The organism is Brevundimonas sp. FV1ye29L (assembly GCF_058681095.1).
The window spans coordinates 1007790-1063808 of record NZ_CM178730.1 but is presented as its reverse complement, the minus strand read 5'-3'; the positions used below and the strand labels follow the sequence as shown (position 1 = coordinate 1063808).

55 protein-coding genes and 1 other RNA gene (1 of these 56 cut by a window edge) are annotated in these 56019 nt (G+C 68.3%); 22 read left to right on the top strand and 34 right to left on the bottom strand.

Translation table 11 applies throughout. The features are described from left to right. A protein-coding gene (locus ACW17W_RS05240) for an ATP-binding protein (RefSeq protein ID WP_492079684.1) crosses the window boundary here: on the top strand, positions 1-240 show its 3' end. The gene continues 1104 nt to the left of window position 1, outside the view; only the last 240 of its 1344 coding nucleotides appear in the window; the start codon falls outside the window, past its left edge; the stop codon is at positions 238-240. 94 nt (positions 241-334) lie between these two features. Continuing rightward, on the top strand, positions 335-847 hold the full coding sequence (locus ACW17W_RS05235; protein ID WP_492079682.1) for a hypothetical protein: 513 nt from the start codon (positions 335-337) through the stop codon (positions 845-847). On the opposite strand, the gene ACW17W_RS05230 is transcribed toward ACW17W_RS05235, so the two are convergent. From ACW17W_RS05230 to ACW17W_RS05220, 3 genes are all read right to left on the bottom strand, one after another. After that, complete coding sequence (locus ACW17W_RS05230; RefSeq protein ID WP_492079681.1) at positions 844-1662, bottom strand: pyrroline-5-carboxylate reductase family protein; 819 nt, start codon at positions 1660-1662, stop codon at positions 844-846. The two genes, ACW17W_RS05235 and ACW17W_RS05230, sit on opposite strands and share 4 nt — an antisense overlap. 53 nt (positions 1663-1715) lie before the next feature. Further along, positions 1716-2219: a type III secretion system chaperone family protein gene (locus ACW17W_RS05225; protein WP_492079680.1), complete on the bottom strand. Its 504-nt coding sequence runs from the start codon at positions 2217-2219 to the stop codon at positions 1716-1718. Positions 2220-2314: 95 nt separating this feature from the next. Next, positions 2315-2602, bottom strand: a complete 288-nt coding sequence (locus ACW17W_RS05220) for an accessory factor UbiK family protein (protein ID WP_492079679.1) — start codon at positions 2600-2602, stop codon at positions 2315-2317. Between the two features lie 173 nt (positions 2603-2775). On the opposite strand from ACW17W_RS05220, the gene lgt reads away from it, so the two are divergent. From lgt to pgeF, 3 genes are read left to right on the top strand one after another with little or no spacing between them, the layout of a single operon-like run. Then, positions 2776-3678, top strand: a complete 903-nt coding sequence (gene lgt / locus ACW17W_RS05215; protein WP_492079678.1) for a prolipoprotein diacylglyceryl transferase — start codon at positions 2776-2778, stop codon at positions 3676-3678. A 21-nt stretch (positions 3679-3699) separates the two neighbouring features. Continuing rightward, complete coding sequence (locus ACW17W_RS05210) at positions 3700-4785, top strand: class I SAM-dependent methyltransferase (RefSeq protein ID WP_492080262.1); 1086 nt, start codon at positions 3700-3702, stop codon at positions 4783-4785. Continuing rightward, positions 4782-5558 carry a peptidoglycan editing factor PgeF gene (gene pgeF, locus ACW17W_RS05205; RefSeq protein ID WP_492079677.1) on the top strand — a complete coding sequence of 259 codons (777 nt, stop codon included), beginning with the start codon at positions 4782-4784 and terminating at the stop codon, positions 5556-5558. Before ACW17W_RS05210 ends, pgeF begins: the two co-directional genes overlap by 4 nt. A 3-nt stretch (positions 5559-5561) precedes the next feature. Here pgeF and lpxC read toward each other — a convergent pair whose 3' ends face one another. From lpxC to ACW17W_RS05140, 13 genes are all read right to left on the bottom strand, one after another. Next, entirely contained in the window at positions 5562-6461 is a 900-nt protein-coding gene (gene lpxC / locus ACW17W_RS05200; protein ID WP_492079676.1) for a UDP-3-O-acyl-N-acetylglucosamine deacetylase, read from the bottom strand. 172 nt (positions 6462-6633) lie between these two features. Continuing rightward, positions 6634-8247 (bottom strand): cell division protein FtsZ, encoded by a 1614-nt coding sequence (gene ftsZ, locus ACW17W_RS05195; RefSeq protein WP_492079675.1) that lies wholly within the window; start codon positions 8245-8247, stop codon positions 6634-6636. Positions 8248-8525: 278 nt separating this feature from the next. Then, the gene (locus ACW17W_RS05190; protein ID WP_492079674.1) at positions 8526-11864 is read right to left on the bottom strand and encodes a TonB-dependent receptor domain-containing protein; all 3339 of its coding nucleotides are present in this window, start codon (positions 11862-11864) and stop codon (positions 8526-8528) included. Between the two features lie 241 nt (positions 11865-12105). Further along, positions 12106-13425, bottom strand: a complete 1320-nt coding sequence (gene ftsA / locus ACW17W_RS05185) for a cell division protein FtsA (protein WP_492079673.1) — start codon at positions 13423-13425, stop codon at positions 12106-12108. Between the two features lie 20 nt (positions 13426-13445). Next, positions 13446-14354, bottom strand: a complete 909-nt coding sequence (locus ACW17W_RS05180; protein ID WP_492079672.1) for a cell division protein FtsQ/DivIB — start codon at positions 14352-14354, stop codon at positions 13446-13448. Then, a complete protein-coding gene (locus ACW17W_RS05175) occupies positions 14342-15283 on the bottom strand; it encodes a D-alanine--D-alanine ligase (RefSeq protein WP_492079671.1) in 942 nt (313 codons plus the stop codon). Before ACW17W_RS05175 ends, ACW17W_RS05180 begins: the two co-directional genes overlap by 13 nt. A gap of 37 nt (positions 15284-15320) precedes the next feature. Further along, positions 15321-15812 (bottom strand): DUF5946 family protein, encoded by a 492-nt coding sequence (locus tag ACW17W_RS05170; RefSeq protein ID WP_492079670.1) that lies wholly within the window; start codon positions 15810-15812, stop codon positions 15321-15323. Then, positions 15805-16713 (bottom strand): UDP-N-acetylmuramate dehydrogenase, encoded by a 909-nt coding sequence (gene murB / locus ACW17W_RS05165; protein ID WP_492079669.1) that lies wholly within the window; start codon positions 16711-16713, stop codon positions 15805-15807. The genes ACW17W_RS05170 and murB overlap by 8 nt, the downstream gene beginning before the upstream one ends. Beyond that, positions 16710-17105, bottom strand: coding sequence for a type II toxin-antitoxin system VapC family toxin (locus ACW17W_RS05160; RefSeq protein ID WP_492079668.1), 396 nt, complete (start codon positions 17103-17105; stop codon positions 16710-16712). The genes murB and ACW17W_RS05160 overlap by 4 nt, the downstream gene beginning before the upstream one ends. Continuing rightward, positions 17105-17350, bottom strand: coding sequence for a type II toxin-antitoxin system VapB family antitoxin (locus tag ACW17W_RS05155; protein WP_492079667.1), 246 nt, complete (start codon positions 17348-17350; stop codon positions 17105-17107). Before ACW17W_RS05155 ends, ACW17W_RS05160 begins: the two co-directional genes overlap by 1 nt. Before the next feature lie 88 nt (positions 17351-17438). Next, positions 17439-18869 carry a UDP-N-acetylmuramate--L-alanine ligase gene (gene murC / locus ACW17W_RS05150; RefSeq protein ID WP_492079666.1) on the bottom strand — a complete coding sequence of 477 codons (1431 nt, stop codon included), beginning with the start codon at positions 18867-18869 and terminating at the stop codon, positions 17439-17441. 104 nt (positions 18870-18973) lie between these two features. Next, positions 18974-20635 (bottom strand): methyl-accepting chemotaxis protein, encoded by a 1662-nt coding sequence (locus ACW17W_RS05145; protein ID WP_492079665.1) that lies wholly within the window; start codon positions 20633-20635, stop codon positions 18974-18976. Beyond that, positions 20632-20946 carry a hypothetical protein gene (locus ACW17W_RS05140; RefSeq protein WP_492079664.1) on the bottom strand — a complete coding sequence of 105 codons (315 nt, stop codon included), beginning with the start codon at positions 20944-20946 and terminating at the stop codon, positions 20632-20634. The genes ACW17W_RS05145 and ACW17W_RS05140 overlap by 4 nt, the downstream gene beginning before the upstream one ends. A 443-nt stretch (positions 20947-21389) precedes the next feature. On the opposite strand from ACW17W_RS05140, the gene ACW17W_RS05135 reads away from it, so the two are divergent. The 6 genes from ACW17W_RS05135 (at position 21390) to ACW17W_RS05110 (ending at position 27372) form a co-directional block, all read left to right on the top strand. Beyond that, complete coding sequence (locus ACW17W_RS05135) at positions 21390-21656, top strand: hypothetical protein (protein WP_492079663.1); 267 nt, start codon at positions 21390-21392, stop codon at positions 21654-21656. Then, the gene (locus ACW17W_RS05130) at positions 21656-22150 is read left to right on the top strand and encodes a hypothetical protein (RefSeq protein ID WP_492079662.1); all 495 of its coding nucleotides are present in this window, start codon (positions 21656-21658) and stop codon (positions 22148-22150) included. The genes ACW17W_RS05135 and ACW17W_RS05130 overlap by 1 nt, the downstream gene beginning before the upstream one ends. A 60-nt stretch (positions 22151-22210) precedes the next feature. Next, a complete protein-coding gene (locus ACW17W_RS05125; RefSeq protein WP_492079661.1) occupies positions 22211-22699 on the top strand; it encodes a hypothetical protein in 489 nt (162 codons plus the stop codon). 85 nt (positions 22700-22784) lie between these two features. Beyond that, positions 22785-23861, top strand: a complete 1077-nt coding sequence (locus ACW17W_RS05120) for a site-specific DNA-methyltransferase (RefSeq protein ID WP_492079660.1) — start codon at positions 22785-22787, stop codon at positions 23859-23861. Between the two features lie 135 nt (positions 23862-23996). Next, on the top strand, positions 23997-25112 hold the full coding sequence (locus ACW17W_RS05115; RefSeq protein WP_492079659.1) for a glycosyltransferase family 4 protein: 1116 nt from the start codon (positions 23997-23999) through the stop codon (positions 25110-25112). Positions 25113-25224: 112 nt separating this feature from the next. Continuing rightward, entirely contained in the window at positions 25225-27372 is a 2148-nt protein-coding gene (locus ACW17W_RS05110; protein ID WP_492079658.1) for an amylo-alpha-1,6-glucosidase, read from the top strand. Here ACW17W_RS05110 and ACW17W_RS05105 read toward each other — a convergent pair. The 3 genes from ACW17W_RS05105 to ACW17W_RS05095 are packed head-to-tail and all read right to left on the bottom strand — an operon-like array spanning position 27350 to position 29751. Then, positions 27350-28381, bottom strand: a complete 1032-nt coding sequence (locus ACW17W_RS05105; RefSeq protein ID WP_492079657.1) for an A/G-specific adenine glycosylase — start codon at positions 28379-28381, stop codon at positions 27350-27352. The genes ACW17W_RS05110 and ACW17W_RS05105 overlap by 23 nt on opposite strands. Positions 28382-28433: 52 nt before the next feature. Then, positions 28434-29339, bottom strand: a complete 906-nt coding sequence (locus ACW17W_RS05100) for a hypothetical protein (protein WP_492079656.1) — start codon at positions 29337-29339, stop codon at positions 28434-28436. Positions 29340-29382: 43 nt separating this feature from the next. Next, positions 29383-29751: a hypothetical protein gene (locus ACW17W_RS05095; protein WP_492079655.1), complete on the bottom strand. Its 369-nt coding sequence runs from the start codon at positions 29749-29751 to the stop codon at positions 29383-29385. A 170-nt stretch (positions 29752-29921) separates the two neighbouring features. Here ACW17W_RS05095 and ACW17W_RS05090 point away from each other — a divergent pair, with 170 nt between their 5' ends. The 8 genes from ACW17W_RS05090 (at position 29922) to ACW17W_RS05055 (ending at position 38110) form a co-directional block, all read left to right on the top strand. Further along, entirely contained in the window at positions 29922-30479 is a 558-nt protein-coding gene (locus ACW17W_RS05090) for a DUF721 domain-containing protein (protein ID WP_492079654.1), read from the top strand. Positions 30480-30568: 89 nt separating this feature from the next. Continuing rightward, positions 30569-31213 carry a DsbA family protein gene (locus tag ACW17W_RS05085; RefSeq protein WP_492079653.1) on the top strand — a complete coding sequence of 215 codons (645 nt, stop codon included), beginning with the start codon at positions 30569-30571 and terminating at the stop codon, positions 31211-31213. Between the two features lie 111 nt (positions 31214-31324). Further along, the gene (locus ACW17W_RS05080) at positions 31325-31966 is read left to right on the top strand and encodes a thioredoxin domain-containing protein (protein ID WP_492079652.1); all 642 of its coding nucleotides are present in this window, start codon (positions 31325-31327) and stop codon (positions 31964-31966) included. A gap of 3 nt (positions 31967-31969) precedes the next feature. Continuing rightward, complete coding sequence (locus ACW17W_RS05075) at positions 31970-32584, top strand: thioredoxin domain-containing protein (RefSeq protein ID WP_492079651.1); 615 nt, start codon at positions 31970-31972, stop codon at positions 32582-32584. Positions 32585-32588: 4 nt separating this feature from the next. Beyond that, positions 32589-33212 (top strand): thioredoxin domain-containing protein, encoded by a 624-nt coding sequence (locus tag ACW17W_RS05070; RefSeq protein WP_492079650.1) that lies wholly within the window; start codon positions 32589-32591, stop codon positions 33210-33212. Between the two features lie 70 nt (positions 33213-33282). Beyond that, positions 33283-36723, top strand: coding sequence for an AAA family ATPase (locus tag ACW17W_RS05065; protein WP_492079649.1), 3441 nt, complete (start codon positions 33283-33285; stop codon positions 36721-36723). 114 nt (positions 36724-36837) lie between these two features. Beyond that, positions 36838-37659 (top strand): type I methionyl aminopeptidase, encoded by an 822-nt coding sequence (map, locus tag ACW17W_RS05060; protein WP_492079648.1) that lies wholly within the window; start codon positions 36838-36840, stop codon positions 37657-37659. Positions 37660-37663: 4 nt separating this feature from the next. Next, on the top strand, positions 37664-38110 hold the full coding sequence (locus ACW17W_RS05055; RefSeq protein ID WP_492079647.1) for a surface-adhesin E family protein: 447 nt from the start codon (positions 37664-37666) through the stop codon (positions 38108-38110). Here ACW17W_RS05055 and ACW17W_RS05050 read toward each other — a convergent pair. The 12 genes from ACW17W_RS05050 to rnpB form a co-directional block, all read right to left on the bottom strand. After that, positions 38079-39215: a mechanosensitive ion channel family protein gene (locus tag ACW17W_RS05050; protein WP_492079646.1), complete on the bottom strand. Its 1137-nt coding sequence runs from the start codon at positions 39213-39215 to the stop codon at positions 38079-38081. The genes ACW17W_RS05055 and ACW17W_RS05050 overlap by 32 nt on opposite strands. Positions 39216-39409: 194 nt before the next feature. Then, positions 39410-40492, bottom strand: coding sequence for an undecaprenyldiphospho-muramoylpentapeptide beta-N-acetylglucosaminyltransferase (murG, locus tag ACW17W_RS05045; protein ID WP_492079645.1), 1083 nt, complete (start codon positions 40490-40492; stop codon positions 39410-39412). A 113-nt stretch (positions 40493-40605) separates the two neighbouring features. Beyond that, positions 40606-41784 carry an FtsW/RodA/SpoVE family cell cycle protein gene (locus ACW17W_RS05040; protein ID WP_492079644.1) on the bottom strand — a complete coding sequence of 393 codons (1179 nt, stop codon included), beginning with the start codon at positions 41782-41784 and terminating at the stop codon, positions 40606-40608. Between the two features lie 7 nt (positions 41785-41791). Then, positions 41792-43258 (bottom strand): UDP-N-acetylmuramoyl-L-alanine--D-glutamate ligase, encoded by a 1467-nt coding sequence (gene murD, locus ACW17W_RS05035; protein ID WP_492079643.1) that lies wholly within the window; start codon positions 43256-43258, stop codon positions 41792-41794. Between the two features lie 166 nt (positions 43259-43424). Next, on the bottom strand, positions 43425-44534 hold the full coding sequence (mraY, locus tag ACW17W_RS05030; protein WP_492079642.1) for a phospho-N-acetylmuramoyl-pentapeptide-transferase: 1110 nt from the start codon (positions 44532-44534) through the stop codon (positions 43425-43427). Continuing rightward, positions 44535-45992 (bottom strand): UDP-N-acetylmuramoyl-tripeptide--D-alanyl-D-alanine ligase, encoded by a 1458-nt coding sequence (locus tag ACW17W_RS05025; RefSeq protein WP_492079641.1) that lies wholly within the window; start codon positions 45990-45992, stop codon positions 44535-44537. Then, complete coding sequence (locus tag ACW17W_RS05020; protein ID WP_492079640.1) at positions 45985-47460, bottom strand: UDP-N-acetylmuramoyl-L-alanyl-D-glutamate--2,6-diaminopimelate ligase; 1476 nt, start codon at positions 47458-47460, stop codon at positions 45985-45987. Before ACW17W_RS05020 ends, ACW17W_RS05025 begins: the two co-directional genes overlap by 8 nt. After that, the gene (locus tag ACW17W_RS05015; RefSeq protein WP_492079639.1) at positions 47457-49205 is read right to left on the bottom strand and encodes a peptidoglycan D,D-transpeptidase FtsI family protein; all 1749 of its coding nucleotides are present in this window, start codon (positions 49203-49205) and stop codon (positions 47457-47459) included. The genes ACW17W_RS05020 and ACW17W_RS05015 overlap by 4 nt, the downstream gene beginning before the upstream one ends. After that, the gene (gene ftsL / locus ACW17W_RS05010; protein ID WP_492079638.1) at positions 49202-49606 is read right to left on the bottom strand and encodes a cell division protein FtsL; all 405 of its coding nucleotides are present in this window, start codon (positions 49604-49606) and stop codon (positions 49202-49204) included. The genes ACW17W_RS05015 and ftsL overlap by 4 nt, the downstream gene beginning before the upstream one ends. Next, complete coding sequence (rsmH, locus tag ACW17W_RS05005) at positions 49603-50568, bottom strand: 16S rRNA (cytosine(1402)-N(4))-methyltransferase RsmH (RefSeq protein WP_492079637.1); 966 nt, start codon at positions 50566-50568, stop codon at positions 49603-49605. The genes ftsL and rsmH overlap by 4 nt, the downstream gene beginning before the upstream one ends. Beyond that, positions 50565-51017 (bottom strand): division/cell wall cluster transcriptional repressor MraZ, encoded by a 453-nt coding sequence (locus ACW17W_RS05000; protein WP_492079636.1) that lies wholly within the window; start codon positions 51015-51017, stop codon positions 50565-50567. The genes rsmH and ACW17W_RS05000 overlap by 4 nt, the downstream gene beginning before the upstream one ends. A gap of 343 nt (positions 51018-51360) precedes the next feature. Next, positions 51361-51743, bottom strand: an RNA gene (rnpB, locus tag ACW17W_RS04995) — RNase P RNA component class A. 80 nt (positions 51744-51823) lie between these two features. Between rnpB and ACW17W_RS04990 the strand changes: the two genes are divergently transcribed. Continuing rightward, a complete protein-coding gene (locus tag ACW17W_RS04990; protein ID WP_492079635.1) occupies positions 51824-52027 on the top strand; it encodes an antitoxin in 204 nt (67 codons plus the stop codon). Then, the gene (locus ACW17W_RS04985; protein ID WP_492079634.1) at positions 52028-52321 is read left to right on the top strand and encodes a type II toxin-antitoxin system RelE/ParE family toxin; all 294 of its coding nucleotides are present in this window, start codon (positions 52028-52030) and stop codon (positions 52319-52321) included. On the opposite strand, the gene ACW17W_RS04980 is transcribed toward ACW17W_RS04985, so the two are convergent. The 3 genes from ACW17W_RS04980 to sppA all read right to left on the bottom strand — a co-directional run bounded on the left by ACW17W_RS04980 (position 52318) and on the right by sppA (position 55346). Then, positions 52318-53079 carry an N-acetylmuramoyl-L-alanine amidase gene (locus ACW17W_RS04980; protein WP_492079633.1) on the bottom strand — a complete coding sequence of 254 codons (762 nt, stop codon included), beginning with the start codon at positions 53077-53079 and terminating at the stop codon, positions 52318-52320. The two genes, ACW17W_RS04985 and ACW17W_RS04980, sit on opposite strands and share 4 nt — an antisense overlap. A gap of 23 nt (positions 53080-53102) precedes the next feature. Continuing rightward, positions 53103-53444 carry a hypothetical protein gene (locus ACW17W_RS04975; RefSeq protein ID WP_492079632.1) on the bottom strand — a complete coding sequence of 114 codons (342 nt, stop codon included), beginning with the start codon at positions 53442-53444 and terminating at the stop codon, positions 53103-53105. A 123-nt stretch (positions 53445-53567) separates the two neighbouring features. Further along, positions 53568-55346 carry a signal peptide peptidase SppA gene (sppA, locus tag ACW17W_RS04970; protein ID WP_492080261.1) on the bottom strand — a complete coding sequence of 593 codons (1779 nt, stop codon included), beginning with the start codon at positions 55344-55346 and terminating at the stop codon, positions 53568-53570. Between the two features lie 226 nt (positions 55347-55572). On the opposite strand from sppA, the gene panD reads away from it, so the two are divergent. Next, on the top strand, positions 55573-55929 hold the full coding sequence (gene panD, locus ACW17W_RS04965; RefSeq protein WP_492079631.1) for an aspartate 1-decarboxylase: 357 nt from the start codon (positions 55573-55575) through the stop codon (positions 55927-55929). The last annotated feature ends 90 nt before the right edge of the window (positions 55930-56019 follow it).

Sequence of the window (56019 nt, the reverse complement as noted above, 5' to 3'; positions counted from 1 at the left end):
CTGGAAACGGGCGGTCTGGAGATCGCGATCGATGACGATGGTCCCGGCATTCCGGAAGAGATGTACGAGGAGGCCTTCACGCCCTTTTCCCGGCTGGACCCCTCGCGCAACCAGAACTCCAAGGGCGTCGGTCTGGGCCTCGCGATCGCGCGGGATGTGGCCCGCAGTCACGGCGGTGACATCACCCTGGGCCGCAGCGATATGGGGGGCTTGCGCGCCCTGATCCGCCTGCCCGGCTGATCCGATCACAATGTGCGGTGGCCTCTGGCGCGGCGGCGGCTGTCAGCTCATGTTCAGGTTCAACTCGCTACGATCCGGATTTTTGGAGCCTGTGATGCGTAAACTGACCACCCTCATCGCCGCCGCAGCCGCCGCCACCCTGATGGCCGGGGCCGCCTTTGCCGCCCAACCCGCCGCCCAGACGCCCCAGGTGAGCGTCACCGTGGGCGGCGACCTGCTGAAAGAGGTCGACAAGCTCGGCGAGCGTGACGTCCGGGAACAGGTCGAGGATCTGGCCCGCGTCATCCAGACCGAACTGAACCGCGCGGACAGCCGCTGGGCCGGCGCCCGGGCCAATCTGGTCCTGACCGACCTCAAGCCCAACCGTCCCACCATGCAGCAGGCCATTGACCGGCCTGGCCTGTCGATCATGGACTCAAAGTCCATCGGCGGTGCGACCATCGAGGGCGAGGTCGTCACGGCCGACGGCCAGCGCCTGCCTGTGCGGTACGAGCGCTACTCCAGCAATCTGGGCGAGGTGTTCGGCTACAATACCTGGAGCGACGCGGACCGCGCTTTCGACGGCCTGGCGGCCAATATGCGGCGCGGACGGCTGGTCAGCCGCTAGCCGGAAGACAGTTCACGCGCCCGTTTGAGCGCGGCCGCGACGGCGGCGCGGGCTGCCTGGTCCAGCCCGGCGTCGGCTGCGGCCCGAAGGCCTGCCTCGGTCGTACCGCCGGGAGAGGCGATGCGGGCGATCAGTTCGGCGAGGCTTTCATCCGGCGATCCCGCCGCCGCTGAACGCACCGCCCCGCGCGCCAGCCGCACGGCCTGATCCGCACCCAGCCCCGCCTCGATCCCGGCCTCGGCCAGGGCGCGGGTGAAAGCGTGGATATAGGCGGGCCCCGACCCGGCGACGGCGGTCGCGGCGTCGATCTGGTCCTCATCCGGCAAATCCACCACATCGGCCAGGGGCCTAAACAGCGCGCGCGCGAGGTCGGCCGCACGGACGTCGGCCGACCAGAGGGCGGCCACGCCCTGGCCCTGGGCGACAGCCGTCGTGGGCATGAGGCGGGCGACCGGCCGCTGAAGCGCGGTCCCGAGGTCGTGGGCGCGCACCCCGGCCATGACCGACAGAATGACGGCGTCGGACGCCAGATGGTCCGCCAGCCCCTCGACCGCACCGCGCCAGAGGGCGGGCTTGACGGCGATCACCACGACCCTCGCCGCAGCGATGGCTGCGGGTGCCGGATTCAGGGCTGCGCCGGCGCGAGCCGCCCGGTCGGCCACGGACTTGCGAGAGGGCGTCGTGATCATCAGACGACGTGGATCGACAGGACCATGGTCAAGCCATCCCTCGACCATCGCCGAGCCCAGCCGACCGCATCCGATCAGCAGCACCGGGATCTCGGCGACAGGTATTTCGGTGAGAGGCTGGATCATGGACCCGATCCTATACCGCTCCGGTCAGGGACGATATCCGCCTTGCGGTCCGATCAGGCCGTGCCGATGGTCTCGAACAGACAGGCGTCGATGGCGTCCTGGGGCTTCTTCGACCCGCGGATCATGAAGTCAAATGCCGGATAATAGCGATCGGCCGTCTCGACCGCCGCATCGATCATCGACGCAGCCTGGGCCAGGGTCGGCCGCTCGCCGTGCGGCAGGGCGAGAGAATGACGGAAGACGATTTCTCCATCCTCGGACCAGACCTCGAAATGACCCATCCAGGTGCGCTGGTTGACCAGCGAAACCAGCTCATAGGCGGCGTTCCGGCGCGCCCGGGTGGCGCGCAGGTCCAGCGCGCAACACAGTTGCAGGCAGTCCCCCTCCGGCCGCCAGGCGAACCAGAGTTCATAGTCCTTCCAGTCGCCGGCCAGGGCGAAGGCCAGGTCGCCGTCGTCCGTGCGGTCGAACGGCAGGTTTTCGGCATTCAGGACATGCTCGACCACGTCGAGCGGATCGAAAGGAACATCGACCTCTTCGGGCCTTACGGCGTCCATTCAGATGTTCCCACTCATATTTGATGCGGCCGATCGCGGCCCCGGGCGCGATTCGTCGCCCTCGCCCGGACGGTAGACGCGTTCGCAGATTCGGCTCAACCGGCTGCGTCCCCGGCGGGAGTTCCGGCTGTGGACGTTCCCGCCGCAGGCTTTTTCGTCTTGCCCGGGCCGGCCTTCAGGGTGGCGATCTCGGCGCGCAGGACGGCGATCTCGGCCTTCAGGGCGTCGAACTCGTCGCGGCGGACCAGGTCCATTTCGGCGGCCATACGATCGGTCTGGGCCCGGAACGCCGCCCTGGCCTCATCGCCTGCCGCCTGGGCCAGGCCCATGGCGCCGGTGGTGATCTTGGCGAACTCGTCCAGAATCGGGTTGCGCGTCTGCATGTCGGTCTCCGGGCCGGACATCGCCGGCAGGGTTAAGGAAGGGTCAGCCGATATGGTGAACGAAACCTTACCGTCGACATCGGTTATACCGCCTGCTGTGGCGAAGACGAGGCCGATAGCGCCACACCCCCGGGCTTGCTAAACGCACACCATCCACTGTCCGGAGCGCCCGAGTGATCTTCCCCGAATTCGACCCGGTCCTGTTCAACCTCGGTCCCCTGCCCATCCGCTGGTACGCCCTGGCCTATGTCGCCGGCATTGTGCTGGGCTGGTGGTACGCCGGACAGCTGATCAAGCGGGCGCGGCTGTGGGCCCCGGCAAAGCCGCCCCTCAGCTCGGTGCAGCTGGACGATCTGGTGATGTGGATCACCCTCGGCATCATCCTGGGCGGACGGTTCGGCTATGCCCTGTTCTACAAACCCGTGATGTTCGCGCAGTTGTTCACCGGCGACAGCCTGGGCGAGCGGCTGGAGCTGTTCCAGCTGTGGACCGGCGGCATGTCGTTCCACGGGGGCCTGATCGGCACGACACTGGCGGTCGTCCTGTACTGTCGCGCCAAGGGGTTGCGCACCCTCAGCGTCGGGGACATGGCCCTCGCCACCGCGCCGATCGGCCTCTTTTTCGGGCGACTGGCCAACTTCATCAATGGAGAACTGTGGGGCCGACCGACCGACGTGCCCTGGGGCATCAACTTCTGCAATAATCATGCACGCGACATCTATGGCCAGACCTGCGCGATCATGGTCGAATCGGGCGTGGTCGTCGGTCCGGGCGATGTGGTGCGTCACCCCAGCCAGCTCTATGAGGCCGGGCTGGAGGGGTTGCTGCTGTTCCTCCTGCTGGCCGCAGCCATCTGGGCGTTCAAACTGTTGTCCAAGCCGGGCTATGTCGCCGGCCTGTTCCTGCTGGGCTATGGCCTTTCACGGGCGGCGCTGGAGACGGTGCGTCAGCCCGACGCCGGTTTCGAACATCTGCCGCTTGGCCTGACCATGGGAATGATCCTGTCGCTGCCGATGATTGCGGTCGGGGCCTGGCTGGTCTGGCGGGCGTGGAGCCGGCCGCCGGTCGTCGACTGAACCGTGACGGCCCCCGAGACCATGGGCCTGAAGGCGCGGCTGGCGCGCGAGATCGCCCTGACCGGACCGATGACCGTGGCCGACTATGTGGTTCGCTGCCTGCATGATCCGACGGACGGCTACTACGCCGCCCGGCCCGCTCTTGGCGAGGGCGGCGACTTCATCACTGCCCCGCTGATCAGCCAGATGTTCGGCGAACTGCTCGGCCTCTGGGTGGTGGAGACCTGGACCCGGCTCGGGGCGCCCGAGCGATTTCGGCTGGTCGAGGTCGGCCCCGGGGACGGGACCCTGATGCAGGACGCCCTGCGCGCCATGGCGGGGGCCGCACGACTGGCGCCAGGGCTGCTGGAGGCCTGCGACCTGATCCTGATCGAACCCAGCGCGCCGCTGCGGGATCTGCAGGCGCGGCGTCTGGCCACGGCCGACATCGCCCCGCGATGGGTCGCCTCGCTGGACCGGATCGAGACCGACGCCCCCGTCATCCTGATCGCCAATGAGGTGCTGGACTGTATGCCGGCGCGCCAGTTCGTGCGGACCGAAGACGGCTGGGCTGAGCGATGCGTGGGCGTGACCGACGACGGCGATCTGGTCTTCGGCCTCGTCGGCGTCACCGGCGGGTCCGGGACGCCGGAGATCGATATCGAGGTCGGACAGGTGCGGGAGATCGCCGAACAACAGGCCGCCTTCGGACGCGATCTGGGGCGGTTGATCGCCGAAACCGCCGGCGCCGCCCTGCTGATAGACTACGGCCGCGACCGGGCGGAGGCGGGCGACACGCTTCAGGCCCTGCATCGCCACCATAAGGTCGATCCGCTGGCGACGCCCGGCGAGGCCGATCTGACGCAATGGGCGGACTTCCCGGCGGTGCTCGAGGCGGCGGTCCGCGCCGGCGCCGACGTCTCCGGCTGTCGGGGTCAGGGGGATTTCCTCAGGGCCCTGGGCATTGAGGCGCGGGCCGAACGGCTGGCCTCCGCCCGGCCGGACGCCGCCCCGGTCATCGCTCGCCAGCTCGACCGGTTGACGGCGGCCGACCAGATGGGGACCCTGTTCAAGGCGGCGGCGATCTTCTCGCCACGCAGCCTGTCAATCCCGGGGTTCGAGACATGAGCGAGCCCCTGGACCCCATCACCCATCCCCTGCTGCAAAAGGCGGGCGTCCTGCACGGCTTCTTCACGCGTCAGGGCGGCGTCTCCACCGGCCTGTATGAGGGCCTGAACACCGGGATCGGCTCCTCTGACGATCCGGCGGCAGTGGCGGAGAACCGGCGGCGGATCGCGGACTGGTTCGGGCGCGGGCCCGACGACCTGGCGGCCTGTTACCAGATCCATTCAGCCATCACCCGGGTCGCTGACACCCCATGGCGCGGCGACCGGCCCGAGGGCGACGCCGTCGCGACCGCGACGCCCGGCGTGATCTGCGCCGTCCTGACCGCCGACTGCGCCCCTGTGCTGCTGGCCGACGCCGGGGCTGGCGTTGTCGCGGCGGTCCACGCCGGCTGGAAGGGCGCCCTGGGCGGGGTGGTGCACAGCGCCGTCACGGCCATGCAGACCCTCGGCGCCCGCCCTGCCCGCACCATCGCCGTCGTCGGTCCCTGCATCGCCCGGGCCAGCTATGAGGTCGGCGTCGATTTCGAGGACAGGTTCACCCACCACGACCCGGGCAGCGCGCGCTTCTTCAGTCCCGGCGCCGCGACCGACAAGCGGCAGTTCGACCTGCCCGAATTCGTCCTGTGGCGTCTGGAACAGGCGGGCGTCGGCGAGGCGGCCTGGACCGGCCATGACACCTGCGCGGATGAGAGCCGGTTCTATTCCAACCGACGCGCCTATCAGCGCGATGAACCCGATTTCGGCCGGTTGATGAGCGCAATCAGCCTGGGCTGAGAATCAGCCGACGGCCGCCAGCTCAGGCGCGCGCGTCACCGTACGCCAGGCCTGCGGGTTGGCCAGCAGGGCGCGAACCAGAAGATTGTTTACGGCGTGGCCGGCCTTATAGCCTTCGTAACGCCCCAGCAGAGGGGCGCCGAGAACATACAGGTCGCCGATGGCGTCCAGCGCCTTGTGACGCACGAACTCACGTTCCATGCGCAGGCCGCCGGGATTCAGGATCTGGCCGTCGTCGATGACGACCGCGTTCTCCAGACTGCCGCCACGCGCCAGACCCGCCTGACGCAGGGCCTGAACCTCGTGGGCGAAGCCGAAGGTGCGGGCGGCCATGATCTCGTTGCGGAAGGTCTCCTCGTCGACGACGAAATCCACGACCTGGTTGCCGATCACGGGGGCGTCGAAGTCGATCTCGAACCGCATCTCGTACCGGTCGCAGGGCAGAAGCGCCGCATGTTTGTCGCCGTCAGTGACGCGGATGGGCTCAAGGATCTCGATATACTGGACCGGGTTGGACTGGCGGCGGAACCCGGCGCGGTCCAGCAGCTGGACGAAGGGCAGGGCCGAGCCGTCGAGGATCGGCAGCTCCGGCCCGTCGACCTCGACCACGGCGTTGGAGACGCCCAGGGCGCAGAAGGCGGCCATCAGATGTTCGATGGTGGACAGGCGAACCCCGGCCGCATTCTCGATCATGGTGTTCAGCCGGGCGTCGACCACGGCCTCGCCCGACACCCGGATGCGATTGTCACGATCGGCGATGTCGGTGCGAACGAAGACGATGCCCGCACCGGCCGGCGCAGGCCGGATCGCCAGACGGACGCGCTGGCCCGTGTGGACGCCCACCCCGGCGCAGATGGCCGGGGCGACGATCGTCTGTTCGCGATGATCGTGGCGTGGGAACAAGGTTAGATCCGGTGACGGCCGCCTCGGGGAGTGGCGGATGAGGCCAAACTAGGGGCAGCGCTTCAAGGTTAAAACGAAACTCCGGTTTCGGATTGTTTCGTGCGTCGAAGGCCTCCGAACGAAAAACGCCCCGGCGAACCGGGGCGTTCTGGATCAATCCGGCCTGCGGCCCCTAGTTGGCGAGCCGGCGGAGAAAGGAGGGGATCTCAAGCTCATCCTCCGCATCAGGTGCGTCGACCGGCTGGGCGCTGGAGCCCGGGCGCATCTGCGGCGCACTGCGCGGCGCCGGAGCCTCGAACTGCGGCGCGGCATAGTTGGAGGTCGTGCGCGGCTTCTTGCCGAACAGGCTCCAGCCCTGCCGGCGATGATCGCGGTCGTCATGACCGGCATCGGCCGAGGCCGGCGCGTTGCGCTCGAAGTACAGGTCGTCCTGCGTGGGCGCAGCTGCCGTTGCCGTCTGGCGGGCGGGAGCGCGGTCCTGTTCGAAGGCCTCGACCCAGGGATCCACGATCGGCTCCAGAGTCCGGTCCTCGGCGACATGAATGACCGGCTCGGCCGCGCGTTCGGGCGCAGCCGCATAGGTCGGCTGGGCTGCCGGCTGAGGGGCCGGGGTCTCGATCCGGGCCGCAGGCTGACGGACAGGCTCCGACCGGGTCGGTTCAGTCCGCGCGGGCTCGAAACGCGGAGCCTCGGAACGGACGGGCTCGGCCCGGGCCGGCTCAACACGGGGCTCGGGGCGCGACGTCGCATAGGACGGGCCGGCCGGCCGGCGCTGGTCGTGGAAGGCGGTCGTGGCGGTCGGCTCCACCTTCTGGGCCACGCCTTCATCCATGCCTGTGGCGACCACCGAGACGCGGATCTTGCCGTCCAGCGCCGGGTCGAAGGCGGCGCCGAAGATGATGTTGGCGTCGCCGTCCACCTCGGCCGAGATGGCGTTGGCGGCCTCGTCGACTTCCAGCAGGGTCATGTCCAGACCGCCGGTGATGTTGACCAGAACAGCCTTGGCGCCCTTCAGCGACGTCTCGTCCAGCAGGGGGTTGGCGATGGCGTTCTGGGCGGCCAGCAGGGCGCGGTCGTCGCCCGAGGCCTCGCCCGTGCCCATCATCGCCTTGCCCATTTCGGACATGACGGCGCGGACGTCGGCGAAGTCGAGGTTGATCAGGCCCGGCAGGATCATCAGGTCGGTGATCGAGCGGACGCCCGAGTGCAGCACCTGGTCGGCCATGGCGAAGGCGTCGGCGAAGGTCGTGCGCTCATTGGCGACGCGGAACAGGTTCTGGTTCGGAATGACGATCAGGGTGTCGACATAGCGCTGCAGCTCGGCGATGCCGGAGTCCGCCAGACGCATCCGATGACGCCCCTCGAAGGTGAAGGGCTTGGTGACAACGCCGACAGTCAGGATGCCGCGATCGCGCGCGCATTTGGCGATGATCGGGGCGGCGCCGGTGCCGGTGCCGCCGCCCATGCCGGCGGTGATGAAGACCATGTGCGCGCCTTCGAGGTGCGCGTGAATTTCTTCGGCCGATTCCTCGGCGGCGTTCATGCCGACCTCGGGATGGGCGCCGGCGCCCAGGCCTTGCGTGATGGTCTCGCCCAGCTGGATGCGGCGGTCGGTCTTGGCGAACGACAGATGCTGGGCGTCGGTGTTGGCGACGACGAACTCGACCCCTTCAAGGCCGGCGTCGATCATGTTGTTGACGGCATTGCCGCCCGCGCCGCCGACGCCGAAGACGACGATCCGGGGCTTCAATTCCGTCGCTTGAGGACGCACCAGTGAGAGTGACATTTTCGTTCCGACCTTCCGACCCTACCCTCGATCCACAATGCGACGCCCCGCCGATTCGCATTGGTTATGAGCGCGTTAATCAAGCGCTGAACAGGTTAACGCGCCGTTACCGGTTAGCGTGAGTCGGCGCCTGACCAAGGCGCAACGGGCCCCGACCGGTCAAAAAAGTGTTGAGATCGACGAAACAAAAGCTTGGCCGAAAGCTTGGCCGGAAAGACGGCCAAAGAAAAAGGGCGGCCCTTGCGAGCCGCCCTTTCCGTCGATCCGGAGGCGGTGGCCTACCAGATCTTGTAGTTCAGACCGATGTTGAAGCGACGGCCGTAGGGGTCGAAGTTCGAGTACAGGGTCGTGCCCAGATACGGCGCCTGTTCGGCGTCGAAGATGTTGGTCACGCCGGCGCGGAGGGTCACGTCGTCGGTGACGTCGTAGCGGACCGTCAGGTCGTTGCGAACGAAGTCGCCCGTACGCAGGTATTCGACCGGCCGCGAGTCCAGGTTGGCCAGGAAGTCGCGATATTGGCTGATGTCTTGCGACGACTGCCAGTCCGCGATCCAGGTGACGCTCAGGGTGTCGGTAGGAGCCCAGGCCAGACGCGAGGTGAAGCGAACCCGCGGGTAGAACAGGAGGCTGGAGTTCTCGGTGAAGGCGCCGGGGTCGGAGATGTTGGTGAAGAACTTCTGCTCCATCAGCCACGAGCCGTTGATCGAGTAGGTGAAGCGGCCGAAGTCGCGGCCGAACATTTCCGACGAGTCGAGGGCGTAGGTGGCCGTGAAGTCCATGCCGCGCACGCTACGCTTGGCGTAGTTGATCGAGCCCTGGATGAAGCCGCCGATCGGGTCGCCCGTGGGGGCGCCGACCTTGAAGGCCTCGGACCGAAGCTGGGCCGTCGTGCCGGCCGCCGCAGGGTTGTTGCGGAAGATGGTCGAGCAGGCGGCGGCGTTCAGGGTCGGACCGTTCACGCAGTTCGAAGCCGCAACCGGGGCCGAGACGGCCGCGATCACATTGGTGATCTCGATTTCATAGTAGTCGAGCACCAGGCTGAAGTCCGGAATGAAGCGCGGACGCAGGACCGTCGAGAAGGTGAAGGACTCCGACTCTTCCGGCTGCAGGAACGGGTTGCCGCCGTTCACGCCGGCCACGCCCGATGCGTACAGCGGGTTGTAGTCGTCGTCCGGCGAGGCCGTGGTGCCGGCGAAGTCGTAGGTCAGACCCTTGGCAGCCGCAAGCGCCGTACAGTTGGAGATCCGGTTGGCCTTGATGTCGGCGGCCAGGCCGGCGGCGTTGATGTTGCGGGTATCGCAGGGATCAGAGAAGCCGTTCGAGAAGGTCTGCGACTGGGGCGAGAAGTTCTCGCCCAGCGACGGCACCCGGATCGAGGAGTTGAAGCTGGTCTTGAAGGCGATGTCCGAAACCGGACGATAGACCAGGTTCACGCCATAGACGTCGACGTTGCCCACGGTGGTGTAGTCCGAATAGCGGTACGAACCGCTGAGTTCGGCGTACTGACCGAGGAAGGAGTCGCGGAACAGCGGGATCGACAGTTCGGCGAAGCCTTCGTTCGACTCATAGGAGGCTTCCGGGAAGTCGGCGCCGGTGTTCAGGAACAGCCAGCGATCGCCGGTGTCCGCCGAACGACCAATGCCCTGCGTCGATTCCTTGCGATATTCGCCGCCGAGGGCGACGCCGATCGGACCAGCGCCCCAGAAGTCCCAGAGCTGGCCGGACACCGAGAAGATGGCGTCGTGCTGCTCGTTCTCTTCGCGAACGGTGATGAAGGCCTTCACATAGTCGAGAGCTTCTTCGGACTGGTTGCCAGCGCCGAAGATGTTCAACGGCACGCACTGGCTCAGGGCGGCAGCGCCCGTCGCATAGTCGCGCAGGTCGTTGTTGCCCCAGTTGTAGTCATAGGGCGAACCCCCGCTGGCAGCGATCAGCCTGGCCCGGCAAACGATCTCGCCGGGACGGCCATTGACGCGGCCGGCGGTGTCGACGACGGCGTCGGCGGCCAGGGCGAAGCGCAGGACGTCAACGCCGTTCTCCTGGTTGACGTTCTCCATCTTGCCGTAGGTGTAGGCCGCATCCCAGCTGAAGTTCTTGATGAACAGAACCTGGTCGTAGTCGCCGTTGAGGCGGCCGACATAGCGCATCAGTTCGCGGGTGTTGTCCTGGAAGCGCTGCGGGCCGAACATCCGGTGGTCAGCCCAGGCGCGGGCCGTCTGTGTGGTCGGGGCGCCCGGCGCCGTCAGCGTCGGGCTGGCGTAGTTCTGGACCATGTTGGACGCAATCGCGGCCTTGACGTTGGCCGGCAGGAAGGCGTTGTCCGAGTAACGCAGACGGAAGGAACTGGTCCCCCGGATCTCGTTGGTCTCGTCGGCAGCCTGAAGGTCCGACAGATAGACATCGAAGAAGGTCGGCTGGGAGATGTCGACCGTATTCTCGGTCACGTATTTGGCTTCCAGCGAGGCGGTGATCGAGTCGCTGATCTTGAAGGTGCCGCCGACCTGGTAGCGCTGCGACTCCGATTCCGGCAGGCGGCTTTCCGTCGAGAACAGGGCGGGGTGTTCGCCGTCGCCGCCGATGGTGAACGGACGGCTGGCGCCGGTGGCGCCCAGACGTTGACCGAAGTTGGCCAGGCGGGCGGTCGTGCCCGTGAACCAGTAGGTCTTGGCCGGGTCAACCGAATAGCAGGCGGCCGAGGTCGAAGCCGTGCAGGACTGGATCGGAACCAGCGGATTGTTCAGGGCCGAGGGCTGCTGGTTGTTGGCGATGGTCAGCGAACCCCAGCGCGGACGATCCAGACGGGTCATCGCATTGCTGGTGATCAGGATGGAGTCGAGGATGCCGTCATAGATCGGGCCGTTGGCGGCCGCGGTCGGATCGGCGTCGATGCCGAAGATCGTCGGCGCGCGACGGATCCAGTCGACGTCCAGCGAGGTGACGGCGTCAAGGGTCTCGTATTCCGCGTGGGCGTACAGGTTCAGACGATCGTCGAAGAAGTTCTTGCCGATCAGGCCCGAGATACGCTTGGATTCCTGTCCGTCCTCGTTGATCCAGGCGTAGTTGGCGTCGATCTCGGCGCCTTCATAGTCCTTGCGCAGCACGAAGTTCAGCACGCCGGAAACGGCGTCCGCGCCGTAAACCGAGGAGGCGCCGCCGGTGACGATCTCGATGTTTTCGATCATCAGGCGGGGGATGGTGTCGATGTCGACGGCCAGCGAGCCGGCGCCCGAGCCGACGTGACGCAGGCCGTCCACGAGGGTCAGGGTGCGGCCGGTGCCCAGCGAACGCAGGTTCGGCAGCGACAGGCCGCCGTCGTTCAGGCCCGAGCCGGTGGTGTCCGAAGGCACCAGCGAGTTCGACAGGGCCGGGATAGTGGCCAGATAGTCGACCACGGTCGACAGGCCGGTTTCCAGCAGCTGGTCGCGGCTGACCTGGATCAGCGGGGTCGGGGCGGTGGTCGGGTCGCGACGGATACGCGAACCGGTGACGACCACTTCCTCGACGACGTCGCCGTCAGGACCGGCAGCCGGCGTGGATTGTGCGAATGCGGGGGCCGAGACGGCGAGAACGCCGGCCAGGATTGTGGTCCCGAAGAGATAGTTGCGCTTCAAATTCATTTTGGAATGGCCCCAACCGTTGAACTGCGATCGCGCGCCGAAGGGAGTCGGAGCGCATCTTGAGTTTGGCTTAGAGGATTATGGGGGGCGGGCAACCTTTGGGGCCGCAATGCGGCCACTTCCCGACGTTTCTGTTACCAGTAAGTCACAGCGCAGACACACGCGGGCGACAATGCGGCGACGCCCGCCGCCTTCGGCGGCGTGCTGCAAGGGCGAAACCGGCGCGCCGGCCGTTTGCCGATCAGAGGTTTTCGCGGATCCAGCCGGCGGCGCGGGCCACCAGATTGCCCTGGTGGGCGCGAGGCGCATCGGCGGCTGTGATCTGACGCGCCATCAGCTTGCGCGCCGACACGGCCTCGCGCGGACCATAGGCGGCCCGCAACAGGACGCCGGCCGAGGCGCAGAAGGCCGGGCCGGACGCCGCATCGGCCAGGTGGGGGGCCCGCTGCGGCCGCCCGAGCCGCACCGGCCGGTCGAACACCCGGATGGCCAGCTCCCGCACGCCGTTCAACTGGCTGGCGCCGCCCGTCAGGATCACGCCCGCGCCGGGATCCAGACCCGCGCCCGAGGCCTTCAGCCGGTCGCGCAGCAGCTCCAGCGTTTCCTCGACACGCGGGGCGATGACGGTCTTCAGCATGGCGCGGGGCACGACGACCGACCCGGCAGACGGATCCTCGCCGCGCGCCGGCGCCTCCAGCATCTCGCGATCTTCATTGGGGCCGGCCATGGCCGAGCCGTGCAGGGTCTTGAGCCGTTCGGCGCCCGCCTTTGACGTCGACAGGCCGCGCGCGATGTCGGCCGTGACGTGGTCGCCGCCGATGCTGAGGGACTCTATATGCAACAGCGACTTTCCGCCCCACACGGCTGCGCTGGTGACGCCGCCGCCCATCTCGATACAGACGCAGCCCAGGTCCATCTCGTCATCCTCAAGGGCGGCGAGCGACGAGACGACGGGTGCGGCGGCGACCCCCTGAAGGTCGAGATGAGCCAGTTCCAGACAGTGCCCCAGGGCGGCGAAGGCGCTCTCGGCCATCGACACCACCAGAAGGTCCAGTCCGAGCGAATTGCCCCGCATGGCGCGTGGATCGTGGACGCCGCGTGCGCCATCCACCGACCAGGCCACCGGCAGGACATGGATCGGCCGGCGATCCGGCAGGCGAAGCGTGGCCAGGGCCATGCCGATCGCACGCGCCAGGTCGGCGTCCCCGACCGGATGGGCGCCCAGGGACACCCGGGCCTGCAGCCGGTGACTGCGCATCTGGCCGATGGCGGTGGTGACCACGACGCCCGAGACAGGGCTGCCGGCTGAGCGTTCAGCCCGCTCCACGGCGCGGCCGATGGCCTGGGCCGCCTCGTCCATATTGATGATGGCCCCGCCCTTGACGCCCCTGGACTGGACATGGCCGGCGCCGGCGACCCGGATGGTGTGGTCGGCATGCCGCACGCCGTCGGGCTTCATGATGAAACAGGAGACCTTGGACTGGCCGAGATCGAGGGCGGCGACAACCGGGGCGCGGGCCCGGGTCGGATCGGTCGGGGTCTGGCCCTTGCGCGTGTTCATCGTCTTGGAGCCCTGCATGGTCAGCCGGCGACGGGCGCGACGGCGCCAGGTCTGACCGCGATGGTGTCCGGCGCCCGCATGTCGACGCGGGCGAAGCCGAGATCGAGCAGCCGCTCGCGCTGGTCCAGGGCGTCGAGCCGGATCAGGGCCGATTCCTGACCCACGGCCGGAAGCTGGATCAGGCTGCCGTCCTTGAGCCGCAGGTCCCAGCGACGTTCATCCACCCGCACCAGGGCGTCGACGCGCCCCATCAGGCGCGGGCGCTGGTTCAGCAGGGGCAACAGGGCGGCGGCTGCGGCGTCGGCGCCCTTGCCGACGATCAGGGGCAGTTGCGGATAGCGGCCCGGGTCAGCGCCCTCGATGACCCGGCCATTGCTGTCGATGACGACGGCCTTGCCGCCCGTTTGCCAGACGGCGAGGCGGTCATGCTCGACCACCTCGATGATCAGGGTGTCGGGCAACAGGCGCACCACCCTCGCCTCCTTGACCCAGCTCACGGCGGCGACCTGTTTGTGCAACTGGTCCAGATCGAGGCTGGTGATCGGCTGGCCGGCATACAGGTTCAGGGATTCACGGATCGCCGGGGTCGCCTCGGCCGAGGCTCCGGTGATGTGGACCCGGCGCAGGGACAGGCCCAGGCCGGTCGTCGCGGAGTCGAGGCTGTGACGGATCGAGGCGCCGATGCGCTCGGCCCGGGCCCCGGTGGCCAGGACCACGGCCAGGACGCCGAGCCCGGCGAGGATGCAGATGACCACCGCACGCGGCGACAGGTCCAGCTTCCCGATCGCGGCGAATTTTCCCGGCACGCCGGAGGCATGACGCGGCGCGGCCGAACGGGCGCCGGGTTTGCGCCCGGAGTTGCGCCCCGAGTTGCGATTGGCTGCGGGCGCCGCGCCCTGGCGCCGACCGCCGCGAACTACCGCGGGCATGAGGCGTCCTCCACCATCCACTGAACCAGTTCAGGATATCCCATGCCGACATGGGCGGCCTGCTCGGGAACGAGGGAGGTCGGGGTCATGCCGGGCTGGGTGTTGACCTCCAGCAAGACCAATTCGTCCTTAACATCGTCATAACGGAAGTCGGTCCGCGACACGCCGCGACACCCCATGGCGACATGGGCCGCCTCGGACTGCCGCAGGGCCGCCTCGAACACGGCGGGGGGCAAGACCGCCGGCAGGACATGCACCGAGCCGCCCGGGGCGTATTTGGCTTCGTAGTCATAGAACCCCTTCACCGGGGTGATGTCGGTGACGGTCAGGGCGCGCGGCCCGGACTTGTCCCCAAGAACCGTCACGGCCAGTTCCTTGCCGGGGATGAACGGCTCGACCATCACCTGTTCGCCATACGCCCAGCCGGGCGCACCGACCTCGGTGGCGAAGTCGTTTGATCCCTCTCGCACCAGATAGACGCCGACGGACGACCCCTCGGCATTCGGCTTGACGACATAGGGCGGGTCGATGACGTGGCGGCGGGCGACCTCGTGCCGGTCGAACAGCCCACCGCCGGGCACCTTCAGCCCCGCCGCCTTCAGCACCGCCTTGGACTTGTCCTTGTCCATCGCCAGGGCCGAGGCCAGGACGCCGGAATGAGTATAGGGGATCCGCAGGGTCTCGAGCACGCCCTGGACGCAGCCGTCCTCGCCCCAGGCCCCATGCAGGCAGTTCAGCACCACGTCCGGCTTGATCAGACCCGACAACACATTGGCCAGGTCGCGACCCGCGTCCACGCGGCTGACGCGCACGCCCTGCCGCTCCAGCGCCTGCGCGCACTGCTCGCCGGAGGTCAGCGACACCTCCCGCTCGGCTGAAAGACCGCCCATCAGGACGGCGACATGAAGGTCTTCGAATGCGCGGGTCATGGGCTCTCCGATTGCAGCCGAGATGTTTAACAGGCCGTCAACCCTGACGCGCCCAGCCCTGGATAAATTGGTGTTGATCCGACCAATCGGCCCATGTTGCCTCGGCCCAGCGGCGGACCGCGGCCCGATGCGCCTCCGGCTCGGCGACGCCCGCCACATTCGCCACCGTCAGGATATAGGCCCGGCGCGCTGGAAGTTCGGGCAGTTCAGCCTTTCGCGCGGCGAAGGCCTGCATGACGGAACTGGCCTCTTCGCCCGACAAGCCCTGTTCAAGTTGCACCCAAAGCCCCGCCAGATGCAGACCGACCGACTGGATCGCCCGGCGCGAGCCGTCGCCCGGGTGCTGCACGGCCCATGCATCGACGCTGAGACAATGGATGGGCATAAGGTCGGGATTCGAGAACTCACGGCCGATGACCTCGTTGAATGCCGCCCAGCAGGCCGGGCTGGAGGTCATATAGGCGTGGGTCGGTCCATCGACGCCCGGAAGACACGAGCCGCAGCCGGGGCAGGTCTGGAACTCAGCCAACTCGGCCGATCCGCCTGATCTCCCACTCCAGCTGAACGCCGGTCTTTTTCAGGACGTCCGCCCGCACCGCCTCGCCCAGGCCTTCGATGTCGGCGGCGGTGGCCTCGCCGGGGTTGATCATGAAGTTGGAATGGAGGTCGCTGAACATGGCCCCTCCCCCGGTCTCCACGTGCAGTCTGCCGCGCCAGCCGGCCTCGTCGACCAGTTTCCACGACGAATGGCCGGGCGGATTCTTGAAGGTCGAACCGCCGGTCTTTTCGCGGATCGGCTGGGTGGTTTCGCGGCGGCTGGTGATCTCGGTGATGCGGGCCTGGACGGCGGCGGGATCGTCCGGCGTTCCGCGATAGACGGCCTCGACCCAGATGATGTCGGCCGGCGCCTGCGAATGGCGATAGGTGTAGCCGAAGTCGGCCAGGGCGTAGTCGACCCGCTCGCCAGACCGCGTCAGCCCCCATGCCGAGACCAGAACATCCTTGGTCTCGGCGCCGTAGCAGCCGGCGTTCATGGTCAGCGCCCCGCCGACCGTGCCCGGAATGCCGGCGTAGAATTCCAGCCCCGCCAGCCCCGCCTTGGCGCTGGCCTTGGCCACCATGGAGTCCAGCGCGCCGGCGCCGGCCGTGATGACGTCGCCCTGGGTCGTCACCTGCGCCCAGGGGCGCCCGGCCAGGCGGATGACCACCCCCTCGACCCCGCCGTCGCGGACGATGACGTTCGACCCGACGCCCAGCACGGTGACCGGGATCGCCGGGTCCAGCGCCTTGAGGAAATCGGCCAGATCGTCGGCATCGGCGGGAATGAACAGCGCCTCGGCGGCGCCGCCGACCCGGAACCAGGTGAAGGGGGCCAGCGGTTCGTCCCGCAGAAGCTTGCCGCGAACGGGGGGAAGGGTGATCTCGGTCATGCGGATTCGATGTCGGTTCGGGAAAAGTCGTCGCCCTTGTAGAGCATGGGCGCACGGGCGTGGCGGGCGCAGGCATAGGCGAAACAGTCGCCAAAGTTGAGCGCGGCCGGGTGACGACCCTTGCCGAAGCGGGCGTGGGCGCGGATCGCCTCGCGTCGCGCCTCGGCGGGTATGTCGACCACCTCGATTGCGAAGCTCTTCAGAAAGGCTTCAACGGCGGCTTCGCTATCGGCGATGTCCAGCGTCAACCGACGCGCGACGGCGAGCACCGTCTCCCAGACCGCCATCGGGGATGTGGTCCGTCGCGGATAGGTCGCCAGGCGCGCGTAGAGTGCGCCCGCGTCCTCTTCTTCGGTCAGGAGGGACGTAAGCGCCGAAGCGTCCACGAACATTAGTCGTCCTCATAGAGGCTGTCGATCCAGGCCTTGTCCACGGGCAGGCCCTCGTGGGGGTTGCCCCGGGCCACCAGGGCGCGGGTGAAGGCGAGGCCGCGCTCTACGAAGTCAGACGGCGTTTCGACCTGCTCCAGCTGGTGGCGCAGGGCGCGACGCACCACCTCGGTCTTGCTGATCCCCCCGATGCGGCTCAGGCGTTCGGCCATCCGATCGACCTCGGGATCCTTCACATAAAGGGCCATGACAGCGCTCCGGGATATACCTCTTGCCTCGATGTATATACTTTCTGGCCAATACAAGCCAGACCCCCTGCAGGAAAGGCTCCGCGCTTTACCCCAGCGCTTCCAGCTGCGCCGGCAGGGCATAGGCCCAGCTGGTGATGTCGCCGGCGCCGAGCAGGACCACCAGATCACCGTCTGACGCCTCCTCGCGGATCACGCGCGGCAGGGCGGTGACGGTCTCCAGCGCCTGGACGCTGCGATGGCCATAGCGGCGGATGCCCTCGACCAGGGCGTGTTTGTCGACCCCCTCGATCGGCTGTTCCCCCGCCGGATAGACGTCGGCGACGATGACGGAGTCCGCATCGGAGAAGGCGGTCGAGAATTCGTCCATCAGGTCGCGCAGCCGGGTGTAGCGGTGCGGCTGGACCACGGCGATGACCCGGCCCGAGCCCTCGGCCGTCTGGGTGACCTGACGCGCGGCCTTCAGCACGGCGGCGATCTCCACCGGATGGTGGCCATAGTCGTCGATGATGCGGACCCCCCCGACGACTCCGGTGGTGGTGAAGCGCCGCTTGACCCCTCCGAATCCCGACAGACCTGCCTTGATGGCCTCATCGGAGACATCCAGCTCGCGCGCCACCGCAATGGCGGCCAGGGCGTTGGCGACATTGTGCCCTCCGGCCATGGGCAGGTGCAGGCCATCGATCCGCGTCGCCTCGCCGGCCCCCTGGAAAACCACATCGAAGCGGCAGCCGTCGGCGGCCATGTCCACGTTCTCGGCCCGGACCTGGGCCTGGGGGTTGAGGCCATAGGTGACCAGCCGCCGATTATCGATCGAGGCCACCAGCTTCTGCACCTCGGGATGATCCAGGCAGACGGCCGCGAAACCATAGAAGGGGATGTTCTCGACGAAATCGACGAAGGCCTTCCGCACCGCGTCGAAGTCGCCGTAGTGGTCGAGGTGCTCCGGGTCGATGTTGGTGACGATGGCCACGGTCGACTTCAGCCGCAGGAAGCTGCCGTCGCTCTCGTCCGCCTCGACCACGATCCAGTCGCCGTCGCCGACCTTGGCGTTGGTGCCATAGGCGTTGATGATCCCGCCGTTGACCACCGTCGGGTCCAGACCGGCCGCATCCAGCAGGGCCGCGACCATGGAGGTCGTCGTGGTCTTGCCGTGGGTGCCCCCGACCGCGATGGAGAACTGCAGCCGCATCAGCTCGGCCAGCATCTCGGCCCGACGCACCAGCGGGATGCGGCGCTCGCGGGCGGTTTTCAACTCGGGGTTCTCGGCCTTGACCGCTGTCGAATAGACCACGGCAGAAACGCCCTCGCCGATATGGGCGGCATCGTGGCCAATGAAGATGCGGGCCCCCAGCTTCTCCAGCCGCTCGGTGTTGGCCGACGCCTTCGCGTCCGAGCCCTGCACCGAATAGCCGATCTTCAGCATGATCTCGGCGATGCCGCTCATGCCGATGCCGCCGATACCGACGAAGTGAACAGGACCGAGGTCGAACGGAACGGGGCGAAGGCGAGCAATCATGAAAGCGTCATAGCGACCTCATTTGGCCGATGAAACCCGCCATGCGCGCATTGTGAAGCGCCCCCGGCGGACCGGCTATGCGCATCACGGTCGAGGCCGGCGGCTCAGGCGGCGAATCGTCCTGCAGCCGCGTTCGGTCGGCTGATCCTGAACTGACGCACCAGCCCGGCCAGTTCAGCGGCATCGTGCGCCAGGTTGGTGCTGGCCGCCGTGGACTCCTCCGCCATCGCGGCGCTGTGCTGGGTCGCCTGGTCCATTCTGGATACGGCCTGATTGATATCGGCGAGCGAGGCGGCCTGCTGCTGGGCGGCGGCCACGATTTCCGACATGAGGGCGCTCAGGGCAGAGACCTTGCCGGCGATGGCGCTCAACGCGCTGCCCGTCGTGCCGACGACTTCAACGCCTTCATCGACCTGGCGCGCGCTGGCCGCAACCAGCGACTTGATCTCGCGGGCCGCGTTGGCCGAGCGTTCCGCCAGGGCCCTCACCTCGGTTGCGACTACGGCGAAGCCGCGCCCGGCATCGCCGGCCCGGGCCGCCTCCACTCCGGCGTTCAGGGCCAGAAGATTGGTCTGGAAGGCGATTTCGTCGATCACACCGATAATCTGCCCGATCTGTTCCGAAGAGCGCTGGATGTTGGCCATCGCCGTGATGGCAAGGGTCACCGCCTCGCCGCTGCGAAGACCCTCGACCTCTGCGGAGGCCACCAGGCTGCCCGCCTCGGTCGCCTTTTTCGACGTGGTCATCACCGTGGCGGTGATTTCCTCAAGTGACGCCGCCGTCTGCTCCAGGGTCGAGGCCTGATGTTCAGTCCGCTGCGCCAGGTCGATCGAGGCCGCGCTGATCTCGCCGGCCGAAGTGCTGATGCCGCCGGCATTCTGATCCAGAACCCGCATCGCCTGCTCGATCTTGTCAAGCGCCGCATTGAAGTCGTCCCGAAGGGCGACATAGGCCTGCGGGAACCTTGCGTGGATGCGATAGTCCAGCTCGCCCCGCATCAGGGACGCGAGTCCACGCGCCGTCTCGGTCACGACCAGGGCCTGTTCCTCCTGCAACGCCCTGTCGCGGGCGGCGGCCTGTTCCATCAGGGCCCGGTCGTGGGCTGCGGCCGCCTCGCTGAGGGCTCGCTCGCGCGCCGCAGCCTGTTCCGCCGCCGCCTCGCGTACCCTGGCGGCTTCGGAGTCGGCGGCCCGGGCCGCATCGCTGGCCTCGGACGCGGCCTTCATGCTGGCGGCGTTGATGCCGAACATCGACACTGTGCTGATGGCGACCCAGGCCAGAACTGCGGCCTCGGCGATGAGGATCACCGCATGGATGCCCACGCGCAGGAGGCTTGCGGAGCCGGGGAAGACCATCTCCGGCATGACGAAGCTGAGCACGAGGTGATGGACCGCCACCGTGGCCGCTCCGGCCAGGATCGCCCGCCAGTCACAGAAGATGATCGTCGCCGCGAGGGCGGCGAAATAGAGCATGTGCATATCGAGCTGGAACGGCGTGTCGCGGGATCCCGCGACGATCAGGGACACCTGCCCCATCAGCAGGATGCACTGGACTGCGCGGCCCATGGCCCCGTGCCCGACAAGCAGCAACACGGCCGTCATCACGGCGGCCAGCCCCACGAAGGGGGTAACGCCCCAAAGGCCGGCCGACGCGCCCGAAATCAGCGATACCCCCGCCCCGACCAGAGCGAGCAGCCAGGACAGCCCAACGACGATCGTAGCCCCGCCCCGACGCTGGCCGTCCAGCGTTCCAGCCTGAAAGATCATTCGATATTTCCTTGCGATGTACAGTCGGCGACCCTCGGATCGAAGATCGCCCACGCCCCGTTCCGGCTCAGTTGGCGACCGACATCCACCCCGCCGTAGACCACGACGATGTTCCAACGCCCTGTGCGGGACACGACGCCGGCTGCGTCAGCGGCGGCCTGAACCCGGGCAGCACTCCACCACACCGGGAAGGCGGCGGCCACCACGAACGGCGACCGCGGCTGGGCGGCGACGGCAAGGGCGGGGATCAATGCCCCGAAGATCGCCAGGACGCCTATAGCGATGGTTCTGTATTGACGGGCCGCCCGCATCCGCTCCCTCCAGACATCCGAAGATGCAGCAGCCTGCCAAATCAAAGTTAAGAATTCATAGTGATTTCGCGCGCTCTACGAGCATGGGGTTGCTTTAATCTTGCGTGGTGATTTCGGTTTTCGCCCAAAGATCAATGGGCATTGGCGGACCAGGAAGGCTTGTTGCCTGGATCGAATAGGGCATCCCTGGACGGACGTCCGCGCCCACAGGAAGTGGTTGTCGCCCGGGCAACTATGGCTGGAGTGTTCGCTCGGGCCGTTCGCACAACCGCCGCTGCGGAGGGGAAGCTCAAAAGGGCCGCGCGGCGTTCGGCTTCCCCTGGCGGCGCCTGAAGCCGCCTCTCCTCTTCAGATGGCAGCGCCCGTCAGAAACCGAAAGCAGGCCCCATCCGCCCGTTCGCCTATCAAGACGAATACTCACCCGAGGAGGGGGCAGGAATTCTATGTCCACGAGCCTGCTGGCTACACCTGTCCTGTCGTCCGCCGTTGTCGCGACAACAGCGCCGGCGACCGCCCGGTCCGCCGATGATGAGCGAAACTTCGTCGATATGGGCAAGAGCGCCGATGCGGTCGCGATGGCCTCGGGCGCATTGCCCGTCAAGGCCGTCTACGAACCCGCTCCGACCTCCTCTCGCGCGGTCCATCCAGACCTGGCCCCGGCGCGCGCCTTCGCCGTTCTGCGGCTGAAACCCCAGCCGGCGAACTCGTAGTGAGCGGGCTCAGGCATGTCTGGGTCGCGCTACTGCTGGCCGCCGCCACTCCGCTCACAGCCTGCGCAGGTGAGGACGACAGCCTGAGGCTGGTTCATGCCGATGCGTTCTCGATCGTCTTCATGAAAGACGCCGGTGACGGCATGCCTCGAGCCGCCGCCAGCAGAGACGTCAGCACCTATACCTTCTTCGAGGCCCCGACACGGCTCGGGCAAACCTCGGAGTGGGACACCCGCATCAGCGTGACGCGGGTCGATTGTGACGCGGCAACGCTCGGCGACAGGCATCACCAGATTTTTCTGTCCGACGTGCCGGTCGATGACATGACGCCGCCGTTCAGGATGCGGCCGGCGAACGGGCCGGAAAAGGCAGCCATTCTCGCCTATGCCTGCCACCCCGCAGAGCCGCAGCATCAAACGGTCGTCGCCGACAGGGAAGCCGCCCGCATCTGGGCCAAGGCCGCCTATGCGGCAATGCCGGAGCGGACGCGATGACCTGCCCGGCCTATCCTTCTGTTGGGACTTCCCGCCTGTAACCTCTGGAGGCCGCTTGCCATGTCTGTTTCCCGGACACTGATCGCCCTGCTGTGCACCGGCGTCATCGCCGCTCCCGCCATGGCGCAGCAGGCCGAGGCCGAGCGCGGTCCGCTGCGCGAGGCGGGTGGTTCCGCCGGCTCTTTCACAATGGTTGCCGGCGACATGCCCAGCGCTATCCCGACAACGCCGGTCGAGGTCTGGCAATGGGACTTCTACCGGAGCCCGCTGACGGTCGGTGATCGAACATGGGACACAGCGGCGATGAGGGTTCGCATAGACTGCCAGGCCGGTACGCGCCGGATTCTCCTGGCCGAGACATTTCTGAAGGGAACACAGGTCTTTCGCGTGACCGACGTCGGCCCGGCCGAGCGTTTGACGCCGGGCTCGCAGGGTCACCGCGTCATCCGGATGGCATGCGAGCCCGGATTCGCCGAGCGCCGGCCGACCCACCCCGACCATCGATCTGCAAGGACCCATATGGACCGATACTACCTCGCCCACCCCTGAAAGACGGCCGACGTCAGGCCGTGGTTACGCCGCCTTAACCACAAGGATTCACCATCCAGGCTTCACCTTCCCGAGGCCGCCTTTCATGTCCCCACTCCAGACCGACGTCATCCATCGGGGCGACTGCATCGAGGTGCTGCGGTCCCTGCCCGACGCCTCGGTCGACATGGTCTTCGCCGACCCGCCCTATAATCTGCAGCTGGGCGGCGACCTGCTGCGGCCGGACAATTCGAAGGTCGACGCGGTCGACGACGACTGGGACAAGTTCGACAGCTTCGCCGCCTATGACGCCTTCACCCGCGACTGGCTGAAGGAATGCCGCCGGGTGCTGAAGCCCGAGGGCTCGATCTGGGTGATCGGCTCCTATCATAACGTCTTCCGCCTGGGCTCGGCGATCCAGGACCTGGGCTTCTGGGTGCTGAACGACATCATCTGGCGCAAGTCCAACCCGATGCCGAACTTCAAGGGCACCCGGTTCACCAACGCCCATGAGACCCTGATCTGGGCCGCCCGGTCGCGCGAGCAGAAGCGCTACACCTTCAACTACGACGCCCTGAAGGCCTTCAACGAAGACACCCAGATGCGGTCCGACTGGACCTTCGCCCTGTGCACCGGCGAAGAGCGGATCAAGGACGCCGACGGCAAGAAGGCCCATCCGACCCAGAAGCCCGAGGCCCTGCTGCACCGCGTGCTGATGGCCGCGACCCGACCCGGCGACGTGATCCTGGACCCCTTCTTCGGCACCGGCACCACCGGGGCGGCCGCCCGCCGTCTGGGCCGCAAATTCATCGGCATCGAGCGCGACCCGACCTATGCCGACGTGGCCGAGAAACGCATCGCCGCCGTCGTCCCGGCCAACCCCGAGGACCTGAAGGTTATGGGGTCGAAAAAATCCGAGCCCAAGGTGCCCTTCGGCGCCCTGGTCGAGGCCGGGCTGCTGCGTCCGGGCGACCGGCTGTACTGCCCCAAGGGCGACCGCGAGGCCCGCGTGCGGGCCGACGGCTCCCTGATCTCCGGCGACATGTCCGGATCGATCCACAAACTGGGCGCCCTGTTCGAGAACGCTCCCGCCTGCAACGGCTGGACCTACTGGCGCTTCAAGACGGACCAGGGGTTCAAGTTGATCGACACCCTGAGAATGGAAATCCGCGCGACGATGTAGGGTCGAGATCGCCCGAGCTCACCCTGAGCATAAATGTTCGGGATCGTTGAAGAAATTCATCGACGACGCGGGAACTTCGCACTTGCGGGACCATTGATCTCTTCGGCCCGACAAACCGGGTCGGAGCGCCCGCATATGAAGATCGCCCAGGTCACCCCGCTGTACGAGGCCGTGCCGCCGAAACTGTACGGGGGCACAGAACGGGTGGTCGCCCATCTCACCGACGCCCTTGTCGATCTGGGCCATGAGGTGACCCTGTTCGCCAGCGCCGACGCCCGCACCAGGGCGCGGCTGGTGCCGGTTCGGGATCAGGCGATCCGGCTGGATCCCGCGCCGCTCAAGTCCGACCTGGCGGCGCATATGACCATGCTGGACATGGTGATGGAGCGGATCGAAGACTTCGATGTCGTCCATTTCCACACCGACATGATCCACTTCCCCATGTTCCGGCCCTGGGCGAACAAGACCCTGACCACCCTGCATGGCCGCCTCGACATGAAGGATCTGGCGGGCGTCTATCGCCGCTGGCCGGAGTACAACCTGGTGTCGATCTCCGACGACCAGCGCAAACCCCTGCCCTTCGCCAGCTGGAAGGCGACGGTCCATCACGGCATGCCGTCCGAATCCTACCGTTTCTCGCCGAAATCCGACGGCTATCTGGCCTTCCTCGGCCGTATCTCACCCGAGAAGCGCCCGGACCGGGCCATCGAGATCGCCATCAAGCTGGGGCGGCGGCTGAAAATCGCGGCCAAGGTCGATGCCGCCGATCGCGTCTACTACGAAGAGACCATCCGGCCGATGATCGAGGGCAATCCCCTGATCGAGTTCATCGGCGAGATCGGGGATCACCAGAAGTCGGACTTCCTCGGCGGCGCCGACGCCCTGCTGTTCCCCATCGACTGGCCCGAGCCGTTCGGCCTGGTGATGATCGAGGCCATGGCCTGCGGCACGCCGGTCGTCGCCTTCCGCTGCGGCTCCACCCCCGAGATCATCGAGGACGGGGCGACAGGCTATCTGGTCAACACCATGGAGCAGGCGATTGCGGCCGCAGACCGGGCGCCCTTGCTGGACCGGGAGGCGATCCGCGCCCGGTTCGAACTGCGTTTCTCGGCCACCGCCATGGCCCGGCGCTATCTGGACGTCTATGGCGATCTGCTGGCCCGCCGTCCATTCGCAGAGGCCGCCGTGCCTGAGACGATCACGCCACCGGGGCCTTTGGGAGAAGACCGGAGCTTCGCCTTCGCCCGATAACGACGGCCCAAGCTGAACCATAGGCCGGCTCACTCATTAGATCATGACGACGGCCGGCGACGGCTGCATTCGGGTGAGACGCTCGGGATCAATTCAACCGCGCGGAGGCTTTATGGACGACGGCTATTCGGTCCAGACGACGGCTGCTGAAACCGGCGAGACCGGGTCGCTCGACACGCTTCAGGCGCTGAAGGACGGGGACCTGTTTCTGGTGGCCGACGCCTGGGGGGATCTGAAGGGCGGGGCGGACGGCCTGTTCGACCACGACACCCGGATATTGTCGCGCTTCACCCTGACGGCGGGCGCCGCGCGGCCGTCGCGACTGAGTTCTGCGGTGTCACGCGACAACGTCTTCTTCACCGCCCACACCACCAACAGGCCGCTGCCGCCGATGGGCGGGCGCTCCGCCCCGGCGGGCGTGCTGCATCTCGAGCGCCGTCGCTATCTGTGGTCGGGGCGGATGTACGAGCGGATCAAGATCACCAATCACGGCATCGAGGAGGTGCTGCTTCCCCTGAGCCTCGAATTCGGCGCCGATTTCGCCGACATCTTCCAGGTGCGCGGAACGCTGCGGGACCAGCGCGGGGCGCTGCACGACCCGACCGTCGACGGCCGCCGGGTGCAGTTCGCCTATACCGGGCTGGACGGCGTCCGGCGGACCAGTTGCCTGTCCTTTTCCGAGCCGCCCGCGCGTCTGACCGGAAACCGCGCCGACTTCATGTTCAGCCTGCCGGCCGGACGACACGTCGACCTGTTCATAGAGTGCGGGGCGGACAGCTGCGAGGCGCCTGATCGGGCGCGCTGGCGTCGGAACGCCGTGGAGGCGCGGCTGGCCATGCGGCGCAGACGCCGTCGCGGCGCTTCTGTCCGGGGGACGCGCAATCCCCTGTTCAACCACTGGCTGGACCAGTCGCGCGCCGACATCGCCCTGTTGACGACAGACCTGCCGACCGGCCCCTATCCCTATGCCGGGACGCCGTGGTTCTCAACGCCGTTCGGACGGGACGGCATCATCTCGGCCTGGCAGATGCTGTGGCTGGACCCGTCACTGGCCAAGGGGGTCCTGACCTATCTGGCGGCGCGTCAGGCGACGGAGGTCTCGGCCTTCCGCGACAGCCAGCCCGGCAAGATCATGCACGAGACACGCGGCGGCGAGATGAGCGCCCTGCACGAGGTGCCGTTCGGCCTCTACTACGGCGGCGTCGACACCACCTGCCTGTTCGTCGCCCTTGCCGGCGCCTATACACGCAGAACCGGCGATCTGGACCTGATCCGGCGGCTGTGGCCCAACCTGATCGCGGCGGTCGAATGGATGCGCGACTATGGCGACAGCAATGGCGACGGGCTGATCGACTACCAGCGCGCCGCAGAGACCGGCCTGTCGAACCAGGGATGGAAGGATTCGGAAGACTCCATCTTCCACAAGGACGGCCGCTTCCCGAAGGGGCCCGTCGCCCTGCTGGAGGTTCAGGGTTACGCCTATGCCGCCTGGCAGGCGATGGGCGAACTGGGCGTGTTGCTCAGCGATTCCCGGGCCCAGGCCTGGGAGGATCGGGCCCACGAAATCCGTTTCCTCGTCGAGGACCGGTTCTGGATGGAGGACGAAGGCTTCTACGCCATCGCCCTGGACGGGGACGGCGCGCCCTGCGAGTCCATCGCCTCCAATGCCGGCCACCTGCTGTTCACCGGCCTGCCGACGGCCGCCCGGGCCGAGGCGGTGACGCGCCGCCTGCTGTCCAGCGAGTTCCGCAGCGGCTGGGGGCTGCGCACCCTCGCCACCGGTCAGGCCCGGTTCAATCCGATGAGCTACCACAATGGCTCGGTCTGGCCCCACGACACATCCCTGGGGGTCGCAGGCATGGCGGCCTACGGCGAGCGGGATGCTGCGGCCGTCATCCTTGGCGAGATCTACTCCGCCGCCAGCCATTTCCACATGCGCTTGCCCGAACTGTTCTGCGGCTTCGAGCGTCAGCCGGGCGAACCGCCGATCGCCTATCCGGTCGCCTGTCTGCCCCAGGCCTGGGCGGCGGGATCGGTGTTCCTGATGCTGCAGGCGGCGCTGGGCGTGACGGTGGATGCCCTGGCGAAGACCATCACCATCGACGCCCCCACACTGCCCGCCGGGGTCGAGCGTTTGTCGGTCACCCGTTTGCAGGTCGGCGAGGCGCGGGTCGATCTCGACTTCCGCCGCGTGGACGACCACGTCGTTGTCACGCCGCGCAACCGGTCCGGCGAGCTCAGGATCGTGACGACGCGATAAGCGCCTTGGCGAAGACGGTCGGAAGGCCGTTCAGGGCCTCGCCTTCCGGCAGCCAGATCCAGTCGCCGCCCTGCGCCGCTGCGGTCCCGTCGGCGGTCTGAACCGACAGCGTCAGGGAGAAGTGGGTGAAGACATGTTCGATCGCGCCTGCGTCCCGCCAGTCCGCGTCGACGGGCGGCGTCTCCCCCGGCGCCGCCGACCAGTCGGAGGTCGGCAGACCCAGCATCCCGCCGAGCAGACCCTTGTCCGGCCGCCGCACAAGGGCGACCCGGCCCCGGTCGTCGCGGAGAACCCAGACATGGCCCCGTCGATGCGGGCGGCCGGCCTTTTTCATCTTCAGCGGAAAGCGATCGGGCGACCCCGACTTCAGACCCTCGCAGGCGAAGGCGACGGGGCAACGGTCGCACAGCGGCGACTTCGGGCGACAGACGGTGGCGCCGAGATCCATCAGGGCCTGGGCCCAGTCTCCGGGTCGGTGATCTGTGATGAACATCGCAGCCCGCCGCTTCAGCTCCGGTCGGGCGGCGGGAAGCGGGATCTCGACCGCGAACAGCCGGGCCATGACCCGCTCGACATTGCCGTCCACGACATTGGCGGCGCGGGCAAAGGCGATGGAAGCGACGGCCGCCGCCGTATAGGCGCCGACGCCGGGCAGGCCCAGCAACCCCGCCTCCGTATCGGGGAAAACCCCGCCGTGGTCACGGACCACCGCCCGCGCCCCGGCCAGCATGTTGCGGGCGCGGGCGTAGTAGCCCAGTCCTGCCCAGGCGGCCATGACGTCCCCGTCCTCGGCCGCCGCCAGATCGCCGACCGTCGGCCACCGTGTGGTGAAGGCGGCGAAATAGGGGGCGGCATGGCCCGTCGTGGTCTGTTGCAGCATCACCTCGGACAACCAGACGCGGTAGGGGTCGGGCCGCCCATTCGCGCCCGGCGGCGACCGCCAGGGCAAGGTCCGCGCGTGGACGTCGTACCAGTCGAGCAGGGCGGCGCGGGCGTCAGCGGCGATCATCGGCCGTGGATAGACTGTCCCCGCCGGCCGAACCAGCCGTGCGACTGCGGCGTCAGTCCTGGATGAGGATTCCGGCGGCCCTGAGCTTCCAGATGAACTGGCGCGTGTTGATCACGGATTGCGCCTGGTACTCCCGCCAGAGCGGCAGACGGTCTTCGCTGATCTCGATTGCATATCCCGCCGTTTCGACCCGCAGCCGTCCGGAGCGAACGAGCGACTGAAGATGTCGGCGGACGGTTTCCTGCGGCATTTTCAGCCCGGAAGCGATGGCGGCTCCGCGCACCGGCCCCATCCGGGGTCGGCCCAGGGCATCAGAAGGGAAGGGGGCGCTGTCGAGCATCAGGTGCGCGCCCGTTTCGTGCTTCACGGCCAGCATGACATAGGCGCTCAACAGGCTCACGTCGGGAGCCATGGAAGTGACGTGAACGACGCTACGGAGCAGATGGGCGGTGAGCAGGCGTTGGGCGCCCCAGCCGAAATCCTCTGAGGGTCCGGCAAATCGCCAGCTCTCGTCGAGCCCGAACACGCCCAGACCCGCCAGTCCGCCTATGAATTCGCTCATCGACTTCAGAAGGGTCGCCGAAGCAGACCGCACCGGTTCGACCATAATGGCGTCAGAGCGGATGATCAGCCCCTCGTCCGTGGCGCGAACCAGTCCCCGCGCGACGAGGGCCTGCGCCTTGCCCCGGGCGGTCTCGCGCGGGATGCCCAGCGAACGGGCCAGGCTGCTGACGGCTGCAGGACGCCGCATCTCGTCGGTTACAGATCCGACGGCGACATGCTGCTGGCTAAGGTCAGGGCGCGCATCCAGATAGCTGGTGTTGGCGTTCGAGACGGCGGCCAGCAAGACGGCCGAGACCAGATCATCGACGATCATGACACGGGCGATGGTGAGGACGTCGAGAGTCAGCCGGGCGTTGAGCCAGGCGATCGAGGCGACATTTTCGCTTGTGCTCATCGGGTTCCGGTTGGGCAGTCGCGTAACGTCGAGCGTGAAGCGATCAGTGGACTTGGCGCACGGGGGTCGTGTTGCGATGCGCAAACAGGGCTTCGGCCGAGGGGGTCAGCGCCCAGCGATAGCTGCCCGGACCGAGGGGGCGGCACAGAAGGGGCGCGGGGCGCCGCGTCGCGGCCAGATCCAGATACCGCTGGAAACCGTCGAAGACCTCGTCCTGGATCGCCCGCGTCGCCTGCACCGGGCGGCCGGCCCGAGACGAGGCGATGTGGTCGGCCACGACCTGGCGGTGGGCCGATCCCCCACGGATGAGCAGGGCGTCGATGATCTCGGCAACGATGGGCTCGATTGCTCGCCTGCCAACGCCCGAACGCACTCCGGACTTGTACGCGGAATAGCTGAGAATTGTGGCCACGCGTCCGTCCCCCCGGACAGATTTGAAGTAATAATTAATACCTAACGAACCAGAAATCGTTCCGTCCAGAGAGGACCAGCCGAGAATGGGTCCGGTTACATTCCTTTACAGTCGGGCAAATAGCACCCCAACGGCTGCGTCGCGGAGCAAAACCGGCTAGGGTTGTTTTCATGGCGCGCCCTCTTCCCACAGAAGCCGAGACACGGGACATACTGGCCCGGAAACGCACCCGGGCAGCGCCTCGCCCCGCGCCGCCGGCCGGGCGGGCCCTGACCAAATTCGTGCGCGAACTGGATGATCGTTACGGACGCGGGGCCGGGGCGCTGGAGGCGCGGTGGCGGGAAATCGTCGGTGATCAGCTGGCCCGCGTGACGCGTCCGCAGAAGCTGACCAGGGGGCGTGGCGGCGCCGGCGGCACGCTGGAGCTGCGTGTGGCGGGGCCGGCGGCCCTGCTGGTGCAGCATCAGTCGGCGGATATTCTGGCGCGCGTGAACCTGTTCCTCGGCGCCGGATCGGTCGACCGACTCCGCATTGCCCAGGGGCCGGTGAAGCCCCTGGCGACGCCCGTCGCCGCACCGCCCCGGTCCGCCCGCCGCGCGCCGCCGCTGGACGCCGCCGCCGAGGCCGCCCTCTCCCGCTCCATCGAAGCCGCACCGGACGAGTTGAAGGCGGCGCTCGCCGCCCTTGGACGGGCTGTCCTGACACGGCGTTCCGAAGGCGAAGCCTGACGTCGGCAGACCATGGGTCGCATTGACAAAACTTCGCCTCACCCGTTCCCGAAAAGCACAGCCTGACCCGTCTGCGAGAGGACCGATCCATGCGTCATGACAATTTGGCCAACCGCAGGCTGGGCCGGATGAGTCGCCGGGCGGCGGTGACCGGCGCAGCGCTGTTGATGATGGCGGGGCTGGCGGCCTGCGACAACACGATGAAGCCGGCTGAGGGCGACATGGCGCTGGGGGCCCCCGAAGGCGCCCGGGTCACCGTGATCGAGTATGCGTCGATCACCTGCAGCCACTGCGCCGTCTGGCAGGCGGCGGTCTGGCCCGAGTTCAAGGCCCGATATGTCGACACCAACAAGGTCCGCTATATCTTCCGCGAGTTTCCGACCCAGCCGGTGGATGTGGCCACGGCCGGCTTTCTGGTCGCCCGCTGCGCCGGCCCGGACAGGTATTTCGAGGTCATCCACGAACTGATGGCGCGTCAGGCGGAATTGCTCGGCGGCGGCCCGCCGCGCACCCTGCTGCTGGATGTGGCGACAAGGGCCGGTTTGAGCGAGGCGCAGTTCCAGACCTGTCTGGCGGACGCCGGGGCCGTGGCCAGGGTGGACGCCCGGGTCCGCGCCGGACTGGCCGCCGGCGTGGACGGCACCCCGACCTTCTTCGTCAACGGCGAGAAGATTGTCGACAGCAGCCTGAAAGGTCTGTCAGAAAAGATCGACGCCGCCCTCGCGAAACCCTGACCCGGCGGCCCCGGGTCGCTCTGAATGGCCCGGAACTTGCCGCCCCCGACCCGGGCTGTATGAAAACGGGCCGGACCGAATTCCAAGCCTCAACCCGACGGACGCATTTCGATGACCCTGACCCGCAAGACGACCCGTTTCCTCGCCGGCGCTGCATCGGCGGTCGGTCTGATGGCCCTGGCTGCCTGCGGCGGCGGAGGCGGCGCCTCCGCCGAGGGCGATATGGCCATGGGCGCGCCCGAGGGCGCCAAGGTCACGGTGGTCGAATACGCCTCGCCCACCTGCGGCCACTGCGCCGCCTGGCAGAAGAACATCGGCCCGGCGTTCGAGGCCAAATATGTCGCCAACAACAAGATCCGCTTCGTGATGCGCGAACTGCCGACCCCGCCGGCCGACATCGCCACCGCCGGCGTGCTGCTGGCCCGCTGCGCCGGACCGGACCGCTATTTCGACGTCATCCACGAGCTGATGGCCAACCAGGGCGAGTGGATGTCCGGCGCCATCACGCCGCGCGCCTCCCTGGTCAAGACCGCCGGCTCGTTCGGCATCAACGAACAGGCCTTCACCGCCTGTATCACCGACGAAAAGGCGATCGCGGCCCTTGAGAAGCGGGTTCAGGCCGCCCAGGCGGCCGGGGTGACCGGCACCCCCTATTTCCTCGTCAATGGCACGGTCGTCCAGACGCCCGGCAGCAGCGAAGGCCCGTCCCTGGCCGACCTGTCGACGGCGATCGACGCCGAACTGGCGAAGTAGGCCATGCGCCTTGCCAGACTCCTTGCAGCCCTGGCCCTGGTCTTGGCGGCGTCGGTCGGGGTGACGTCAACGGCCCGCGCCGGCACGCCGCCGCCGGTCGGCGCCTCGGATCGTATTCTGGGCCAGGCCAATGCGCCGGTGACGGTGATCGAATACGCGTCGTTCGTCTGTCCGCATTGCGCCGACTGGCACAATCAGGTCCTGCCCGAGCTCAAGACCCGCTTCATCGACACCGGCAAGGTGCGGCTGGTGTTTCGCAACCTGCCCACCGACCCCGCCAATGAAGCCTTCGCTGCGGCGGCCATCGGACGCTGCGCCCTGCCGGAACGCTATTTCGATGTGACACGCTCGCTCTTTGCCGGACAGGCCGGCCTGTATGCGGGCGGCGCGGAGACCTGGTTCAACAACGCCGTGGCCGCCAGCGGCCGCAGCAAGGCCGAGATCGCCGCCTGTTTCCGCGACCCCGCGACGGAAGCCGCGCTGAACGCCGACATCCAGGGCGCGGTGGCGGCGGGCGTCGCCTCGACGCCGAGCTTCTTCGTCAACGGACGCGCCGTCACCGACCATTCCATGGCCGGTCTGGCCGCAGCCATCGCAGCGGCAGGCGGCGGGAACTGAACTCATGAACGCCTTTCGGTCCGGCTTTTCGAGCCTGATGCTTGTCCTGACGCTGGTGCTTTCGGCGGCGGGAGCAGGCCCCGCCCTGGCCCAGACCGCCCCACCGCGCGTCACGGCGGCAGACCATGTCATCGGACATCCCGACGCCCCGGTGACGGTGATCGAATACGGCTCCCTCGCCTGTCCCTATTGCGCCGAGTGGCAGATGGGCAGCTGGTACGCCTTCAAGGAGCGGTTCATCGACACCGGCCAGGTCCGGTTCGTCTTCCGGGAGGTCCTGACCGATCCGTCGGACATGGCGGCAACGGCGGCGGCCGTGGCCCGTTGTTCCGCCCCGGAGAACTATTTCGAGGTCATCCACGTCCTGTTCCGCTGGCAGGCGACGGCGCGGAATTTCGGGCCCGTCAGCGAATGGTACGACCGGGCGATCGCCATCTCGGGCCGACCCGAGGCGCAGGTCCGGGCCTGTGTGTCCGATCCGGCCACCCTGACGGCCATCGAGCGCGTCATGGCCGGCGGCGTGGCGGCCGGCGTCCGCAAGACCCCGACCTTCTTCGTCAACGGGGTGATCACAGAGGACACCAGCCTGGACGGACTGGCCGCCGCCATCGGCGCCGCCAATCGCTGATCCACATCTGATCGCGGCTCATGGCATGGCGGGAATCGCCAAGCCGTCGATTCGCCTCTAACCAGCACCTATGCAGTTCCAGCGGCTGAGGCTTGTCGGCTTCAAGTCCTTCGTCGATCCGGCGGAGGTCCAGATCGAACCCGGCCTGACCGGCGTCGTCGGCCCGAACGGCTGCGGCAAGTCCAATGTGCTCGAAGGCCTGCGCTGGGTCATGGGCGCCAACTCCGCCAAGGCCATGCGCGGTCAGGGCATGGACGACGTCATCTTCGCCGGAGCCACCGGCCGTCCGCCGCGCAATCACGCCGAGGTCCAGCTGACCATCGACAATGCGCAGCGCCGGGCGCCCCAGCCCTTCACCGACAGCGCCGTGCTCGAGGTCTCCCGCCGCATCGACCGGGGTCAGGGCTCGACCTACCGGATCAATGGCAAGGAGGTGCGCGCTCGCGACGTCCAGCTGCTGTTCGCCGACGCCTCGACCGGCGCCAACTCCCCGGCCCTGGTGCGGCAGGGGCAGATTTCGGAGCTGATCGCCGCCAAACCGCAGAACCGCCGCCGTATTCTGGAAGAGGCGGGCGGCGTGGCCGGTTTGCACACCCGCCGCCATGAGGCGGAGCTGCGGCTCAAGGCGGCCGAGGCGAACCTCGAACGCCTGGACGACATCGGCCGCGAGCTGGAGACCTCGCTCAACCGGCTGAGACGCGAGGCGCGTCAGGCCGAGAAGTACAAGAAGATCTCGGCCGAGATCCGGGCCCTGCAATCCGCCCTGTTGTTCGTGCGCTGGAACGACGCGCGGCTGGCGGCCGAGGCCGCAGGCGAGGAACTGCGCGAGGCCGAACGGGCCGCCGCAGAGGCCGCCGCCGCCGCCGCCCGCGCCGCCACGGCAGCGCTGGCGGCGCAGGAGGCATTGAAGCCGGCGCGCGAGGAGGATGCGGTCGCCGGGGCCCTGCTGCACCGCGCCAGTCTGGAACGCGACCGGCTGGACATGGCCGAGCAGCAGGCCCGGGCCGAGGTTGAACGCCTGAAGGCCGAGGTCGCCCGCATCGCCGCCGATCAGGATCGCGAGACGGCAATGGCGCGCGACGCCGCCGACGAACTGGAGCGGCTGACGGGCGAGCTGGAGGCCCTGGACGCCGAGATCGCCGCCGCCCCGGCGCGGGGCCCCGAACTGGACCAGGCCCTCGCCGCCGCCGAAGAGGCCCGCCGCGCGGCTGACGCCGAGGTCGAACGCATCGCCTCGTCCCTCGCCGCCATCGAGGCGCGGGCCAATGCCGAGACCGCAAGGAAGCGCGACGCCGAGGCGCGGGTGGCGCGGGCCACCGCCGGACTGGAGGCCGCCCGTCGAGAGCGGGATGCATTGGGTCCGCTGGAAACCCCTGAACTGGCCGGGGCGCGTGCGGCGCTGGAAATCGCCACCACCGAGCTGGCCGCAGCCGGCGCCGGCGTCGAGGCCGCCGAGGCCGAACGCGGCGACCGGGCCCGGGCAGAACAGGAGGCGCGCACCGCGGCCCGCGCCGCCGAGGACCGGCTGGGCCGGATGCAGACCGAGGCGCGGGGCCTGGCCTCCCTGCTGGTCTCGGCCCGGCGCGACCATCCACCCGCCCTGGACAAGGTCTCGGCCGACAAGGGCTATGAGGCGGCGCTGGCCGCAGCGCTCGGCGACGATCTGGATGCTGCGCTGGACGCGCGGGCGGCGGCCTACTGGGGCGGCGCCGAACCCCGCCCGCCGGTCTGGCCGGCCGAGGCCGAGCCGCTGTCAGACCACGTCCAGGCGCCCGATCAGTTGGCTGCACGCCTGGCCCAGTGCGGCGTCGCGCCGCGCGCCCAGGCGGCCGATCTGGCCCGCACCCTGCCCGTCGGCGCCCGGCTCGTCACGCCCGAGGGCGACCTCTATCGCTGGGACGGCTTCGTCAGCCGGGCCGAGGCGCCGCGTCCGGCCGCCGTCCGTCTGGCCCAGCGCACGCGGCTGGCCGAGCTGGAGGCCGGGATCGACGCCGGCAAGCCCGCGCTCGACGATGCGCAGGGCCGACTCAAGGCCGCCACCGAGGCCTTCCGCGCCACCGAGGAAACGGTGAAGGCCGCCCGCCTCAAGCCCTTCGCCGCCGACAAGGCCGTGACCGCCGCCCGTGACCGGGTCGAAAGCCTGGCCCGCGATCAGGCCCGACGCGAGGCCCGCGCCCAGGCTCTGGACGAAACCCTGACGCGCCAGTCCGCCGAGGTCGAGGCGGCCGGGGCGGCCCTGAGCGAAGCCCTGACGGTCGAGGCGTCGTCCGGGACTCTCGACGCCCTTCGCACCGAGCTGGCCGCCGTCCGCACCGCCGGCGATAAGGCCCGCATGGCATCCGCCGCAGCCCGCGCCGACCGCGACGCCGAGGCCCGGGAACGCTCCGGTCGTGAGGCCCGACGGGCGGGCGTGACCCGCGAACGCGACGGCTGGGCCGCCCGCGCGAAGGACAGCACGGCCCGCATCGGATCGCTGGACAGGGACGCCGGGCGCGCCGCCGCCCTGCTGGCCCAGGCGTCGGGCGCGCCCGAGGAACTGGCGGCGAAACGCAACGCCCTGCTGGACGCCCTGACCGTCGCCGAGACCCGCCGCAAGGCCGCGGCCGACGCCCTGTCGCTGGCCGATGCCGCCGCCGCCGAGGCCGACCGGGCCAGCCGCGCGGCCGAGGCCGCCGCCTCCCAGGCCCGCGAGGCCCGCGCCGGTCTGGTGGTCCGCGCCGAGGCCGCTGGCGAGCGGCTGGTCGAGGCCGAACAGAATTTGCGCGACGCGGCGCAGATGTCGCCCGAAGACCTGGGCCGGAAGCTGACAGACGACGCCGTGGCCCGTCCGCCGGACGCCGCCGGCGCCGAAAGCCTGCTGTTCGGGCTGGAGCGCGAGCGCGAGGCCCTGGGCGCCGTCAACCTGCGCGCCGAGGACGAGGCGGTCGAATACGGCGACCGGCTGAACACCATGCGGATCGAACGGTCCGACCTGACCGGCGCCATCGCCCGGTTGCGCGACGGCATTGACGAGTTGAACGCTGAGGGACGCGAACGTCTGGTGGCCGCCTTCGACGTCATCAACGCCAATTTCCAGAGCCTGTTCGAAGCCCTTTTCGGCGGCGGCCAGGCCGAGCTGAAACTGGTCGAGAGCGACGACCCCCTGGAGGCGGGGCTGGAGATCTACGCCTGCCCGCCCGGCAAACGGCTGGCGGTGATGAGCCTGATGTCGGGCGGCGAACAGGCCCTGACGGCGGCGGCCCTGATCTTTGGCGTCTTCCTGGCCAATCCCGCGCCCGTCTGCGTGCTGGACGAGGTCGATGCGCCGCTGGACGACGCCAATGTCGATCGCTTCTGCCGCATGCTGGACGAGATGCGGAAGCGGACGGACACCCGCTTCATCGTCATCACCCACAACCCGGTGACCATGAGCCGGATGGATCGCCTCTATGGCGTCACCATGCCCGAGCGCGGCGTCAGCCAGCTGGTCAGCGTCGATCTGAAACAGGCCGAGCAGATCGTCGCGGCCTGATCCGGGGATGACAGACGCCGCCTTGCGTCAGCCCGGAGTCGGACGGGGTTGAGGTTTTGTGCTACAGGAGCCATCTCCACTGCGTCTTCCGCCCATGCCGAGCTCTCCACCGCAATGTACGAAACCCCAGACGACCTCGACGCCGGGACCCTGATCCGGTCCAGCAATATCCGCATCCACACAAAGGATGACTTCGAGGGCATGCGTCTGGCCGGCCGGCTGGTGGCCGAGGCGCTGGACATGATCACGCCCTTCATCGTGCCCGGCGTCACGACCGAGGAAATCGACGATCGCATCCGCGACTATACGATCGAGCGCGGCGGCCTGCCCGCCTGTCTGGGCTACAAGGGGTATTCGAAGACCGTCTGCACCTCGATCAACCATGTCGTCTGCCACGGCATTCCGGGCGACCGGGTGCTGAAGGACGGCGACATCGTCAACATCGACCACACCGTCATCGTCGACGGCTGGCATGGGGATTCCAGCCGCATGTATGCGGTCGGCGCCATCAACGCCCGCGCCCGCAAACTGATCGACGTCACCTATGAATCGCTGCGCCTTGGTCTGGAGCAGGTGAAGCCCGGCAATACGTTCGGCGACATCGGCTACGCTATCCAGCGCTACGTCGAGGAAAACCGCATGAGCGTGGTGCGCGACTTCTGCGGTCACGGTATCGGCCGCATCTTCCACGACGCCCCCAACGTCCTGCACTACGGCCGTCGCGGCGAGGGCGCGAAACTGGAGCCGGGCATGTTCTTCACCGTCGAACCGATGGTCAATCTGGGCAAGCCGCATGTGAAGGTGCTGTCCGACGGCTGGACCGCGGTGACGCGCGACAAGTCCCTGTCGGCCCAGTGCGAACACAGCATCGGGGTGACGGAGGACGGTCTGGAGATCTTCACCGCCAGCCCCGCCGGCCTGTTCCGCCCGAACTGACACCATGATCGCCTTTGGGGGCCTGATCGCCGCCTTGCTGGCCACGGCGCCGCAGACACAACCCCACGCCTTCGTCATCACCGGCGCCGGCCGGTTCGCCCAGGCGGCGGACACGGCCTCGATCATGCGCGACGGCGATACGGCGCGCATGCGGGTGCTGCAGGTGGCGGACAAGGACTTTCACGTCGGCGGCACAGCCTACTGGGGCGGCTGGTCGTGGTGGAGTTTCGACTGCGCGGCCCGCACGGCTGACCGGCTGGACTTCGCCTCGGTGCGCGAGGGCGGCGTCGAGGGCCCGGCGACGGCCGACGACCAGCCCGCCTTCCCCATCGTGAGCGGCGGCGACGCCGAGGAACTGGCGGCTGTGGCCTGCGCAGTCGAGCGGCGCGCTGTGGAGGCCGTCACCGTCGAGGACGCCGTCAGACTGGGGCGGGCGGCGATCGGGGACTGAGGTCGTCCTCCGCGCCCGGACGGCCGAACTCCAGGCGGTCCCTCGGCAGGGCCTCGGGGCATTCGTCGCGCATGAAGGCCATCATCTTCTCGCGAATTTCGCATCTCAGGTCGAAGGCGACCGGCGCCGAGCGGGCGCTGGCCAGACAGCGGACCTGAAGCACCCGTTCGGTGATGTCGGTGACCTGCAACACCTGGACGTCGCCGTCCCATAGACTGGACGCCCGTACGATCCGCTCGAACGCCTCGCGCAGCCGGTCGATGGGCGCCTCATAGTCGACGTAGAACATCGCCGTCCCGATCAGCCGGGCGCTCTCCCGCGTCCAGTTCTGGAAGGGCTTGGTGATGAAATAGCTGAGCGGCAGCACCATCCGGCGCCAGTCCCACAGCCGCACCACGACATAGGTGGAGGTGATCTCCTCGACATTGCCCCACTCCCCTTCCACGATCACCGCGTCATCGATGCGGATGGGCTGGGCCATGGCGATCTGGATGCCGGCCACCAGATTGGTCAGCACCGGCTGCAGCGCCAGACCGGCGATGATGCCGACCACGCCGGCCGAGGCCAGCAGGCTGACGCCCCACTGTCGGAAGCCCGACAGGGTCATGAGGGCCAGCCCCAGGGTCACGATCACCAGAATGACCCGCGCCACCCGTTGCAGGATGCGGGTCTGGGTCAGGTGTTTGCGGGCGGCCAGGTTGTCCTCGACCGCCACGTTGAATTTCTTCAGGTGGACCGCCGTCCACATGTCGAGAACCCCGGCCGCCAGCCAGCCGAGGGCGAGAATGCCGACGAAGACCAGCACCGAACGGATCCGGGCGGACGGCTCCGGATCCATCGGCGAGACCGTCACCCCGATGCCTATGCCGACCAAGATGATCAGGACGCGCAGCTTCTGCCGCGCCCGCTCGACCACCCCCCGCCAGAAGACGTCGCGCGACTTCACGATCCGGCGAAGGATGGCGAAGGCGATGCCGTGCACCAGCCAGCCTCCGCCGACGAACACCATCAGCACGATGGCGATCACGGCCCATTCGGGCAGCCAGGCGAACTCGCGCCACAGGGCCGCAATGCGTCGGGTCAGATCCTGTATTTCGGGGGGCATGGGAAGCGTAACGCGCAAGACGCGAGGCGGTTGTCTCCTCCCCGCTCGCCGCTTGGCGAATGGGGAGGTGGCGCGGCGCGCTTGCGCCGTGACGGAGGGGTTTTTTGCTCGGAAAACGCCGAGGCCGCTTCAAGACCCCCTCCACCACTTCGTGGTCCCCCTCCCCATCGCAAGAGCGATAGGGAGGAAAAGGGTCAGCCCGCCGTCGCCTCCGCCAGGTCGGCCAGACGCCCGGCCGCATCGGGAATGGCGACGGTGCGGGCCGCCGCGCTCATGGCCGCCAGCCGCGCCGGATCGGACAGGACGTTGGACAGGGCGGCGGTCATCCTTTCCACGGTCACATCGTCCTCCAGGATCACCTCGGCCGCATCCACATCGGTCAGCGCCATGGCGTTGAACCGCTGGTGGTCGTCGGTGGCGATCTTCAGCGGGATCAGGATCGACGGCAGGGCCGCCACCGCCAGCTCGGCGCAGGTCGAGGCGCCCGCCCGGCCGACGACCAGATGGGCCGCCGACAGACGCGCCGCCATGTCACGGAAGAAGGGCGCGACCTCGGCCTCGATCCCGGCGTCCAGATAGATCTGGCGCGCGGCCTCCATCGCCTCGGGCCGCGACTGCTGCTGGACCTTCAGGCGGCGCTTCAGCGGCTCGGGCAGGGCCGCCAGCGCCCGGGGCGTGGTCTCCGACAGGATGCGCGCGCCCTGACTGCCGCCGGTCACCAGAACATGGATCGGGCCGTCCGCTGCGGGGGCGACCCAGGGCCGGTCGAACAGGGCGCGGATCTCGGCCCGCACCGGACTGCCGACCAGATGGGCCTGCAGCCCTGCCGGCGCTCGGACGAGGGTCGGAAAGGACGAGGCGACGGCCTTCACCCGCCCGGCCAGCATCCGGTTGGTACGGCCCAGCACCGCATTCTGTTCGTGGATCAGGGTCGCCCGCCCCTGGCTCAGGCCCGCGACCAGGGCCGGGGCTGACGGATAGCCGCCGAAGCCGACCACGACCGAGGGGTTCAACCGCCTGAAGGCCGACCGGGCCTGCGACACGCCCTTGAGGATGGCCACTCCCGCCTTCAGCAGGGCGACAGGACCGGAGCCGGTAGCCGCGTCCAGATAGAGCTTCTCCTCGGCCGGAAAATTAGCCGCATACTGTTCGCCGCGCCGGTCCGTCGCCAGCACCACGCGCCAGCCGCGTTCGGCCATCTCCCGCGCCAGGGCCTCGGCGGGGAACATATGGCCGCCGGTGCCCCCGGCGGCGACGACACAGACTCTGGAGTTCATTCTCGGTCTTTGGCTGGAGCTTGTCAGTGGGTGAAGAGTGCTGGTGAGTCGTGAGTAGTGAGTGCGTCGCCGACATCAGCGTCCACTCACGCCTCACTAGCACTCTTCACCCCTCACGACAGGATGCGGCGTCCCTGACCCAGGGCGGCGCCCGGTTCATAGGCGCCCGGACGGCGCCGGGTCAGGGCCAGGGCGAACCCCATGGTCAGGCCCATGGCCAGCATCGAGGACCCGCCATAGCTGATGAAGGGCAGGGTCATCCCCTTGGTCGGGATCAGGTTCAGGTTCACCGCGACGTTGATACAGGCCTGCAGCCCGATCAGGGTGAACAGGCCCGCCGCCGCCGTCTGCTCGAACGGGTCGTTCAGCTTCATCGCCCGACGCAGGCCGCGTATCAGGATGAAGGCGTAGAGGCCGATCAGGGTCAGGCTCAGCATCAGGCCGAACTCCTCGGCCCCCACCGAATAGATGAAGTCGGTGTGCAGGTCGGGCACATGGCGCTTCATCACCCCCTCGCCCACGCCCCGCCCGACCAGACCGCCCGCGCGAATGGCCTCGGACGCCCGGTCGATCTGGTGGGTGTCGGTGGCCTCCGGATTGGTGAACCTGCTCAGCCGGTCGCGCATATGGCCGAAGGTGAAATAGAGCGAGACCAGTCCGCCGGCGCCCGCCGTCGCAATCACCGCCATCCATTTCCACGGCACGCCGGCCATGAAGAACACGGCCATGAAGGTGGCCGTGATCAACAGGGTCTGGCCGATATCCGGCTGGATCAGCAGCAGGCCGACCACCAGGGCCCAGAAGCCGAAGGCGATCGAGACGCCCGGCACCCCCTCCCCCTTCTGGCCCTCGGAGAACATCCAGGCGGCGAAGACGATCAGGCTGGGCTTGACGAATTCGGACGGCTGCAGGCTGAACGGGCCGAGATTGACCCACCGGGCCGCGCCCTTGACCTCATTGCCGATGAAGGGGAGCGTGGCCATCACCACAATACCGCCCAGCAGGCCCAGGACCGCGATGCGACGCACGCCCCGGGGCGACATCAGCGAGGTCAGGAACATCAGCGTCACCCCGCCCGTGGCCCAGACCAGCATGCGCCAGGAATAGTGGAACGGATCGGTGATCGATTCATCGGCCAGGATGGCGGCCGGGCTGGAGGCGAAGCTGAGCGCCACCCCCGTCGCCATCAGGCCGAGCGCAGCGGTCAGCAGTCCGCGATCCACGGTCCAGAACCACTGGGCGATCACGCCCGGGTCGTTGCGGGAAAAGGGGCGGCTGTAGGTCTGGCTCATCGGATCGTCACGCGCCTCCCGGATCGGACACGGACAGGGGCCGGGCGCCGAGGGCCAGAACGGCGGCGCGGAACGCCTCGCCCCGCGCCTCGAAGTCCGGATACTGGTCGAAGGAGGCGCAGGCGGGCGACAGGAGAACGACCTGCTCGCCCCCGGCGGTCGCGGCGTCGCGCGCGGCGGCGGCCACGGCGGCCTCCATGGTTCCGCAGACGATATAGGACGTATCGCCCAGCGTCGTGGCGAAATCCTCCGCCGCCTCGCCGATCAGATAGGCCCTGGCCACCCGTCCAAACAGGTCGCGCAACTCCTCGATGCCGCCGTCCTTGGCCCGGCCCCCGGCGATCCAGAAGCTGGTCGGATAGCTGAGCAGGGCCTGCCGCGCCGCGTCGGCATTGGTCGCCTTGGAGTCATTGACGAACCGGACGGAGCCGATGTGACCGACTGTCTCCATCCGGTGGGCCAGACCGGGGAAGGACATCAGGCCGGCCACGGCGTCCTCGTGCCCGACGCCCAGGGCGCGGGCGGCGGCATAGGCAAAGGCGGCGTTCTGGGCGTTGTGGCGGCCGGGGAGGGAGCGGGCCGGGGTCAGGTCGACAAGAGGGCTATCTTCGCTGGGCCACGTCTCGAGAAGCATCGACTTTGCGACTTCGAAAAGGGTCCGATCATGAGCCCAAAGGACGGATTTCGCGTCCTCCATGACCGGGGGACCATGGTCTCGCGTGGAGACCGCTGTGACATCGCGCTTCTGGAACGTCGCCAGATCGCGAGCGATCGCCTCACCCCAGCCCTCGTCAACGCCCACCAAGGCCAGACTCCCGACCGGTTGGCTCTGAAATAGCCGTCGCTTCGCCGCGACATAGCCCCCCATCCCGCCATGCCGATCCAGATGGTCGGGCGAGACATTGGTCAGGATCGCCACGTCGGGCGCGAAGGTCGTCGTCAGGTCCAGCTGATAGCTCGAGACCTCGATGACATAGACGGCGTCCGGCGTCGGTTTCGGCAGGGCCAGGACCCCGATGCCGATATTGCCGCCGACATGGACGGTCAGCCCGGCCTGTTTCAGCACCCAGCCGATCAGGGCCGTGGTCGTGGACTTGCCGTTGGTGCCGGTGATGGCGACGACCTTCGGCCGCTCCGGGTCCGGCAGGGCGGCAAGGGCGCGGGCGAACAGTTCGATGTCGCCGATCACCTCGACGTCAGCCGCCCGGGCCTTGTCCACGGTCCAGTGCGGACGCGGATGGGTCAGCGGCGCGCCGGGGGACAGGACCAGGGCCGCAAAGCCCGACCAGTCGGCCGTGGTCAGGTCCTCGACTATGAAACCCTCGGCCCCCGCCTGCATCCGGCCCGAGACGCCGTCGTCCCACAGGATCGGGATGGCGCCCCCGGCCTGAAGCGCACGCGCGGCCGTGATCCCCGAACGTCCCAGGCCGAAGACCGCGACGCGTCTGCCTTCGAAACCGGGAACCGGGATCATCGACCCCATCCCCCCACGCCGTCACCCTCGGGCTTGACCCGAGGGCCGGGCGCGCGGGCGCCTTGCGTCGAGTGGGGCGCACCGCCCTGGGCGCACCGACCCGCACGACATCCGATCCTCGGGTCAAGCCCGAGGATGACGGTCAAAGGGAGTGAATACGGTCCGGTCAACGCAGTTTCAGGGTGGACAGCCCGACCAGGGCCAGGGCCGCCGCGATGATCCAGAAGCGGATCACCACTGTCGATTCCGGCCAGCCCAGCTTCTCGAAATGGTGGTGGACGGGGGCCATCAGGAAGATGCGCTTCTTCGTCAGCTTGTAGTAGCCGACCTGGATCATCACCGAGGCCGCCTCGGCCACGAACAGGCCGCCGACGATGCCCAGCACCAGTTCGTGCTTGGTCGTGACGGCGATGGCGCCCAGGGCCCCGCCGAGCGCCAGCGAGCCGGTGTCGCCCATGAAGATCTTGGCCGGGGGGGCGTTGTACCAGAGGAAGCCCGCCCCGCCGCCGATCATGGCGGCGCAGAAGATGGCCAGCTCGCCCGCGCCCGGCACATGGTGGACGACCAGATATTCCGAGAAGATGAAGTTGCCGACGAGGTAGGCGATCACCCCGAAGGCCGCCGCCGCCATCATCACCGGCACGATGGCCAGACCGTCCAGACCGTCCGTCAGGTTTACGGCGTTGGAGAAGCCCACGATCGTGAAGGCGGCGAAGATCACATAGAACCAGCCGATATTGAGCAGCACATTCTTGAAGAAGGGGAAGGCGATCGAGGTCTCCAGCCCCGGCGAGGTCGGCGAATAGGTCATCCAGACCACCGTCATCACGCCCGCCGCCACGGCCACGACCACCTGGGCCACAAGCTTCTGTTTCGAGGTCAGTCCGGCCGAGGTCTGTTTGGTCACCTTGGCGTAGTCGTCGACAAAGCCCAGCACCCCGAAGGCCGCCGTCACAAAGCTGACGATCCAGATATAGGGGTTGGTCAGGTCGCCCCACAGCAGCACGGCCACGCCTATGCCCGCCAGGATCATCAGCCCGCCCATGGTCGGGGTGCCGACCTTGGACAGGTGCGAAACCGGCCCGTCGTCGCGGATCGGCTGGCCCCGGCCCTGTTTGGCGCGGATCCAGTTGATGAACCGGCTGCCCATGGCCACGGCCACGATCATGGCGGTCGCCATCGCCAGCGCGACCCGCACCGTCTGGTACTGGATCAGGTGCAGCAGCGGATAGTCCTTCGCCACATCGGCGAAGTGGAGATAGAGCAGATAGAACATCTAGACGGCCCCCTGCGCCGTTTGATCCAGAGCCGCCAGCGCCCGGGCGACGAGTGCGGCCCGGGAGCCGTTCGACCCCTTGACCATGACGATATCCCCCGGCCCCGCCAGCTCGGCGGCGCGGGTAGCCAGTTCAGCGGCCGTGGGCGCCCAGAGACCCCGCCGCGACGCCGGCAGGGCGTCGTACAGCAGGCGCATCTGCGGGCCCGCGGCGTGGACGACGTCCAGACCGGCCGCGTCGATGGTCTCGGCCAGGCCGATGTGCAGGGCTTCGGACTGGTCGCCCAGTTCCAGCATGTCGGACAGGACGACGACACGGCGGCCGCCCGACGCGACGGGCCGGGCCCCGAGGCTCAGGAAGCCCGCCCGCATCGACAGCGGATTGGCGTTGTAGCTCTCGTCAATCAGGGTGAAGGCGCCGCCCGCGGCCCGCACCTGCCGGATTTCGCCCCGTCCCGCCAGCGGTTCGAAATGCGCCAGGGCGTCCAGGGCCGTCTCGACCGGCACGTCCAGGGCATCCAGCATCAGGATGACCGCGAGGCTGTTCAGTCCCCAGTGGAAGCCGGACTGCCGCAGGGTGAACACATGGGTCCGGCCCCAGATCTCCGCCGTAACCCGTGCGCCCTTCCCATCCATATCCGCCGGCCCGGGCTGGAAGTCGATCAGCCGCGCGTCGTGACCCGGACCCGAGCCGAACTGGGCGATACGGGCCCCGACATGCAGGGCGGCCTCGCGCAGCACGTCGACCCAGACGTTGTCGCCATTGATGACGGCGACCCCGCCCGGCCCGAGCCCCTGGAAGATGGCCGCCTTCTCCCGCGCCACCCCGGTCTCGCCGTCAGAGAAACCCTCGATATGGACGGGGCCGACGGTGGTCACGCAGGCCGCATGCGGCTGGACCAGACGCGACAGCGGCCCGATCTCTCCGGGCGCATTCATGCCGATCTCGAACACCGCGCGCTGGACGGAGGCCGGCATCCGCGCCAGGGTCAGGGGCACGCCGATATGGTTGTTATAGCTCTTGATCGAGGCGTGGGCGGGACCGGCCAGATCGAGCCCGGCCTTGATGGCCTGGGTCACGCTGGTCTTGCCGACGCTGCCGGTGACGGCGCCGCGCCGGACCTGGGGCGCGCGATCGCGGGCGGCGGCGCCCAGACGCTCCAGAGCCCTCAGCGTATCGTCGACGACAATACAGGGTCCGCCGTCGACCGGCCGCTCCACCAGGGCGCCGGACGCCCCTGCGGCAAAGGCGGCCGCTGCGAAGTCATGGCCGTCACGCGCCCCCTGCAGGGCCAGAAACAGGTCGCCCGGTTCGATCTCGCGGCTGTTGTAGGTGACGCCGGCGACGTCAAACACGCCGCCCTCGACCCGGCCGCCGGTGGCCAGGGCGATGTCGGTCGCTGTCCAGAGCGGGGCGGCCGCCGGAGCGACGGGCGGAATCGGCGAGAGATCAGGCATTCCGGCTCAGGGCTTCAGCGGCGACGGCGGCGTCGTCGAAGGGATATACAGTCCCGCCGACGATCTGACCCTGTTCATGCCCTTTTCCGGCGATCACCACCACATCGCCCGTGCGCATCATCCGGATGGCCTCGCCGATCGCCGCCTCCCGGTCGCCGATCTCCAGCCCTTCGGGACAGCCCTCGCGCACCTGGGCGCGGATGACGGCCGGGTCCTCGGAACGGGGATTGTCGTCGGTGATGATCGCGACGTCGGCCAGCCGGCCGGCGATGGCGCCCATCAGCGGCCGTTTGCCGCGATCACGGTCGCCGCCTGCGCCGAACACCACGATCAGCCGCCCGGTCGCATGGGGACGCAGGGCGTTCAGCACCGTTTCCAGTCCATCGGGCGTATGGGCGTAGTCGACATAGACCTCGCCGCCGGCCGCCTTCGGGCCGCCACCGTCGATCCGCTGCATACGGCCCTGGGCCCCGGTGATGCTCTCCAGCGCCGGCAGGACGCGGTCCGCGCTGTCGCCGGCCGCGATGCAGAGGCCCGCCGCCACCAGCGCATTGGCCGCCTGGAAGGCGCCGGCCAGAGGCAGCAGCACCTCATGCCGGACGCCGCGCACGTCCAGGGTCAATCTCTGGCCTTCCGGGGTCGCCCGCCGCTCGATCAGGGCCAGGTCGCGGCCGCGCTCGCCCACGCCCATAATGCCCAGACCGGACATGATCCCGGCTGATGCGAAGGCGGAATAGGCATCGGAATCGGCATTCAGCACCGCCGTCCGGCCACGCGGCAACAGGGTCTCGAACAGTCTCAGCTTGGCGGCGCGATAGTCGTCCATCGTGCCGTGATAGTCGAGATGATCCTGGGTCAGGTTGGTGAAGCCCGCCGCCTTCAGCGTCACCCCGTCCAGCCGTCTCTGGTCGATTCCGTGCGAGGACGCCTCCAGCGCCAGATGCGTCACGTTCTTGCGCGCCAGTTCGGCCAGCAACCGGGCGGCGTCGCCGGCGTCGGGACTGGTCAGGCCCGGTCCCGTCAGGGCGTAGGTCCGGTCGCCCTTCTGACCGACGACGCCGAGAGTGCCCATACTGGCCGACTTGTGGCCGATGGCGGCCCAGATCTGGCGACAGAAGGCGGCCACCGAGGTCTTGCCGTTGGTGCCGGTCACCGCCACGCAGGTCGCGGGCTGGGCGCCGTAGAAGCCGCGCGCCGCGACCGCATAGGCCCGGCGAACGTCGCCCGAGGTCACCAGCACCGGCGCAGCGCCCGCCGGGGTATCGGTCGGCGCCAGCACAGCCGCCGCGCCCTGGGCCAGGGCCTGGGGAATGAAGGCCCGGCCATCGGCGGTGGTTCCGGGCAGGGCCACAAACAGGGCGCCCGGCGCGACCTTGCGGCTGTCGGCCGTCACCCCGGTAATCACCGGATCGTACATGACGTCCCGACGCAGAAGATCAGACAGTTTGACGGCTGGCAGGGCGCTCATCGTCCGTCGCCCTCGACGTCTTCAAAGCGGGCGACCCGGTCGCCGAGAGCTGTCCGCCAGGGGTCGGCGCGACGCTGGACATTCAGGAACGGCGCGATGCGATCAGCGATACGCCCGACGGCCGGCGCCGCGACGAAACCGCCGGTGCGGGGATAGGCCCCCGGCTCGTCGATCAGGATGAGGATGCCGTAGCGCTGGGCGTCTGCGGGTCCGTCGGCCGGAAAGATGGCGGCGAAACTGCCGACCGCGTGGCTGGCGTCATAGCGGCCGTTGACCAGTTTGTTGGCCGATCCCGTCTTGCCCCCGACCCGCAGGCCCGCCGCCTCGGCGCGACTGCCCGAGCCGGTGACGACATTGCGCCGCATCAGTTCCAGCATGGTCAGCGACGTCTCGGGCGAGACCGTCTGCCGGGGCTGCGCATTGACCGCCCCGCCCTTGCGAAGGCTGAGCGGCATATAGCGTCCGCCGTTGGCGATGGCGTTCATGGCTGCGGCCATCTGGGCGGGTGTAACCGAGGCGCCATAGCCGAACGAGAGCGACGCCAGGGTGGTGTCGGACCAGTCGCGCGGCCGGATCGGGCGGGCCGATTCCTTCAGTTCGATCGGCGCCGCCTCCAGAAGGCCGAAGCGGCCCAGATAGTCGCGCATGACGTCGCCGCCCATGCCGACGGCCAGGCGCGAGGTGCCGATGTTGGACGAATGGAGATAGACCTCTTCCAGCGACAGGACGCGATTGGTGGCGTGGAAATCCCTGATCCGCCGTTTGCCGATCATATAGGCGGCGGAGGCGTCCAGCATGGTGTTCATATCCGCCCGGCCGGTATCGACAGCGGCGGCGATGGTGAAGGTCTTGAACACCGACCCCATCTCATACACCGCCGACACGGCCAGGTTGCGCGGGTTGGAGGCGGGCCATGAGGCCATGCCCAGCACCTCGCCGGTGCGGGCGTCGGTGACGATGCCGACCGCGCCCTTGGCCCTGTTGGTTTCAGCGGCTGCGGCCAGTTCGTTCTCGAGGACGCCCTGGATGCGCATGTCGATGGACAGGGGGAAGTCCTGGCCGGCCTGACCCGCCGCCCGGATCTGCGCATTGAAGGCCAGCTCGGCGCCCGACAGACCCTCGCCGCCGCTGTCGGCCACCCCGATCAACTGGTTGGACAGGCCGGTCAGCGGATAGACGCGCCGGTCTTCAGGCTCAAAGGAGACGCCGCCCAGCGCCAGATCGTGAACGGCGGCGCGTTCGGCCGGGGTCAGGCCCGGCATAACGATCAGCCGGCGCTCGCCAAAGATCACCTTCCTCAGTCTTTCGAGCGGGACACGGGGCAGGGCGTAGCGGATCTGGTCAAACGCCGCGCGCCGGTCCCAGACTTCGGCGGGATCGATATAGAGGCCGTAGTGGGTGATGTTGGTCGCCAGCAGGGCGCCGTTGCGGTCCACCAGATCGGCGCGAACGAGAGCATCCGGATTGCCCGTCGCCCCTGCCGCGCCGCGAGGTGCGAACAGGGCGGCATGCACCGCTCCGACGGCCAGACCCGCGAAAACCAGTGAAAACAGGGCGAGCAACAGGACGATCCGCACCCGGGTGTCCTCCTCGGGCCGACCGTCGGCCCGGGCGCGCTCGAAGGCGTGTTCGATCCACCAGACCAGCGACCCGAACCAGCGAAGACCCGGAGACAGGGCGGAGGCCAGCGGCGGCCGCGCCCCGGGGGCCGGACGATAGCCGAGGCGATGGTCCTGCACGCTCATTGCGGAGCCTCGACAGCCGGGGGCGACGACGCGGGAGCGACCGTCGGAGCGGCGGCGGGCGCCGGCCTCAGCCCCGCCAGTTCAGTTTCTGTCGCCTGACGATGCACATCGACAGGCTCGAGCCCCACCGAGCGGGACAGGGTTTCCAGCCGGCCGGGCTGCTCCAGCCGCGCAATCTCGGCGCGCAACAGGCGCACCCGCTGACGATGTTCGGCGATCTCGCTTTCAATCGCGGCAATCCGCCGGTTCTCGCGATCCGCAGCCGCCTTGGCGACATAGACCGACAGCACCAGCACAGCCACCAGGACGACGCCGAAAATGTCGATCCAGCGGATGCCGTGAATCTTCCAGTTCAGCAGTCGATGCAGGCCGGAGCGGGCGATGTAGAGAGCGGCGGTCATGCGGCCATCACCCCCTCGATCCTTCCCCAGGCCGGGGCGTCAGTGCGCACGCCGACGCGCAGACGGGCGGAGCGGGCGCGGGGATTGGCGGCCAGTTCCGCCTCTCCGGCCTCACGCGCCCCCTTGAACGCAAGGGCGAAACTGGGCTTGCGGGTTTCGATGGCGACGGGCGCGTGTCGCGAACCGCCCGGCGTATTGCCGGTTCGTTCCGTGAAGAAGGCCTTCACGATCCGGTCCTCCAGCGAATGGAAGGTGACCACCGCCAGCCGACCACCGGGGGACAGGGCCGCCTCGGCCGCCGCCAGCCCGGCGCGCAGCTCGCCCAGTTCGTCGTTCACGGCGATGCGCAGGGCCTGAAAGGTGCGGGTGGCCGGATGGGTTGGAGCCCCGCGTCGGCCGCCCAGCGCCTTTTCCACCACCTCGGCCAGATCCAGCGTCCGCTCGAACGGCCGCTCCAGCCGGCGACGCAGGATGGCGGTGGCGATCCGGCCCGACTGCCGTTCCTCGCCATACAGTTTGATCAGCCAGGCCAGCGGGCCGTGCTCGTAGGTGTTGACGATGTCGGCCGCCGTCAGCCCCTCGTCGCCCATCCGCATGTTCAGCGGCCCGTCGCGCATGAACGAAAAGCCGCGCTCGGCCTGATCCAGCTGCATGGACGAGACGCCGATGTCGAACACGGCGCCGTCCAGCCGCGCCCTGCCGCTTGCAGCGAAGGCCTCGGCCAGGCCCGAAAAGGGGGTGCGGACCAGGGTGAACCGGCCCGGAAAGTCGGCCGAAACCGCGTCTGCGTGCGGCTGGACCGTCGGATCGCGGTCTAGGGCGATGACCTCCGCCCCGGCCTCGAGGATTGCACGGCTGTAGCCGCCGGCGCCGAAGGTGGCGTCGACGATGACATCGCCGGGCGAGGGCGACAGGGCCTCGATCACCTCGGCGAGCAGGACGGGGGCGTGCGGACCGCTCATACGGCCCCTCCCGAAACCGGGGGTGGCGACTTCATCACCCGACCGGCCAGCGAACGGCTGCCCGGGCGGCGGGCGATCCAGGCGGCGCGGCTCCAGATGCGGAATTTCTCGCCCATGCCGATGATGACGACCTCATCGCCCAGACCGGCGTCCTGGCACAGGCTGGCCGGCAGGGTGATGCGCCCGCCCCCGTCATAGGCCAGGACGCGCTGGCCCCCGTACAGGACCTCCTCCAGCGCCGTGCGTTCGTCGCTTCCAAAGGGCAGGGCCTGAATGCGGGCGACATATTCGGCCATCAGGGCCTCGCCCCCGGCCTCCAGGCAGTCGTCGGTGGCGGACAGCAGACAGAAGACCCCGGTCTCCGCGCCATTGGCAGCCGTCCGGAACTCCTCGGGAATCTGAAGACGGCGCTTGCCGTCCAGTTGTTTCTCATAGGTTCCGAGAAACACGCCCTGCCCCATCGAGCCCTGGGGCCCGTCCCTGAAATCCCGTCACGCCGAGAGATTCGACGCCCATCCCCACACCACATTGATGGGATAACATGGGACGTAATGGGCCTCAATGGGACTGATTGACGGAATTTAACCATGTTCCGCAGGTGTTCCGACTCCACCGGCCGCATCCGGCAAGAACATACACAGAACATGAACGCCAGATAGACTGCAGCTGATCCTGGCTGAACAGGGTAAGCAGGGGATTAACGAAGGGAATCAATCGCCTGGATGCAGGCCAGAGCACCGGCATTCCCGGGGCGCCCGACGCCCCCGAAAACCGCCTGTGGACATGAAAAAAAGGGTCAGACGGCCTGTAAGCCGGGTTCTGTTCCGCATCCGGAGATGCGGCGACGATCATTCCTCTGGACCGGCCCTCGCGGGACGGTTCTCGCGACCTACCCGGACGCCTGGGGCGGTGAGCCCTGCAGCCCGAAGACTGCGCGACGTCCCTATTTGGTCTTGCTCCAGGCGGGGCTTGCCCTGCCATCGACGTTGCCGCCGATGCGGTGGGCTCTTACCCCACCCTTTCACCCTTCCCCCCCTCGAAAGGGAGGAGGTTTGCTTTCTGTGGCGCTTTCCCTCGGGTCGCCCCGGGCGGAAGTTATCCGCCGCCTTTTCACCGTGGAGCCCGGACTTTCCTCGACAGGAGCAAGCCCCTGCCGCGACCGCCCGGCCGTCTGACGGGGCGGTTAGTGAGGCAGACCAGCCGGGTCGTCAACCGGAGGTGTGAAGGCTGGACGAGATCGTGGTAAGATGTGGCGATGACCCAGCCCCTTTTCCAAGCCCTCACGAACCCGGCCGAAACGCCGGACCCGGCAGAGGTCCGACGGCTTTGGGAGCGCGACCGTATCGCCGAGGGCGATGCTGACATAGCAGCAGGCCGCGTGATTGCAGGAGATGAGGCGCTCGACTGGCTGGACAAATGGGCCGCAGGCGATGAACTGGAAGACCCGGCTATCGTCTAGATGCCCGACTATGTCGTCGTCTTTTCCGCGAGATCAAGGCGCGATCTGAACGCCATTAGACGATGGTTGAGCCAGCCGGGGAGTGGATCAAGAGCCCGGTTGAAAATCGCGCGGATCAGTCGCGCCCTGGCCGAACTGCGGTACACGCCGACCCGCTGGCCAGTCGGCCGGCACGAAGGCGTTCGAGAGCATGTCGTCGAGGGGCACGTCATCGCCTATCGCGTCGACGTATCGGCCCTGGAGGTCCGCATTGTGCGCGTCTTTGCGCCGTTTCAGGACCGGTCGGTAGTCTAGTTCAGCACGCCCGTGACGCTTTCGGCCGTCGCCAATTGCAGCACCCCCATCAGGGTCGCACGGGTCTCGCCGTCGGCCACCCCGTCGACGCGTGACGGCCGCCAGTGGCGCTGGAAGGCGCGGACCACCGCGACCAGTTCTTCGTCATAGCCGCCGGCCGGCGTCAGGCCGTAGCCCAGCCGATGCAGGCCTGAACGCAGGACCAGAACGCCCAGCCCCTCGTCGCCCTTCTGAAGCAGGGCGCCCAGCGCCGCGATCCGCTCGGGGGCCGGTTCAAACCACAGGCCGTGCCCGGCCGCCGCCAGCCGTTTCCACGGAAACCGCTCGCCCGGGTCCTCCTTGCGGTCGGGCGCGAGATCGGAGTGGGCGATGATGCGGGCGTCGGGGATCGACCAGCGGCTGCGGATGTCGGCGACCAGATCGATCACCGCCGCGATCTGGGCCTCCGGGAAGTCGCGATAGCCGAACTCGTGGCCCGGATTGACGATCTCTATGCCGATGGAGGCGGCGTTGCAGTCCGTCTCGCCCTGCCAGACCCCGCGTCCTGCATGCCAGGCGCGCCGCTCCTCGGGCGCCAGCCGCAGGATCGTTCCGTCCTCGTCGACGACATAGTGGGCCGAGACCCCGGCCGCAGGATCCTGCAGCCGGGCGATGGCCTCGGCGGCGGTCTTCATGCCGGTATAGTGCAGCACCAGCATGTCAGGCGGGCCGCGCCGGGCGTCAAAATTGGGCGAGGGCGCCTCGATGACAGGGAGCATGGTCCGGCCTCAGCGGCCCGCCCTCAACGGCCGGATCGATCCCAGCCATAGGCGACCCAGGTGTCGCCCACCTTGCGCGCCTCGATGACGTCTCCGGTCGTATCGCCGGCCCGGCGGGCCTTGCCCCCGACCTGACGACGGGCGCGCAGGGCGAAGCCGGCAAAGAACAGCAGGACGCTGGCGCACAGGGCGAAGACGGCCACAGCGGCGGCGGTGAAGACCGCCAGAACGGCGCCCACGGCCAGGGCGACGACGGTCGCGACCAGACCGGCCAGCGACACCAGCGGCGTCATCCAGCCCCAGGTCCGGCGACGTCCATGGACGCCCAATGCGGCGGCGGCGTTCATCAGAGGGTCGTGGGTCATCGACATCCCTTCATCGGCGCCCGGACCCGGACGCCTGACCGACAATGTCGGTCCATCTACATGAACCGTCAATGTACGAGCCGGTCAAACGCGAGTGTTCGCGGCCGGGCGCGACATTTTCGCTCAATCCAGGGGCCGATCCGCCAGCACCACCGCGCCGCTGCTGCGCATCCGGTCCGCCTCGACCGCCCCGGTCAGGGCCCGCGCGCGGGGGTCGGCCATCACGCCTCCCAGCCTCACCAGCACCTGGGCCGCCTCGCCGGAGACGCCGAAGGCGGAGGACAGGGCCTCCCACGGCGATTCCGGCGTCGGATAGCGTTTGAACCGCACCGAACTCCCCGTCGGGATCTTCGCCAGCTCGCGCGCCTTGGTGACGGCCTCCGTCACGCCGCCCAGTTGATCGACCAGCCCCAGCGTCAGGCCCTGCGCCCCGGTCCAGACCCGACCCCGCGCGATCTCTCGCACCCGGTCGGCGGGCAGGCGACGGCCGGTCGAAACACGGGTGATGAAGTCGTCATAGGTCCGGTCCATGGAGGCCGAGAAGGCCGCGCGCTGCGCCGGGGTAAAGGCCTCGCTCGGTGAAAAGGCAGAGGCATAGTCGCCGCCGACGGTCAGACCGCGCATATCGACCCCGAACCGCCCCAGCGCGTCCGCCAGCACGAACTTGCCGCCGAACACCCCGATCGAGCCTGTCAGGGTCGAGGGCTGGGCCACGATCCAGTCGGCCTCGGAACTGATCCAGTAACCGCCCGAGGCCGCATAGGCGCCCATGGACACCACCACTGGCTTGCCCGCCGCCCGCGCCGCGCGCACGGCGGCCAGGATTTGCTCGGACGCCTCGGGCGAACCGCCCGGCGAGGAGACGCGGAAGACAATGGCCTTCACATCCCTGTCCTTGATGGCGTCATAGAGGGCCTCGGCCGTGTCGTCCGACTTGATAGAGGATCCGCCGCCGAACCCGCCCTGGCCCGTGCCGGTGGTGATCGCCCCCTCCCCGCCGACGATGGCGATGGCGTCGCGGCCGGAGCCGGTGCGCTCGCCCTGGGCCGAGGCATAGTCGTCGAACTCCACGATCTTCGCGCCCTTGCCCGCGCGGGTGAGGGCCGCGTTCTCGGCCTCTTCCACCTGGCCGATCCGGTCGATCAGCTTCGCCGTCAGCGCCTGCTGGGCCGAATAGGGGCCGGCTTCGATGACGGCCTTCAATGCGGCCGGCGTCGTCTTGCGGTCGGCCGCCGCATTGTTGATGGCGCTGTCATAGATAGAGGTCATCCAGGCCGTCATCGCCTCGCGATGCGGCTCTGTGAAATCGCTCCGGGTATATTGGTTGACCGCGTTCTTGTACTCGTAGCGCTGCTCGAACTCGGCTTGAACGCCATATTTGTCGAACGCGCGGCCCAGGAAGATCTCGTCGGTCGAGAAGCCTGCGGCCTGGAAGCTGGCGGTGTTCTGCATCCAGAGTTCGCTGGCCGAGGCCCCGACCATATAGGCGGAGATGACCGTGCCGATGGGCATGAAACCCTGGGAATGGGCGATGACGGCCTTGTTCGCCCCCTTGAAGCGGATGACCGCCTGGCGGATCTCGTCGGCGGCGGCGGGCGTCAGCCCCGTTTCAGGCAGGCGCAGCAGCAACACCTTGACCGACCGGTCCTTCTCGGCCTGGGCCAGGGTGTCGACGATCTGCATGACCGACAGGCTGGAGCCGCCGAAGGCCGCGAACGGATTGGCCGGAGCCTGGTCCGTCAGTCCCTCGCGCAGATCCAGTTCCAGCACCGCGTTGGCGGGGGTCGTCGGCTTCGACGAGGCGGCGCCGGCCGCCATCATGATCAGCACGACCGGCACGACCACCAGGAACAGGATCAGGCCGGTAAAGACGCCCAGAACCGTCAGAAAGAACTGTTTCATCGAGACAAGTCTGTCCGTCATCCGGCCGTCAGCGACCGGGCGCGACCATAGCGGTCCAACCCTCACCGTCAAATGAAGGTCTGGACAGGTCGTCGGTATTGACGCCGGATAACGACGTTTTTGCTGCGGCGCGGCAGCGCGATTGATACAGGAGACAGAAATCCCTATATCAGCCGCCTGCGAGCGGGGGCCTATCGCCCCGCGTCATGACTGGACCGCACCTGCCATGCTGGTCACCCTGATGAAGGCCAAGCTGCACCGCGCGACGGTGACCCAGGCCGATCTCGACTACGAGGGCTCGATCGCCATCGACCGCGACCTGCTGGATGCGGCGGGCATTTTTCCGCACGAACAGGTCGATGTCCTGAACATCACCAATGGCGCGCGGTTCACCACCTACGCCATCGAGGCCCCGCGCGGTTCTAAGGTCATCGGCGTCAACGGCGCCGCCGCACGCCTGGTCCAGAAGAACGACAAGGTGATCGTCGTCACCTACGGCCAGCTGCCGGAAGAGGAAGCCCGTCAGTGGAACCCCACCGTCGTGCTGCTCGAAGACGACAACCGGATCAAACGCGCGGCTTGATCCGCCTCTCCTCCCTGTCGCGCAGCGATGGGGAGGTGGATCGGCGCGCTTGCGCCGAGACGGAGGGGTTCTTTCCCCTTACGGCCGGCG

Coding starts and splice junctions, on each gene's coding strand:
- ACW17W_RS05075 (WP_492079651.1), top strand. CDS start 31,970: ATGCGCCTTGCCAGACTCCTTGCAGCCCTGGCCCTGGTCTTGGCGGCG.
- ACW17W_RS05025 (WP_492079641.1), bottom strand. CDS start 45,992: ATGCCTGATCTCTCGCCGATTCCGCCCGTCGCTCCGGCGGCCGCCCCG.
- ftsL (WP_492079638.1), bottom strand. CDS start 49,606: ATGACCGCCGCTCTCTACATCGCCCGCTCCGGCCTGCATCGACTGCTG.
- ACW17W_RS05230 (WP_492079681.1), bottom strand. CDS start 1,662: ATGATCCAGCCTCTCACCGAAATACCTGTCGCCGAGATCCCGGTGCTG.
- ACW17W_RS05040 (WP_492079644.1), bottom strand. CDS start 41,784: ATGAGCCAGACCTACAGCCGCCCCTTTTCCCGCAACGACCCGGGCGTG.
- ACW17W_RS05070 (WP_492079650.1), top strand. CDS start 32,589: ATGAACGCCTTTCGGTCCGGCTTTTCGAGCCTGATGCTTGTCCTGACG.
- ACW17W_RS05050 (WP_492079646.1), bottom strand. CDS start 39,215: ATGCCCCCCGAAATACAGGATCTGACCCGACGCATTGCGGCCCTGTGG.
- ACW17W_RS05015 (WP_492079639.1), bottom strand. CDS start 49,205: ATGAGCGTGCAGGACCATCGCCTCGGCTATCGTCCGGCCCCCGGGGCG.
- ACW17W_RS05235 (WP_492079682.1), top strand. CDS start 335: ATGCGTAAACTGACCACCCTCATCGCCGCCGCAGCCGCCGCCACCCTG.
- ACW17W_RS05160 (WP_492079668.1), bottom strand. CDS start 17,105: ATGTTCGTGGACGCTTCGGCGCTTACGTCCCTCCTGACCGAAGAAGAG.
- ACW17W_RS05220 (WP_492079679.1), bottom strand. CDS start 2,602: ATGCAGACGCGCAACCCGATTCTGGACGAGTTCGCCAAGATCACCACC.
- ACW17W_RS04990 (WP_492079635.1), top strand. CDS start 51,824: ATGACCCAGCCCCTTTTCCAAGCCCTCACGAACCCGGCCGAAACGCCG.
- ACW17W_RS04980 (WP_492079633.1), bottom strand. CDS start 53,079: ATGCTCCCTGTCATCGAGGCGCCCTCGCCCAATTTTGACGCCCGGCGC.
- ACW17W_RS05155 (WP_492079667.1), bottom strand. CDS start 17,350: ATGGCCCTTTATGTGAAGGATCCCGAGGTCGATCGGATGGCCGAACGC.
- panD (WP_492079631.1), top strand. CDS start 55,573: ATGCTGGTCACCCTGATGAAGGCCAAGCTGCACCGCGCGACGGTGACC.
- ACW17W_RS05055 (WP_492079647.1), top strand. CDS start 37,664: ATGATCGCCTTTGGGGGCCTGATCGCCGCCTTGCTGGCCACGGCGCCG.
- ACW17W_RS05190 (WP_492079674.1), bottom strand. CDS start 11,864: ATGAATTTGAAGCGCAACTATCTCTTCGGGACCACAATCCTGGCCGGC.
- ACW17W_RS05090 (WP_492079654.1), top strand. CDS start 29,922: ATGGCGCGCCCTCTTCCCACAGAAGCCGAGACACGGGACATACTGGCC.
- ftsA (WP_492079673.1), bottom strand. CDS start 13,425: ATGAACACGCGCAAGGGCCAGACCCCGACCGATCCGACCCGGGCCCGC.
- pgeF (WP_492079677.1), top strand. CDS start 4,782: ATGAGCGAGCCCCTGGACCCCATCACCCATCCCCTGCTGCAAAAGGCG.
- ACW17W_RS05180 (WP_492079672.1), bottom strand. CDS start 14,354: ATGCCCGCGGTAGTTCGCGGCGGTCGGCGCCAGGGCGCGGCGCCCGCA.
- murB (WP_492079669.1), bottom strand. CDS start 16,713: ATGACCGAGATCACCCTTCCCCCCGTTCGCGGCAAGCTTCTGCGGGAC.
- ACW17W_RS05110 (WP_492079658.1), top strand. CDS start 25,225: ATGGACGACGGCTATTCGGTCCAGACGACGGCTGCTGAAACCGGCGAG.
- murG (WP_492079645.1), bottom strand. CDS start 40,492: ATGAACTCCAGAGTCTGTGTCGTCGCCGCCGGGGGCACCGGCGGCCAT.
- ACW17W_RS05210 (WP_492080262.1), top strand. CDS start 3,700: ATGGGCCTGAAGGCGCGGCTGGCGCGCGAGATCGCCCTGACCGGACCG.
- ACW17W_RS05085 (WP_492079653.1), top strand. CDS start 30,569: ATGCGTCATGACAATTTGGCCAACCGCAGGCTGGGCCGGATGAGTCGC.
- ACW17W_RS05175 (WP_492079671.1), bottom strand. CDS start 15,283: ATGACCCGCGCATTCGAAGACCTTCATGTCGCCGTCCTGATGGGCGGT.
- sppA (WP_492080261.1), bottom strand. CDS start 55,346: ATGAAACAGTTCTTTCTGACGGTTCTGGGCGTCTTTACCGGCCTGATC.
- ACW17W_RS05140 (WP_492079664.1), bottom strand. CDS start 20,946: ATGCGGGCGGCCCGTCAATACAGAACCATCGCTATAGGCGTCCTGGCG.
- ACW17W_RS05125 (WP_492079661.1), top strand. CDS start 22,211: ATGTCTGTTTCCCGGACACTGATCGCCCTGCTGTGCACCGGCGTCATC.
- map (WP_492079648.1), top strand. CDS start 36,838: ATGTACGAAACCCCAGACGACCTCGACGCCGGGACCCTGATCCGGTCC.
- ACW17W_RS05065 (WP_492079649.1), top strand. CDS start 33,283: ATGCAGTTCCAGCGGCTGAGGCTTGTCGGCTTCAAGTCCTTCGTCGAT.
- murC (WP_492079666.1), bottom strand. CDS start 18,869: ATGATTGCTCGCCTTCGCCCCGTTCCGTTCGACCTCGGTCCTGTTCAC.
- ACW17W_RS05135 (WP_492079663.1), top strand. CDS start 21,390: ATGTCCACGAGCCTGCTGGCTACACCTGTCCTGTCGTCCGCCGTTGTC.
- ACW17W_RS04985 (WP_492079634.1), top strand. CDS start 52,028: ATGCCCGACTATGTCGTCGTCTTTTCCGCGAGATCAAGGCGCGATCTG.
- ACW17W_RS05145 (WP_492079665.1), bottom strand. CDS start 20,635: ATGATCTTTCAGGCTGGAACGCTGGACGGCCAGCGTCGGGGCGGGGCT.
- ACW17W_RS05115 (WP_492079659.1), top strand. CDS start 23,997: ATGAAGATCGCCCAGGTCACCCCGCTGTACGAGGCCGTGCCGCCGAAA.
- ACW17W_RS05120 (WP_492079660.1), top strand. CDS start 22,785: ATGTCCCCACTCCAGACCGACGTCATCCATCGGGGCGACTGCATCGAG.
- ACW17W_RS05080 (WP_492079652.1), top strand. CDS start 31,325: ATGACCCTGACCCGCAAGACGACCCGTTTCCTCGCCGGCGCTGCATCG.
- rsmH (WP_492079637.1), bottom strand. CDS start 50,568: ATGAGCGGTCCGCACGCCCCCGTCCTGCTCGCCGAGGTGATCGAGGCC.
- mraY (WP_492079642.1), bottom strand. CDS start 44,534: ATGTTCTATCTGCTCTATCTCCACTTCGCCGATGTGGCGAAGGACTAT.
- ACW17W_RS05100 (WP_492079656.1), bottom strand. CDS start 29,339: ATGAGCACAAGCGAAAATGTCGCCTCGATCGCCTGGCTCAACGCCCGG.
- ACW17W_RS04975 (WP_492079632.1), bottom strand. CDS start 53,444: ATGACCCACGACCCTCTGATGAACGCCGCCGCCGCATTGGGCGTCCAT.
- ACW17W_RS05225 (WP_492079680.1), bottom strand. CDS start 2,219: ATGGACGCCGTAAGGCCCGAAGAGGTCGATGTTCCTTTCGATCCGCTC.
- ftsZ (WP_492079675.1), bottom strand. CDS start 8,247: ATGTCACTCTCACTGGTGCGTCCTCAAGCGACGGAATTGAAGCCCCGG.
- murD (WP_492079643.1), bottom strand. CDS start 43,258: ATGATCCCGGTTCCCGGTTTCGAAGGCAGACGCGTCGCGGTCTTCGGC.
- ACW17W_RS05105 (WP_492079657.1), bottom strand. CDS start 28,381: ATGATCGCCGCTGACGCCCGCGCCGCCCTGCTCGACTGGTACGACGTC.
- ACW17W_RS05020 (WP_492079640.1), bottom strand. CDS start 47,460: ATGAGCGCCCTGCCAGCCGTCAAACTGTCTGATCTTCTGCGTCGGGAC.